Here is a 56651-nt window from a genome sequence, read left to right as displayed (position 1 = left end):
TCCGGTTCGACGGAGTCTGGAAGCGCTTCCACCGCGGTCCGGCGTACGACTCGCTCCGCGATCTCATTCCCGCGATTCTCGGCAAGCATGTCGATCCGACGGCGCCGCTCCGCGCCGACGATTTCTGGGCAATCCAGGACGTGTCGTTCGACGTCAAACCGGGACAGTCGCTGGGCATCATCGGCGGCAACGGCGCGGGCAAATCGACTGCGCTCAAGCTTCTCACCGGGATCCTCCAGCCAACCCGCGGGATCGCCGAGGTGCATGGACGGGTCGGCGCGCTGATCGAGGTCTCCGCCGGATTTCATCCCGACCTGACCGGCCGGGAGAATGTCTTCCTGCAGGGCGCGATCATGGGCATGCCGCAGGACCTGATTCGCCGCCGGTTCGACGAGATCGTCGATTTCTCTGGGGTGGCGCCGTTCATCGACACGCCGGTCAAGCGGTACTCCAGCGGGATGAACGCCCGGCTTGGCTTCTCGATCGCCGTGCACCTCGAGCCCGATGTGCTGATCGTCGACGAAGTGCTCTCCGTCGGCGATGCATCGTTCCAGCAGCAGGCGTTCGACCGGATTCGCCGCGTGGTGAAGAGCGACATCCCGGTCGTGATCGTGTCGCACCAGCTCGACCGGATTGTCGAGCTGTGCACCGAATGCATCCTGCTGTCGAAGGGGGGCGTGGCGGCGCGAGGACGCGCCAACGAGGTGGTGCAGCGCTACCTCCATGGTGGCGACCTCGAAGCAGTGCTGTCATCCCCCGCCGTCGCCGGCGTGCGCCTCACCGGTCTCGAACGGCCCAGCCGCGAGCTGGTGCCGTCGGGGAATCTCGTGCCGTTTGTCGTTCGCGGTGAATCGGAAGGGCCGATTCCCGAGTGGCTGAGCATCTTCATCGAAGTGACGGGAAGTGCTGCGAGCCAGCAGCTCTATTCCGCGGGCGTCCCGATTCCTCCCGAGGTTCGATCGGGGTCGGGACCATTTGTCGTGCCGCTCGAAATGCAGGCGAATCTTCCGGCGGGGCAGTACCGTTTCGGCGTCAACATCTGGAATGAACAGGCCGGTGTGACGACGCACGGGCCGGCGGCATTCTTCGAGGTGGTTGACGCCACGCCGTTCCGCGGCGCCGTACAGATGTCATTGCGACCATCCAGCAGTCTGGCCGAATCGGTGTGACCGCGTGACGGCGGGACCCGCGATCGGTTCCGATGTCAGAATCAGCGCAATCAGCGTGATCATCCCGGCGTACCGCCGCCCGGCGTATCTGCGAGCGGCGATCGAATCCGCAGCGAATCAATCACTGCCGCCGTTTGAAATCATCGTCATCGATGATGGCGCCACCCTCCCCGCCGATTTCTCCCCCCAATCGATTCCACCCGGGATCAACCTTCAGATCCATTCGATTCCGCACGCGGGTCAGGCCGGCGCACGCCAGGCCGGGTTCGAGCTGTCACGGGGCGAATTCGTCCTCTTCCTCGACGACGACGACACCCTTCATCCCGACGCCCTGGCGACGCTCCATGCGATGTACGACCGGGAGCCGGAGCTGATCGCCGCCGTTGGCGCAGCGGAAACTATCGGCGTCGATGGCGTGCCGTCGGGCCACGTGAACCGTCCGCCGGGAGAGATCGGCAGCGCGGATCTCTGGCGCGGCAACCAGATTGCCACCCCGGGATGCGTGCTGATCCGGCGGTGGGCAATTGCGGCAGCCGGGGGCTGGGACCTCGAGTCGCGCAACGCGACCGACTATCTGCTGTGGATGAAACTGGCGCGCGTGGGCCGCATTGCCGGAACCGAGCAGATCGTGCTGCGCTACCGCTGGCATCCGGACAATGAAACGGCGAGGGGCCACCAGTTCCTGCAGCTCCGCGCGTTCCGGAAGGTGTTCCGGAAGACCTTTCCGGAACTGGCCGCGAGCGACATCGAAGACAGCGTCGTCACGTCGCTGATCGAACCATATATCCATCCGGCGATCGAACACTGGCGCGCGCTCATCCGGGAACGCCGGTGGGGCGACGCCGCTGGGCACGGCGTGCGGATCATCGACGGAATGTCGGTCTCGGTGACCGGCAGGCAAGGCCGCCGTGCCGTGATCGATGCGCTGGCACTCTGGCGTCCGAAGTGGTTGCGCCGGTCGCTCAGCGAATCCTGACTACGCGCCGGCCTCTCGCGGCCGGTAGACCGCAACATTCTGCCAGTACCACCAGGTCGCGCCATCGGCACGCCACCACTCCGACAATTGTCGCGACGCCTCGGAATCGTACCGGAACCGGTGCTGCTGCATTCGTTCGATCCAGTATTCGCGCGGCTGCTCGTTTACGTGCCCGGTGCCACCCTGCCCCGGCACGGCGGCCGACATCACGACCGTCTTGCGTGCCGACGTCAGCGTCTCGACGAATCGATCGGCGAGGCGCGCTGGCAGATGCTCGGCGACCTCGAACGAGGTGACCAGATCGACCGACTCCGGCGGAATGGCGAGCGGTGCATCGGAAAGATCGAGGGGGAGGACCTCGAGAGCGCGCGAGCGACAGTACTGCCGCGCGACATCGCCGTATTCGAAACCGCGGACCTCGACCTGGTGACGGTCGCGAAGCGCGGCCAGGAAGGCCCCTGTACCGCACCCCACATCAACGCATCGTTGCGGCGAGCAGAGGCGGGCGATGCCATCGGCCATAGGACCGGCCGAGGTGACCGCGTCCGAGTCGACCGCCGCGAAGTAACTCGATCCATAGACCCAATTGTGCGGCAGCCAGCTTTCCAGCGCGAAGCGCCACTGCTCCGGCAGGCGTTCGGTCACTTCACGGGCGCGCCACGCGAGCGCCCGAGCGGTCCGTTCGCGCAACGACATCGACCCTCCATCAATCGCAGGTCCGGGATGCGGGGTCGCGGGCGGTGAATCCACGCGACATCTTCGACACGACGAATCATGAAGGACTTGCCGCACGCGCAAGCTAGCCCGAAATGCCAGCCGCGAATCTGTCCCGCATAGCCCCAACATACAGGAAAGCAGCAGTCTTGTTGAGAATCCGTTCGTCGGGCCATGCGCCAGAAAAGGGCTGCACCGGTGAAGATCTGCCTGATCACTCCCGAACTTCCACCGGGGGTCGACGCGATCAGCGCGATGGAGCGGGCATCCTGGCGCCGCGCATTGCTCATCACGTTCGCATCACCTTCGTCGGGGGAGACATTGATGCATTTGTGGATGACGACGACGCCTTGCGCGCCGCCCCGTCGTGATTCGCATTCACGCGGCGCCGTTCGTACCTTTCGGCATTCCCCGATCGATTCGATACGCATAGAGTGAGTTCGCAGCTACTCGATTCGCGGAGTCATTGCTGACATGGCAAGCATGCCGGGCTCGATCGCCGTCATCATCCCGACGTATGACCACGGCGCGCTGCTTCGCGAGGCGGTCGAGAGTGTGCTTGCGCAAACGCGGCCGGCGACCGAGATCATCGTGGTGAGTGACGGCGCGCCGATTGATCCGACACCGTTCGTGGCGGACCTGCCGCACCAGGGGCGACTTCGCATCCTCGTCAAGCCGAACGGCGGCGCCCCCGCGGCGCGCGACTTGGGCGCACGGCATGCGACGTCCGAGTATTTCCTGTTCTTCGACGACGACGACGTCCTCCTGCCCGACGCACTCGAACAACTGGGCGACCGTCTCGACGCGCGTCCCGACGTGGTCGCCGCGGCCGGCGCGACCCGGATGGTCTCGCGACCCGGCGAACCGGTCTGGTTTCCCAATCCCGCGCCGAACGATGATCACTTCGACCTGCTGCTCGACGGCTCGGAATACCAGGGCGGCGCGACGCTGATCCGCGCCACCACCTTCTGGAAGGCCGGCGGCTACGCCAGCAATCTCTTCGGCATCGATGACTGGTTCCTGAATCTCCGCCTGGCGCGGCACGGACCGTTCGCCGTCTACTTGGCGCCGGTCATCAACTATCGCGAACACGCGGGGAGCTTCAGCGCCAAGCTGAGGCAGCTCGAACTGGCGCCGAGTTTCGCTCGCCAGGTCAGTCAGCTGGTCGGGCGCGGCGGCCACGCGGCCGGGAATCGCCTTCGCATCGTGATGATCAAGCGATACCTGCCGAAGGTCCTCGACCGGCTCGCCGACGATCTCCGCGCACATCGCTGGGGCGCGGCCGCGCTGGCGGTCCGCAGCGCTCTCTGGCCGCTGCTCTTGCCCTGGCCGTCACGCTCCGTGCTCATGACCTGGATCGACATGTACTCGCGCCGCCGGCGGCGTCTCAAGCAGAGTGATTCGATCGCCACGCCGGAGGGGGCGTGACCACCGCGCCTGGCGCCCCTCGCACGCGACCACTCCTCTTCCTCGTGGTTGCGATGCTCCTGCTCGGTGCAGGATTCGCCGCGGGGATGCATCCGCCGCGGCGGGTCGCGCGGGTGATTGCCCGGGTGGAGAAGCACTTTCACCCGCTTCGTACGCCGGGGTGGACGGCGTTCGCATCGACCGATCTGCCACGTTACGAAGCGCTGCGGGTGATCACCGGCGATTCGATGATCCTGTTCAGCGGATTCCAGACCGAGCACGGTATCGCCGCGAGCCGCGTCGAGATTCTCGACCTCCACACCGGCCGGTGGACTCGCAAGCATGACATGCCCCAGGCCGTGACCCACACGGCGGCGGTGCTGCTGCGCGACACGGTCTGGATCGCCGGAGGTTTCGAAGGGGATCACCCCGGAACCGCCACGGAGCGCGTCTGGCGTTACGCGGTCGCCACCGACAGCTGGTCACCGGGACCACCGCTTCCAGCGGCACGCGGCGGGGGGAGCGTTGCACTGGCAGGAGATACCCTGCACTTCATCGGCGGCTGGCTTCCCGACCGCAACACCGATTCGCACGACCACTGGTGGCTCGCCCCCGGCGACTCCGCCTGGCATGGCGCAGCGCCGCTCGCGCTGGGGCGTGGCCACCTCACCGCGGCGGTGGTCGACGGTGCGATCTACGTGATCGGCGGCGCCGTCGGTCACGATCCGGTTCCGGTCGACGTCTCGGCAGTGACGCGATACGACCTGCGCACCGGCGTGTGGGATTCGGTTGCGTCGCTGCCGTTCCCGGTGTCGCATGTCGAGCCGTCCACCAATGTCGTCGGCGGCCGGATCGTGCTGATGGGCGGGCGGTCGCTCGGGTCGGCACGCTACAACATCGACGACATCATCGCGTACGATCCGGTCGCCAATCAGTGGGCCAATCTCGGACGAATCCCGCTGGCGATGCTCGCGCCGGTCGCGGCGGTCGTTGGCGATACCGCGTATCTGGGCCTCGGCGCCGACCACGGCGACGTCCCGGAAAATCGGACGTTCTGGAAAACCACGCTGCGCAACGAGTGGCACCAGGATGACAGCATGCCGATCCCGCTCGGCGAAGTCGCCGCGGGTGTGATCGACAACAAGCTGTACCTGCTCGGAAGCGAAGACGGCCATACGCTCATCTATGATCTCGCGACCGGCCGCTGGGATGAAAATCATGCCGCGGGCCGACCGCTTCAAGGCGACCATCATGCCGCCGAGGTGCTCGACGGCAAGCTCTGGCTGCTTGGCGACCTCGGCGCCACGCCGAGTGGCATTGTCCAGATCTTCGACCCGGTGGCCAACCGCTGGACACTCGGTCCGCCGCTGCCGTTTGCGGCCGGCTCGTGCGCATCGGCGGTGATCGATGGCAGGATCTACGTCGCCGGTGGCGTGGTCGGGGACAGTACCACCGCGCAGGGAGCGGTGCTCGATCCGTCCACGATGCGTTGGACATCGATCGCGCCGATGCCGCGGCCCCGCAATCACGCCGCCTCCGCGACCGACGGGAAGCGGCTCTTCGTCTTCGGTGGCCGGAAGGGCGGGAATGTTCTCGCCGACGGATTCAACGACGTACAGATCTACGATCCGGCAACGAATCGCTGGACGGTGAGTGATGGATCGACAGGCGCACCGACCCCGTTGCCGCAGGCGCGTGGCGGGATGGGGAAAGCGGTGTGGGTCAACGGCGAATTCTGGGTGATCGGCGGAGAGACGGTGCATGGCGCCGGTGCGAACGCGATGGGGACGTATGCCCGCGTCGACATCTACGACCCCGTGCGCAACAGCTGGCGGCAGGGGACGCCGCTGCCGGCGGGGCGTCACGGGATCTTTCCGGTGACGTGGGACGGCCTGGTGATCGTGGCCGGCGGCGGTTCGCATTCGGGGGAGAGCAGCACCGCGACCGCCGAAACGATCTGGCCCACGGCGCCCTGAACACCGCTCTACCAATCGTTACTATAGCTCCATCGGCGGCAGGGCGTGCGCCGGAATCGCGGCGAGGAGCGGCGCGTCGAGGTCCTTCGCCGCGAGTCGCGGCGGTGCGTCGGTAGGCCACGCGATCCCCACGGCGGGGTCATCCCATCGGAAGGTGTGTTCGTGCTGCGGCGAGTAGTAACCGGTGCATTTGTAGTTGAACACCGCGCGCTCCGACACCACCAGATATCCATGCGCGCACCCGGGCGGCACGTAGAGCTGCACGCCATTCTCATCCGACAATTCCACGCCGATCCATCGGCCGAACGTCGGCGACGCATGGCGTACGTCGACCACCACGTCGAAGACGGCGCCATGCACCACCGAGACCAGCTTCCCCTGGCCGTCGGGGAACTGGTAGTGCATCCCGCGGAGTACACCGCGATCGGAGACCGAGATGTTGTCCTGGACGAACGGGCGCCCGATTCCCGCGCTGCGGTAGCGCTGGTCGTTCCAGAGTTCGACGAATCGCCCGCGCCAGTCCCGATGGAGCGCAAGCTCGATGCGAAGGACTCCGCTGATCTCGAGAGGCGTGACCTCCATCAGCTGCGGGCTTCCGTCGCCAGCTTGAGGAGATACTGGCCGTACGGATTCCTGGCCATCGGTGCGGCGAGCGCCTCGACATCGGCGGCGGTGATCCATCGGTTGCGCAGCGCGATCTCCTCGGGACACGCCACCTGCAATCCCTGGCGGCGCTGGAGTGTTGCGACAAAGGCACCGGCTTCGTGGAGCGAGTCGTAGGTGCCGGTGTCGAGCCACGCGAAGCCTCGGCCGAGCAGTTCCATCCGCAGCTGCCCACGCCGCATGTACTCCAGATTGACGTCGGTGATCTCGTATTCCCCGCGCGGGGAGGGAGTGAGCGCACCGGCGATCTCGGTGATCTGCGCGTCGTAGACGTACAGCCCCGTGACGGCGAAGTTCGATCCCGGCGCAACCGGTTTCTCCTCGATCGCGGTCACCATTCCGCTGGCGTCGATCCGCGCCACGCCGTAGCGCTCGGGGTCGCTCACCTGATAGCCGAAGACAGTCGCGCCATCAGTCCGGGCGATCGATCGCTGCAGCAAGTCGACGAGGCCGTGCCCGTAGAAAATGTTGTCGCCGAGAATGAGGGTGACTGATTGGCCGCCGACGAAATCGCGGCCGATGGTGAACGCCTGCGCAATGCCGTCGGGTTTCGGTTGCACCGCGTACGAGATGTCGAGGCCCCACTGCGCTCCGTCACGCAGCAACGCCTGGAATTGCGGCTGTTCGTGGGGCGTGGTGATGACCAGCAGGTCGCGGATCCCGGCCAGCATCAGCGTGGTGAGCGGGAAGTAGATCATCGGTTTGTCGAAGACCGGCAGGAGCTGCTTGCTCACGCCGCGCGTGATCGGCCAGAGTCTCGAGCCGGTACCGCCTGCCAGGATGATTCCCTTCATCGTGTTCCTCCGGTGCCGAGCCGCTCGCCGCGGTATGCGCCGCTCATCACCCGTTCGACCCACGAGCGGTGATCGAGATACCATTGCACCGTCTGCCGGAGGCCGCTATCGAAGGTTTCCTGCGGCTCCCACCCCAGCTCACGATTGGCTCGTGATGGATCGATGGCGTAGCGAAGATCATGCCCCGGCCGGTCGGCGACGAAGGTGATCAATCGGCGGCGCGAACCGGAAGGGTCAGGACGAAGTTCGTCGACGAGGTCACAGATCGCGTGCACCACTGCAAGGTTATTCCGCTCGCTTCGCCCGCCAAAGAGATACGTTCGGCCTGGCACGCCGCGTCGCACGGCGAGTCGGAGCGCTCGAACGTGGTCGTCGACGTGGAGCCAGTCCCGGACATTCTCGCCGCGACCGTATACCGGTACGGGTTCGCCGTGCACGGCCTTTTCGATGGCGAGTGGAATCAGCTTTTCCGGGAACTGATATGGCCCGTAGTTGTTCGAGCAATTCGTGACGACAACGGGAAGGCCGTAGGTCCGTTGCCACGCACGCGCCAGATGATCCGACCCGGCCTTGCTGGCGGAATAGGGCGAACTGGGATCGTACGGCGTCGATTCGCCGAACGCTCCATCGGAGCCGAGCGAACCGAACACTTCGTCGGTCGAGACATGCACCACGCGAAACCTCTCCCGCGCCGGCGCGTCGAGCGAGGTCCAGTATCCCAGCGCCGCCTCGAGCACCGTGGCGGTTCCGACGACGTTGGTCCGGATGAACGGCGCCGGACCGTCGATCGACCGGTCGACGTGCGATTCCGCGGCGAGGTGCAGGACGGCGTCGGGACGATGCTCCGCGAAGAGCACGCGAAGCGCATCCCCGTCACAGATATCGACCTGGGCGAAGTGATGTCGTGGATCGGCGCGGGCGGCGCCGAGAGAGTCGAGGTTGCCGGCGTAGGTGAGCGTGTCGACGTTGACCACCGCGTCACCGGCAGCGATCAACTGACGCACCAGCGCCGACCCGATGAAGCCTGCCCCTCCCGTGACGAGATAGGTTGCCATCGCCGGCCTGCCCTGGAATCGAGGTGGATCGCACGATCTGCGCGCCGGGCAAAAGATATATCGGCGCGGCACCAGCGGTTCTGCGGTGTTGCGCCGTCACTCCGCCGTGATCAACTTCCCCGCGTGACGGCACCGCTCGATCTCCCGTTGATGGAGGAAGCGGAAGGGTCCATCGTACTCTTCCGCCCCCAGGTGAGCGCCCGCGCCCGCGAGCGGGTCGCCGAGCAATTGACGACCCGCTGGATCGGCCAGGGGCCGGCGGTGGCGCAGTTCGAAGCGGAGTTTTCGGCGCGCTTCTGCAACCAGTTTCCCGCGGCGGCGGTGGGCTCCGGTACCGACGCGCTGCACCTCGCGTATCTGCTCGCGGGCGTCGGCCCCGGCGACGAAGTGATCACGCCGCTCTTCACCTGCACTGCAACGAACATCCCGCTGCTGTACCTCGGCGCGAAGCCGGTCTTTGCCGACGTCCAGCGGCATTCGCTCAACATCGACGTCGACCACGTGCGGCGGCTGGTGACGTCCCGCACGCGGGCGATCGTCTGCGTGCACTACGGCGGCCTGCCGTGCGATCTCGACGAACTGCATGCGATCGCCGCCGAGGCGGGGATCCCGGTGATCGAGGATGCGGCCCACGCCGTCGGCGCGACGTACCGCGGAGCGCCGATCGGCGGGATCTCGCCGTTCACCATCTTCTCGTTCCAGGCAATCAAGCACATCACCACCGGCGATGGCGGGATGCTGGTGATGCGGGATCCGGCGTTGCTCGCTGCCGCGCAGCGGCTCCGCTGGTTCGGGATCGACCGCGCCGGGAAGCAGCAGGGAATCTGGGACAACGACATCACCGAAATCGGCTACAAGTACCAGATGACCGACATCGCGGCGGCGATGGGACTGGCGGCGCTGGAGGAGTGGGACGAGACGTTCGCGCTGCGACGGAAGCTTTTCGACGTGTACGAATGCGGACTCACGGGAATTCCGGGATTGGAGTTCATCGGCGGCGGCCTCACCGACCGCCTGCACGCAGCGTGGCTCTGCACCGTCTTTGCCCGTGACCGGATCGGCCTGCAGCAGAAGTTGCGCGAACATCGGATCGAGTCGAACCAGGTCCACTATCGCAACGATCGATATAGCGTCTTCGGGGCCTCCCGCGGCCACTTTCCGCACATGGATGCCGTCGAGCACGACTATCTCGTCCTCCCGTTGCACACGCACATGACCGTGGCCGATGCCGAGCGGGTGGTGAGCGTGATCCGGTCGGGGTGGTGAGCGGCGTGGGGGAACGGTTCACCATCCGCCCGCTCATGGAAGCCGATCTTCCCTTTCTGCTCGAGATCCGCAACGAGTGCCGGCATTTCCTGCATGATGACCGGCCATTCACCCTCGACGAATGCCGCCACTGGTTCGCGACGCAGCATCCCGCGTTCTACATCATCGAGCACGAAGCGACGCCGATCGGCTATTTCCGGACGGGCGGCTTCGACCCGGCGGCGCGATCACTGGAGATCGGTGCCGATCTGCACCGGGCGTTCCGCGGCAGGGGATTGGCGAAGCCGGCCTACGCGCTATTCGTCGAGTGGCTGCGCACCACGCAGGATGTGGCCGAGCTCCGCCTCGAAGTGCTGAGCCACAATGCGGTGGCGCTTGGCCTCTATCGGTCACTCGGCTTCGAAGAGACCGGTCGCAGGGGGGCGGTCGCGGTCCGCGACGGCGGAACCGTGGACAGCATCCAGATGCGGCGCGCCCTGTGACCGCGCAGCAGACTCCGTCGCCGTCGACACCACCGCGTCCGCAGCCGCGACCGCTGCCACCACGCCTCTCGACGCGGGTCCGGACTGCAGTGCGACGGAAGGTCCTGAGCACGCTCGCTGCAACCAATCGCCTTGTGCGCGGGAGCCGGGCGCGCAAGGTCGTGATCTACTATGCGTGGCCTGATTTCGCTCGCAAGTCGGAGGCGATCGCCGACCTGCTTCGACAGCACGACATTCCGGTTGAAGTTCGCAGCGGTCTCTCGTTCGGCCGCAGGGTCAGCAACCGGGTGAGTACCGATCTCTGGATCGCCTTCTGGAATCAGTACTACATGGACTATCTCCCGCCGCGGTACATCTTCTTCAACGCCGAGCCGCTCGACGTGCGGGAATGGCGCGAAGACACCGAATGGTTCGACGCGATGCGTGGTGCGGTCGAGGTGTGGGGGTATTCTGCCGCGAACGCGCCGTGGGTCGAGTCGCTCGGCGTTCCGTTCCGCCATGTGCCGTTCGGCTATGCGCCGTACTACGAGGCGAGCTACCAGCGGCACACCGCGACGAAGGGACTGGTCGAGGACATCGATGTCCTCTTCGTGGGCCAGCTCTCGCCGCGGCGGCTGCGGCTGGTGCTGGCGATGGAAAAGGCCGGCATCGCCGTGCACACCGTGACACTCTTCAACCCGGCGTACGGTGAACAACTCGACGAGCTGCTGGCTCGCGCCAAGATCATCCTCGGCATGCATCAGCACGACGACGAGAAGGCCCATATCTTCGACTTCGCGCGCCTCGACCATCTCCTCTCGAATCGGCGCTTCGTGATCCACGAACGCGCCGCACCGCATGCCGCCGATCCGGCGTTCGAATCGCGTGCCGCAACGTGCGGATACGACGAGATCGCCGAACGCTGCCGCCACTACCTCGCGAGACCGGATGAACGGCGGCGCATCGCCGACGAGGCGCATGCATGGTTCAAGCGAGAGCGCCCGCTCGTCGACAATCTTCCGATCGCTGCCCTGCGCGAACATCTCGGCCGGCGCTGAGGCGGACGGCCGGTCGAACGACTTAGTGCGCGGGCACGCTCAACTGCGTCGCGACCGTTCGCATCTCGTCCATCGAATTGAACAGGTGCGGGCTCAGACGAATCGACCCTTCCCGCAACGAGCAGTGCACCCCGGCGCGCTGCAGCGCGGCAAACGCCGCGGACACGTTGCCGGCCGGCTGCACGCAGAGAATCGCCGAGCCGTGCTCTCCCGATGGCGACGTCACCCGCCCCCCGCAGGCGTGCATTGCGTCGATCACCGGCTGGTGGAGTGCGCGGGTGTGCCGCATGACAGTGTCGGTACCAGCGCCGAGGATGATGCCAAGTGACGCGTTCATCGCCGCAAAGTCCTGTACCGGGAAGGTGAGCAGCTCGAAGCGTCGCGCATCGGGCCACGGCCGCGGGTCGTAGCTGGTGAGCCGGGTGTAGTCGTTGCTCCCCATGTACGCCGCCCAGCCGGCGAAGGTCGGTTCGAACGCCGTGCAGAGCTCCTTCCTCACGTACAGAAATCCGGTCCCCCACGGCGAGAGCAGCCATTTCTGCGCGCCGCACGCGAGGAAGTCGACCGGTGTGGCCTCGACGTCGATCGGCATCTGGCCGACCGACTGGATGGCGTCGACAATCAGCCATTGCCCGTTCGAACGCGTGGCGCGCGAGAGCGCGGCGAGATCGACGGTGTAGCCGTTGCTGAACTGCGTCAGTGAGACCGTGACGGCGCGAACGCGCGGATCGCGGAGCCGCTCGTGCATCCTGGCCTCATCCGGCCATCCGTTTTCCGCGACCGGAATCCGCTCGAGTGCGATTCCCCGGCCGAGCGCTGCCCAGGGATAGATGTTGGCGGGGAACTCCCGGTCGAAGGTCAGCACGATTTCCCCGGCATCGAGCGGCAGCGCGCGGGCGGCGATGTTGAGGCCGGTGGTGGTGTTGGGCATCAACGCGATCGTCGATGAGTCTGCGTTGATCAACCGCCCGGCGAGCCACCGTGACTCGTCGAGAATGGTGTTGATCCGTTCGAGCGGCCAGATCCCCGGCCGGGCGCGATCGCGATTGCACGCTGCAAGGGCCGCCACCGACCGCGCGGGAAGGGGGCCGATGCTCGCGCTGTTGAGAAAGATCCCGCCATCATTGAGCGCCCCGAATTCATCGCGGCGCAGGTCATCGAAGGTCACGGTGCTTCCTGGTGTCCGGGTGCGAGTGAACTGCAGGAACGGATCAACACTGGCATATCACTTGCGGCGGATTTGCAGTCGTCTTTCTGCCACGAGTCGCCGATGCCAGTACCTCATCTCGACGGCGGGTCCGCAATCGCTTCGTTCTGGGCGTCGGTGCCGACCGGCGTCAAGGAATATTACTGGGCTGCGCGGACGCTTTATACCGAGTGGTGGCTCTGGGGCTCCGTCGTGTTCGTCCTGGTGCTCGAAGCGGTGATCCCTGCGGTGCGCCGGCAGAAGGTCTTTTCGAGGGCGCTTCTCGAGGATTTCGGCTGGCTCAATCTCCAGACGCTCTTCGCGGTCGCCGCACTTCCCGCGTACGTGGGGGTCCTGCAACAGGCCTATACCTGGGTGACCGGCGGCCATGGCGTGATCGCCGTGATGGCGGCGTGGCCCACCTGGATCAAGGTCGCCGTCTCGCTGCTGGCAGCCGACTTCCTGACCTACGTCCATCATCGGGTGCGGCACACCGGGATCTTCTGGCACTTCCACGCCATCCACCATTCGCAGCGGGAGCTCAATCAGTTTACCGATCTGCGACTGCATTTCGTCGACATCCTGGTGGCGTACACCGTGCTGACGATTCCGATGTTCGCGCTGCGGATCGCGCCGGCGGAGATTCTTGCGATCGGTTTCCTGATGGCGGCGTATTCGCGATTCGAGCATTCCAACGTGCGCGCCACGTTCGGGCCGCTGGGTTACGTCTTCGTGTCACCGCAGTTCCACCGGATTCACCACTCGATCGAACTGCGGCACCAGGATCGGAACTTCGGCAACATCTTCTCCATCTGGGATCGCCTCTTCGGCACGCTCTACGCCGCGACCGACGAATATCCGGAGACCGGCGTTGTCGGGATGGATTTCAGTACCACCGGCCCGGTCCGCGCCATCGCGCGACAGTTGGTCGATCCCTTCCGCAGGATCATGAGCGGCTCGAACGCGACAGCGGATCGAGCGCCTCGCGAAGACCGTCTCCCAGCAGATTGAAGCCGAGGACCGCGACGCCGATCGCGAGCCCCGGCGCCACCGAGACCCACGGTGCGACCCGGATCAGGTCTCGCCCCTCAGAAACCATTGCTCCCCAGCTCGGCGTTGGCGGTTGCGCGCCGAGGCCGACGAACGAGAGTGCGGCTTCAGCCATGATCGCGCCGGCAATGCCGAGGGTGGCGCTGACGATGACGACGGTGCGCACGTTGGGGACCAGGTGCCGAAGCATGATCCGCCTGTCGGGGGCCCCGAGCGCCCGAGCCGCGATCACGTACTCGCTCCTCGACAGGACCAGCGCCTGCGACCGGACCAGGCGCGCCATTCCGGCCCAGCCGACCGCGCCGATGATCACGAAGATGACCGGGAGCGACGGCCTGATGGCGGCCGCGACGGCGATCAGCAGGAGGAGACTCGGGAAGGCGAGGGTGATGTCGGCGAGCCGCATGATGACCAGGTCGGTGGCACCACGGTAATAACCGGACACGAGGCCGAGCATCAGCCCGAGCGACACGGCGACCAGCTGCGAGATGAGTCCGACGATGAGCGAGAGGCGAGCGCCGTACAGCACGCGGGAGAGGACATCTCTTCCCTGTGCGTCGGCACCGAAGAGGAAGCGGCCGCCCGGCGGCGCGAGATAGTCGCGGGCGAGATCGCCCTGCAACGGATCGTGGGGTGCGATCCACGGCGCCAGGATCGCGGCGACGACTACGAGTGCCACGAGGAGCGCGCCGAGCCGGAAGAAGGCGTCGGCACGCCAGCGGTCGGCGAGCGCCTCGATGAGTGGCGAGCGCGCGTGGTTCGCGGGGAGTGGTTCGGCGTGGGGCGCCGGGAACGCGGCCATGGCGGTAAACTACTGCGGTTGCGGGGTACGGCTCGTGGCAGCACGAGCCGATAGCATGGGGATCACTCATCTCAATCCGGAGGGGTCGATGGTTCGAGCATCCCGTTGGCTCGTGGTTCCAGTCGTCGCGACGCTTGCGGCAGCACCGTTGCAGCGCGCCGATGCGCAGTTGGTGTCGTTCGGGGTGATGGCCGGGGCGAACATGTCGACGCTGACTGGCGATTTCAGCACTGACCTGAAGAACAACACCGGCTTCATCGCGGGCGCATTCGTCCGGATCGGGGCACTCGGGTTCGCGGTGCAGCCCGGGGCGTACTACACGGTGAAGGGCGCCAAGAGCAGCGATTTCAGTGATGACGCAGGGTCGAAGACCAGCCTCGATTACCTCGAGGTTCCGCTGATCCTCCGGATCGGATTGCCGATGCATCTATACGTCGGCGCCGGACCAGCTGTCGGCATCAAGCTCGGCTGCAAGATTACCGAACAGGCGGTCGATGCCGGAGCCTCCCAGGACTGCAAGGACGCCGTCGACGGGCCCGACTTCAAGTCGACCGAGGTCAGCGGCATCGCCGAGGCCGGCATCGAGTTTCGGCACTGGTCACTTGGTGCGCGGGCAGACCTGGGGATCAGCAACGTGCAGGAAGCGGTCAACGGTGGCGGCGCAGGTGATCTCAATGTGAAAACCCGCACGCTGTCGGCGGTGTTGGCGATCCGGTTCTGAACATGTGCCCTGCTGAATTGAACACCGGTATCAAGGACCTCACCCTCATTTCAGGAGCTTTCATGCGGAAGTTTTTTCCCGTCCTGCTCGGCACCGTCGTCGTTGCAGCACCGATGCACGCGCAGGCGCGAATCGGCGTCCTCGGCGGCTTCGTCAGCTCGGGTGCGAGCATCAGCGACGGCGCAGTCAGCTTCAACCCTTCGTCACGCAGCGGGTTCGCCGCGGGAATCACGGTGACTGCCACGATTGCGCCGGATATCGCTGTTGGACCAGACCTGATGTACGTCCAAAAGGGGTACAAGGTCAACAGCAGCGGGAATACCTTCTCGGTAAAGGGCAGCTACATCGAAGTTCCAGTCCTGGTGCATGCGCTGTTTGGGACCGGGCCGGTGAGATTCGTCGTGCTTGGAGGGCCTGCCGTCGCATTCAAGACGTCGTGCACCGAGGAAGACTCGAAGCCCGGCGCAGGGACCTTGAGTCTGAGTTGTTCCGAGGCTGGCAACAATTACAAGAGCACTGATTTCTCCGTGATGTTCGGCGGCGGAGTCCGGTTCGGCCAGTTTGCCGTCACCGCGCGGTACGATCTCGGTCTCGTCAACGTCGACAGCGACGCCCCCGACGGCACCAGCGTGAAGAACCACGCACTCCTGATCCTGCTCGGATATCACTTCCGCAAGTAATCGTCGGTTGACGCCGTGCGGTACGCCATCGGGCGTGCCGCCCGGCGCCCGCACTCCTCCGCGATGCGCTGCATGTCGCCGACGACGCGATCCCAGTTGAGGTAGCGTTCGACGCGCGCGCGACCTGCCGCGCCGATCCGGCGCGCCTGCGACGGGTCGCGCAGCAGCTGGGTGAGGATCGCCGTCACCCCCGCGAGATCTGCGGGATCGAACAGCAGGCCGGTCTCGCCATCTCCCACCGCGTCACGGATGCCGCCGGTCCGCGTGGCGATCACCGCCAGCCCGCACGCCGCCGCCTCGACGAACGAGATCCCGAACCCCTCGACATCGGTCGGTGTCTCGCGCGTGAGCCCCACGTACACCGTGGCCATCGAATACGCTGCAGCGAGTTCGTCGTCGCCGACATCGGTGAGGAGATGCACGCGATCGGCGACGCCGAGCGTTGCGGCGAGTTCGCGCAGCGCCTCCTCGTGCCCGCCGCGGCCAACGACCGCATACTGCACGTCCGGAATCGTGGGGAGGAGTTCGGCGACGATCCTGATCGCCGTATCGATCCCCTTGTATTCCACCATCCGCGCCACGGTCACCAGCCAGCGACCACTCGGAAGATTGCGACGGTCGCGGAACGCGGCGGCGGCTTCGGCGTCGAATCGCCACTTCGACGGATCGGTGCCGAGGGGGACGACGCGGATCCGTGCCGCGGCGTGCGGCAGTCCCACGTCGTGGAGGAGGTCGCGGAGACGTTCGGCGGTCCAGCGCGAGTTGGCGACAGAGACGGTGGCGTGGTGGAGGATCGAGCGCATGACACCGTGCTTGAAGCGGGAGCGCTCCATCCTTTGGCGCAGCGTGAGGAGGTCGCCGCCGTGCACCACGATACCGTAGGGAAGGCCGGTCCGCCGGAACGCCCAGCGGGCCGGGTAGCCCGCGGGACGCACGCTGTCGCACCAGGCGAATCGCATTGCCGGGTCGCTGGAGAGTGACACCGCGCGTCGCGACCAGGCCAGGAGTCCCGCGACAGTGCGCAGCCGGTCGGAATGCACCGGAATCCGGTCGATCGTCTGGGGAAACTGCGGATCGGTCGCTTCGGCGCTTTCGAGCGTTCCGCTCGATACCGTGAGCTTTCCGGGCGGGTACCGTTCGGCCATGGCGGCCATCCAGCGCGCGATCCCACCGCCCATCGGCGGGAAGTCGTAGGCGAACAGGAGGTCGTGGTCGGGGGCCTCGCGCACGAGTGAAGTTATCAGGACCGGGGCGTCGGCGACTTGCCGCCGGCATCGGGAATCAGCTACTTCCCGTCCGTGATTCCCGCAGCGATCCCGGTCAAGCGACTCGCCATCCTGGGCGCGTGGGCACCTCACCGCGACGAGGATGCCTACGCCCGCGCGGCGCGACGCCTCGGCGCCGAGGCACGCGTCTTCGATGTGCTGGGGTGGCATCGCCGCCTTCGCGCCCTCGCTCCAGCGCTTCTGGAATACAGCATCGAGCGCTACGACCCGGATTTCATCCTCTGCACCCGCGAAGCGCAGCGGCTGGGTGCCGCCCGGCTCGACCGGCTTTTTCGCGGCCGATCGACGGCGATGTGGCACGTGGACCCACGGCCGCAGACCGGGGTGATCGACCTCGCGCGCCGCTGTGGTACGCTGTACCTCACCTATGCCGCACAGCTCGAGCAGTACCGCCGGGATGGCGTACCGGTCGTTCGCTTCCTGCCGCAGGCGATGGATCCCGATCGCGACGTGCCAGCAACATCCACGCGGCCGGAGTACCAGTGCGACGCGTCGTTCGTCGGATCGGGTCCATATCCGTATCGATGGCCGGTCCTCGAAGCGGTGGCGTCACAATTCACCCTCCAGGTGCGCGGGCCCGGATGGAAGGATGCGAAGACCTCATTCCCGATCGCCGGGAAATCGGTGCACGGCAGCGAGTTTGCCAAGGTCGTGCGGGGCGCCGCGGCGTCGCTGGGCGCGAATGCGATGCCGGAGCAGGAGGAGGACTACGCGTCTGCGTCGAACCGGATGTGGAAGATCTTCGGCTGCGGCGGCGCGTATGTGGGCCCGTACGTGCGCGGCATCGAGCAATTCGCCGAGGGTGAGACGCACTGCCTGTGGTATCGCTCGCCCGCCGAATGCGTCGAACAGGTGAGGCGACTCGTCGGTGATCCGGCATTCCGCTCGGCGATGTCCGCGCGCGCACACGCGCACGCGCTCGCCGCGCACACCTACGATCACCGGATGCAGATGCTGCTGACCGGCGCCGAGTATCCGCTCCAGCGCTGACGAACGCCGCGCCGGCGGTGGCCGCGCGCGCGCCGGCTCAGTCCGGTGTGATCAGGGTGTAGTTGCGATACTCGAACGGTCGCCAGCCGGTCAGGCGCTCGATCCACCCCGACGCCGCAAGTCGAAGATGATGCGGCTCAAGGCGCCTGGGCGCGATGGTGACACGCTGTTCCGTTCGAGACGCAATCCACGGGCGGATGATCGCGGGATGTTCGCCGGCGAACGGGCGTAACCCGGGAATCCAGGGAAGGAGCGGACGTTCGACGTCACGCCGCCGCGCGATCGGATCAATCGCAGTATCCTCCGCACGCTTGGCGGCGATCGCCTGAACGGGACGCGCCCAGCCGTAGTGGTGCATCACGGCGTCACTGGCAATGCAGCGCACCCGTCGTGACGCATCGCCGGCGCGAAAACCCTGCGCATCGCCGTAGGACCGGATGCCGTACTCGCGACCCGTCCGCACTGCGCGAATTTCGCGGCGGTACCATTTGCGATTTGCTGCGAGGGTGTCGAACCCACCATAGAAGTGCCGGTAGTCGACGGTGATCCCTTCGATGCGAGAATCGGGGTCGGCCCGTTCGATCGCGGCGCGCATCCGGTCGGCACCGCCGTCCGCGAATACCTCATCGGCCTGGATGTAGATCGCCCACGGCGCCCGGCACTCCTGGAGCGCGCGCGATGTTTCGTCGGCAAGGACGGCGATGCCGCGCGCGGCGTCCCAGGCGGTTTCGATGATGCGCACCTTCGGATCACCGATCGCGCGGGCGCGGGCGAGCGTATCATCGTCGGAACGGCCCACGGCGAGTATGAATTCGTCGACAACCGGGAGGACTGATCCGACGCTCGCTTCGAGTGGAAAATCGAGCAGCGTGGCATTGCGAACGATGCTGAAGCCCGCTACTGATACGGTGGCCATCGCGGAGCATAATACACAGACATGGTCATCGCCTGCCGATGAAAATCAAGGAATTCTTCTACCTGCTCGGGATGAAGCCGCGCGCCCGGACCTTCGGCTTCACGGTCGAGTCGCATCACCTGCAACGCGAGGGTCGGGTCGACGTCGCGCGATGGCTGCATCACCGCGCCTACACCGTCGCTCCATCGCAGGCGGCGGTCGATCAGCTCCGCCGCTTCCTGCGCCCCGGCGACGTGGCGCTCGATATCGGTGCGCATGTCGGCGACACCGCCATTCCGATCGCGCTGGCGGTCGGCCCTACGGGAACGGTTCTCGCATTCGAGCCCAATCCGAATGTGTTCGGCGTGCTCGAGAAGAATGCGTCGCTCAATGCCGGCAGGACGCACATCGTGCCGTATCCGTTCGCCGCGATGCGGCACGACGGACGGTTCGAATTCCAGTACGGTGAGCCGGGATACTGCAACGGCGGCTATCATGAAGGGCTCAGCCGGTGGCGGCACGCGAGCGCGTTCACCCTCGAAGTCGAGGGACGAAACCTGCAGGACTTTCTCGATCGCACGCACCCCGACCTGATTGAGCGCGTCCGGTTCATCAAGGTCGATACCGAGGGATTCGATCTCGCCGTCCTCGAAACACTCGAGGAGTTGCTGCAGCGACAGCGGCCAATCCTCCACGTCGAGATGTTCGATCTCAAGCATGAGCCGCCGGGATACCGGCAGCAGCTGTATCGCTATCTCGTCGACCATCGCTATGCGGTGTATCGCGTGGAAGGCGATGACAATTATTTCGGCGATCCGGTCACACCGGAGAACCTGACCCGCTGGCGCAGTTATGACGTGTGCTGCGTTCCCGACGAGGACCGCAGCAGCATCGCCGGCCTCTGATGACCGCACCACTCCACGTCGTTCTCTATCATCCGGCGCGCATGCCGATCACGCGGTACGGCGGGCTCGAGCGGGTCATCGTCTGGCTGGCGCGCGGGCTCGCGGCGCTGGGCCATCGGGTCACGCTGATCGCCGGGCCGCGCAGCGACGTTCCCGAAGCGACCGTGATCCCGATCGATCCGAAGATCGGGTTCCAGCGCGGCGGGCCCGACCTCACGCCGTATCTCCCGCCCGGCGTCGACATCGTCCACTCGCATGCGCCGCTCCGGCACATGCCGCGTAGCACCCCCTACGCCTGGACGCTGCACGGCAACGCCACTCCCGAACCGGAACTCCTCGACACCGCCATTGCCGTGTCGGCCGACCACGCGCGCCGCCACGGCATTGCGCGCTGGGTGCACAACGGGCTGGACCCCGCAGACTATCGCTTCTCGCCCACCAAGGGCGATTTCGATCTCTTCCTGGGCCGACTCCACTCGGTGAAGGGATGGCAGTGGGCGGTCAGCGGCGCGCGCGATGCGGGGCAGCGGCTGGTGGTCGCGGGAGGGTGGCGTCCATCGGTGCGTCGCGACATCCAGTTCATCGGCCAGGTCGGTGGCGAACGGAAGGTGTCGCTCCTCGCCGACGCCGCCTGCCTCTGGATGCCGGCGCAATGGGACGAACCGTTCGGACTCACCACCATCGAGGCGATGGTGAGCGGTACGCCGGTCCTCGGCACCCACCGCGGTGCGCTGCCGGAGATCGTGACGCCGGAATCAGGAGCGCTGGGTGACTCGGTTGACGAATTGGTGCGATTGCGTCCCGCGCTCGGCATGCTCGACCCCGAAGCGATCCGGAATCGCGTGCTGCAGCGCTTCACCCACCTGCTGATGGCGGAAGCCTATCTCGCACTCTATCGCGAGACGATCGCGACCTACCGCGGGCGCGGCTGATCGAGCAGCAGGTGGCGGAGGCGGTGCATGTAGGTGTGATCCTGCAGTAGTCGAGCACGGGCGGACTGACCGAGCCGCTCCGCTTCCGACGGCGTTTCGAGGAGCTGCCGCACGAGATTGCGCATCTGCTCGCCGTCGTGGAAGACCGCGACCTCCCGATCATCCTCGAAGTAGCGCGGCAGGTCGCCGCGATCGTCGACGACCTGGGCCGCCCCCATCGCCGCCAGTTCGAAGAGCCGCTGATTGCACGACGCTTCGCGGGGATCGTTCTCAACCAGCACGTGATGGATGTTGACCGCCACGGTGGCGCCGGCGTACGCCTTGAGGTACTCCTCGGTGGACGGCGCCTCGCCGCGGCAGTAGTCGCGCAGCGTCGTCTTCCGCCAGCCGGGTCCCCACACCGCCAGCCCGAATTCCACCAATCCCGAGAGGAGCCGCTCGCGGCGCGGTGTCGCGGTGCCGGCGAAGATCACGTTGGCGCGATACTGGTCGCGCGTGCGAATCGGCCGATAGATCGACGGATCGGCGGCGAAGGCGAGGACGTCGACGGTACGGCCGAGGCGGTCGGCGATCTCCGCGGCGACATCGGTCCCGATGGCGTAGATCTGGTCGAAGGGGCGGGCGAGCACGATCGCTTCGGAGATCTGGCGCATGTCGTGCGGCAGCCAGTTGATCCAGCGAGCACGGGCGCGCGGGCGGACGCGGTCGACCATCGCTTCGTCGATCAGCTCGCTGCCGTTGACGAGCACCAGGTCAGGCTGCACCTCGTCGAGCGACCGTTCGAGCCGCTTGGCGAGATCGCCATTCCGAAATCGCGCGAGCAGGCCCGACCGCGAGGCAAGGTCGAACACCGAAACCTTGGCGCCGAGACGTTCGAGCGCACGCCGCTGCTGGGAGGCGTGGGCGTTGTAGATGTCGTCGAATTCTGCGATGAAGAGCACCGAACGTTCGCCGCTCACGTGGTCACCTCGTCCACAGAAAACTGAAGGTCGTGCAGGCGACGATAGAGGCCGCCCAAGGCGTACAGCTGTGCGTGACTCCCCGCCTCGACGACCCGCCCGCCGTCGAGGACCACGATCCGGTCGGCCTCGCGCACCGTGGCCAGGCGGTGGGCGATCACCAGCACGGTCCGGTCGCGTACCAGGCGGTCGATCGCCTCCTGCACCAGCCGCTCCGATTCGGTGTCGAGGGCGCTGGTCGCCTCGTCGAGAATCAGGATCGGCGCGTCCCGCAACAGGGCCCGGGCAATGGCGATGCGCTGCCGCTGGCCGCCGGAGAGCCGCGTGCCGCGCTCGCCGAGGACCGTGCCGTACCGGTCGGGAAGCGCGGTGATGAACTCGTGCGCGTTGGCGGCCTGCGCCGCGGCGCGAACGGCGTCGTCCGTGACGGCACTGCATCCGTAGGCAATATTGGCGCGCACGGTGTCGTGCAGGATCACGGTGTCCTGGGAAACCACTGCAATCAATCCCCGAAGTGATGTCCGCGACAACTCGGTGATCGGTACGCCGTCGAGAAGGATGCGGCCGCGATCGGGATCGTGAAAGCGCGGCACCAGTTCGAGGAGGGTGGTCTTCCCCGCTCCGCTCGGTCCGACCAGCGCCACCATCTCTCCCTTCGACACTCGAAGGGAGACGTCGCGGAGCACCGCAACGCCGGGGTCGTAGCCGAAGGTCACGTCGTCGAAGGTGAGGTCGCGTTCGAACGTCGCGGTGCGCGCGCCGGGTGGATCGACGTCGGCCGGCGGGATGTCGAGCAGCGAGAAGATCCGGGCCGCACTTGCTTCGGCCTGTGCCAGCTGGGCCGGCGCCTGGGTGATCGCCTTGAGCGGCGACATCACCCGCAAGGCGAGAATCAGGAAGGAGATCGTCGGCGCCGTGTCGAGGACGACACCGGAGATCGACGGATTTGACGCGGCCCAGAGGATCAGCACCACGATGGCGCCGCCGAAGAGTTCGCTGAGCGGCGACGTGAGCAGCGCGAAACGCTGCGTGCGGACGATGCCCTTGCGATACCGCTCGGCCTGGGCCCGGAAGTGGAGGTCTTCACTCGATTCGGCCCCGGACGCCCGGATCAGCTTGACCGCGGCAAGTCGTTCGGTGACGATCGCCGTCAGTTCGCCGCGTTCGTGGGTGAAGGCGTGGGCGTGCCGCTTGAGCCGCGCCACCGCGGCCTGCACGCCGACGATCAGAATCGGGGCGAGTGCCAGGACCATGATGGTGAGGCGGACCGAAATCAGCAGCAGCGCGCCGATCGTCGCGAGCACCAGCACGATGTTCTGGAAGAGGGTGGCGAGCACCGCCGAGACAACAAGCTTGACCTGGTCGGCATCGCTCACCAACGCGGCCGCCAGCTGACCGCCGCGCGTGCGCTGCATCACGTTGAGATCGAGGCGGAGCAGATGGCGATAGAGCCGGACTCGCAGGTCCTTGACCATCCCTTCCTGCACCAGCACGGAGAAGTACGCCGAGAGGTACGTGGCGAGGTTCTTGACGAAGACGGCGGCGAGAAAGAGCAGGACGAGAACGATCGTCGCTCCTTCGCGGGTCCGGTTTGCCAGCAAGGGTGCCAGCGCGCTATCGAGCAACGTCTCGAGATGCGTTGAACCTCCGCTCAGCGCGCCTGCCGTGCCGAAGAGCTGCTTGAGCAGCGGCACCAGCAGGACGACCGTCACGGCGTCGAGGACCGCTGCGACCATTGCCAGCGCCATTCCGCCGCCGAACACGACGCGGTACGGGCGCATCAGCGCGAAGAGGCGCCGCCGCATGTCGCGATCGCTCAGCCGCGCCTCGGCGTCAGCAGCGCAATCGGCAGCACGACCTCTTCCGGCGCGACACCACCGTGCAGGAATGCGCCCCGGTAGCGCGCCTGGTACTCCCGCAGCTTGGTGGGATAGACAAAGAACCGGTCGTCCGTTGCAAGAAGGAGCCGCGTCGTCGGAGTTCGCGGCGCGAGCCCCCAGGCACGCAGGTCGTCGACGACGATTGCCGCTCCCGCTTCGTCGACCCGAAGATCTTCGCCGAACTTGAAGCGGAGATTGGCGGTGGCGTCACGCCGGGCGTAGATCGTCGCCGGCGTGTGGCAATGAATCGACCCGTGATCGGTGGTGAGGATCACCGGAACCTTCCGGCGCTCTGCTTCCTTGAGCGCATCGAGGAGTGCCGAGCGTTCGAACCAGGTCCGGGTGAGCGCCCGCAGCGCCGGCGTGTCGCGCGCGACTTCGAAGAGCGCGTCGTTTTCGGTGCGGCCGTGCGTCAGTTGATCGATGAAGTTGAAGACCAGCGCCGTCACCCCCGGATGCGAGAGATGCGCCGGGAGGCGGCGCAGCATCGCTTCGCCGTCGGCCGCCGAAAACATCTTCTCGTACCGCACCGTCACGTCGCGGCCGGTGAGTTCGCGCATCTGCTCGGTGAGCAGCGCCTGCTCGTGCGCGTTGAGCGACGATTCCTCGCTGTCATTCCACCAGTCCGGGTGGCGCGCCACCAGCTCCCGGGGGTAGAGCCCGGAGAAGATCGCGTTCCGGCTGTAGGGCGTCGCGGTCGGGAGAATCGAGAAGTAGTGGTCGACTTCGACGTCGAAGATCCGCTCGACGAGCGGGCGGATCACGGCCCATTGATCGAGCCGGAGGCAATCGACCACCACGAGCATCACCCGGCCGTGCGCCTCGAGCGTCGGGCGGAGGAACTCCGAGACGACATCGACCGACAGCGGCGGCCGGTCGGCGCCGCGCTCGGCGAGCCAGTGCGGGTACGACGCCGCGATGAAGGTGGCGAAGTCGAGCCGCATCGACGACTGCAGGGTGCGGAGCGCCTCCTGCAAACCCGGCTCGTCGGCCTGGCCAAGCTTCACTTCCCACTCCGCCAGTTCGGCGACCAGCTCGACCCATTCGCGCCAGGCGAGATGCTGCCCGCGGCGCCCTTCGAGTTCGCGGAAACGCCCGACAAAGTCCCGCGACAGCCGCTGCTGGCGGATGCGGTCGCCTTCGAGGAGCCGCGTGACGACCGAGAGGACCTGCCGCGGCGAGACCGGCTTGGTGAGATAGTCGGCGGTCTCGGCACCGATCGCGTCACGAAGGGTGTCCTGCCCTTCCGACTTGGTGATCATCACCACGGGCATCGATGCGTCGATTTCGCGGAGTTGCGGGACAAGTTCGAGGCCGCGGGTCCCCGGCATCTGTTCGTCGAGGAGGACGACTCCGTACGGCTGGCGTCGGAGCAGGGCGAGGGCGTCCTCGCCGTTCGCCGCCCGTTCCACCGAAAATCCCTGCTGCTGGAGGAAGAGCACCTGAGAGTCGAGGGTCTCGATCTCGTCGTCGACCCAGAGGATGCTGCGCGGGCGGGCCATCCCGAAAAGCTAAGTCACCGACGTACGTTTGGGCGATGCCGCCGCCGAACATCCTGATCGTCCGGTTCTCGTCGATCGGCGACCTGCTGCTGACCACGCCGCTGCTTCGCGCCATCCGCGCCCGTCACCCCGACGGACGGATCACCTTCGTGGTGCGCGAGGACATGGCCGACACGCTGCGCAACAACCCGCGGATCGACCGTTTGATCGCATGGAACCGCGAATCGTCGCTTCGTGCGCTGGCCGGTGAACTCGCCCGAGAGCCGTGGACCCACCGCCTCGACCTGCACGGGTCGCTGCGATCGCGGGCGCTCCGGCTGCTGGTGGGAGGACGCTGGAGCGGATATCCGAAGCATCGCCTGCGCCGATCGATGCTGGTCGCCACGCATCGCCGGCGCGGCGGAAACCTCGGCCCGGTCGCCGAACGGTACTTCGCCGCGGCAACCTCGCTCGAGGTGACTCCCGACGGCGGCCCCGCCGAGTTCTTTATCAGCGACGACGCGCGCGGCGCCGCAGACGCATTCCTCACCCGGCACCGGCTCGGCGTCGACCGCGACCTGATTGCGCTCGCGCCGGGTGCCGCACATTTCACCAAGCGATGGCCGGCTCGCCACTGGCTCTCCCTGGCGCACCGCATCGGAGCGCGGCGCGACATCGTCGTCCTCGGCGGCCCGCGCGATCGCGACATTGCCACGGCGATCGTCGCCGCGGCAAATGGCCGGGCGGCAAGCGCCGCGGGGGAATTCTCGCTCGACGGCAGCGCGGCATTGATCGCTCGCTCAGCCGAGCTGGTCGCCGGCGACACAGGGTTACTCCACCTCGCGACAGCGGTCGGCACGCCTGTCGTCGGACTGTACGGCCCCACCGTGGAGGAATTCGGTTTCTTTCCGTACCATGCGGCAGCGCGTGCTGTGCAGCTCGACCTCGCGTGCCGGCCGTGCTCCTCCCAAGGAGGAACGGTGTGCCCGCTCGGCCACCATCATTGCCTGCAGCAGCTCACCAGCGAGATGGTGGTCGAAGCCCTCGCGTTCGGTGGTAGTCGCGCCAGCGTCCCCCCGCGCGACCTGCCCGCCGCGGACGCGTGATGGATGACTGGTCGGCGCCGCTCCTCACGCTGGTCGCGCTGCAGCGGCAATTTGAACGGGGACCGCAACGCGAAGGCGCGCTGGCGCTCTGGCTGACCGTGCGGATCGCGCTCGATCTCGGCGTGAATGGGGAGAGCCCGGAGAAGAGCGATCGCCGGCGCGTCACGCTACTGGCGCAACGGATCGCGACGCTCGCGATCCCGCGTCCGCTCTCCCGCGGACTCACGACCGCGGTGAGCCACCTCGAGGAAGGGACCGCCGCGGGGGCGCGCATTGCGTTGGCACAGCTGGTGGCACCGGCACGCGATGCACTCGGACCGGACGCCGCCGAAGCGGTCGCCCTGGCGTCACGGCTGGTGCACGAACAGCGTCAGTGAGCGCGAACGCTGTCGGCGACCTTGGTGGTATCCTTTGCGCCGGCGATGGTGACCTGTGACCCATCGGTGCCGTTCGGCTGGACGGTGATCCAGATCGACGGCCCATTCTGCTCGGCGTAGAACACCGTGGTGTGCTGCACGGTACGTTCGTTGATGAGCCGGAACGGGTCTTTCGAGAGCACGTCGCGATAGTATGCCGCAACGGAGTCCGGACCGATCGGCGAGACGGCGACGATCTGGGTCGCATCGGCACCGCTCTGACTGGCAAGCGGCTGCGCTTGCGGCGGGAGCGGGACGTATGGGAGGACGCTCGAAAGCGGTGGGGCCTTGGGCGGTCCCTTGTGGCACGCTGCCACCACTCCGCCGGCGAGAAGAACGTACAGCACTGGTCTGATGCGCATCCACGAATCGTAGTCTGGGTGCGGGTCGGCGCCCAGAGGCGCCGCCGCGATCCTCTGGGCGGAGACGACCCGACTAACTACGATTCGTGGTCCCAAGGAGAGCTCTGTGGCTGGTCACAGCAAATGGAAGCAGATCAAGCGGAAAAAGGCGGTCACCGACTCCCGCCGGGCCTCGGCGTGGACCAAGCTGATCCGCGAAATCACCGTGGCTGCGAAGGCCGGCGGCGGCGACCCGAACGGCAACGCCCGGCTCCGCAAGGCGATCGATGATGCCAAGGCCGCCAACATGCCCAACGACAACATCGACCGGGCGATCAAGAAGGGGACCGGCGAGCTCGAGGGGGCATCGTATGAAGAAGTCACCTACGAGGGGTACGGCCCCGGGGGGACCGCGATACTGATCGAAGGATCGACGGACAATCCCAATCGGACGGTGGCGGAGATTCGCCATGCCTTTTCGCGGAACCATGGGAATCTCGGCGCCACCAATTCGGTGGCGTGGATGTTCGAACGGAAAGGGCAGATCGCCATCCCGACGGCCGGCGCGGCAGAGGAGAAGGCGATGGACGATGCTCTTGAATCAGGTGCGAGTGATTTCGCAGTCGACGGAGACGCGTACCTCGTGACCACGGAGCCGAACACCTTCCACGCCGTGATCGATGCCCTCAAGGCGCGCGGATACCGGCCGGAGTCATCCGACATCGTGATGGCGCCGAAGAACCTGATCAAGATTGCCTCGGCGGATGCCAACAACCTGCTGGAGCTGATCGAAGCGCTGGAAGATCTCGACGACGTGTCGAAGGTCTTCACCAACCTCGATGTCGACGCCGTCGAACTCGAAGAGGCCGGCACCTGACCTCGAATGGATCGCTGACCGTGCTCGGGATCGACCCTGGCACGGCGATCCTCGGATATGGCGTGGTGGCGGTTCGATCGAGCGTCGCGGCGGGCGGAGTCTCGCTGGTCGAGTGCGGCGTGGTCCGCACCCGCGCCCATGAACCGCTCCCGGCACGATTGGCGGTGATCTTTGACGGCGTCGCCGAGCTGGTCGAACGCCATCGCCCCGACGCGATCGCCGTCGAGGGCCTCTTCCATGGCCGCAATGCGCGCAGCGCGCTCGTCCTCGGGCACGCGCGAGGGGTGGTGCTCCTCGCCGCCGAGCGTGCGCACCTGCCGGTCGCCGAGATCTCGCCGGCGGAGGTCAAGCGCGCGGTCACGGGGACCGGTGCCGCCACCAAGCCGCAGGTGGGTGCGATGGTGATGCGGCTCCTCCGGCTCGCGGCGGCGCCGACACCTGCCGACGCCGCCGACGGTGTCGCCATCGCGCTCACCCATCTGTTGCGGCTGCAACCCAGGGCACGCCTGGCGGGGCCGGGAGTGCGGCGATGATTTCGTCGATTCGCGGCGTCCTGACCGTGCGCGATCCGTCGGGGGTGGTCATCGACACTGCCGCCGGCATCGGCTATCAGGTCGAAGTCCCGCTCGGCGTGTTCGAGCGGCTGCCGCCGGTCGGCAGCACGGTACAGCTGCACACCGAGCTGGTGGTGCGTGAGGACTCGTGGGCGCTGTACGGCTTCGACGCGCCGATGGAGCGCGCGGTCTTCGCTCGATTGATGGGGGCGTCGGGCGTGGGGCCGCGGCTCGCGCTGGCGATCCTGTCGGCGCTCGGACCCGATCGCACGGTGCGCGCGGTGCGTGACAAGGATCTCGCCGCCCTGTCGAGCGTCTCGGGGATCGGCCGGAAGAAGGCCGAGCGGATCACCCTCGAATTGGGCGACCGCCTTGACGATCTTCCAGTGAGCGCCGGGACACCGGCGACGCCGATGCCCTCTGCCGACGCAGTGCGCGCACTCGTGGCGCTGGGTTTTCCCGCCGCCGCGGCGGAGATCGCGATTCGCGGCATTCTCGATCGCGATGGACCGCAGGATACCGCAGCGCTGGTGCGCCGGGCACTTTCCGAACTCGCAAGGACCTGAACCGACATGCCGCATGTGACCGGACGCGCAGTGACCGCTGAATGGAATTGCACTCGCTGCAACGTCACCAATCGCAAGCTGGTGACCGAGCGCGATCGCAGCAGTACCGACACGTGCATGCATTGCGGTCTCAAGCACCGGGTCTTCAAGGATGAGCGGCCGGTGCGCTGGCGCGCCGAGGCGATGTGACCACTCGGAATGTGGAGATCACCACACCGGCAGCGCTTCCCGACGAGTCGAGCAGCGAAGCGGTGTTGCGTCCGTCGCGACTCGACGAGTTCATCGGGCAGGAGCAGGTCCGCACGTCGTTGCAGATCGCCATCGATGCGGCGCGGCATCGCGGCGAGGCGCTCGACCACGTGCTCTTCTTCGGCCCGCCGGGACTTGGCAAGACGACGCTCGCAATGCTGATGGCGCGCGAGATGGGCGTGCAGTGCCGCACCACGTCGGGACCTGTGCTCGAGCGACCCGGCGATCTCGTCGGCTTGCTCACCGCGCTCGGCCCCGGCGACATCCTCTTCATCGACGAGATCCATCGACTCCGCCCGCAGCTTGAGGAGTTTCTCTACCCCGCGATGGAGGATTTTCACGTCGACGTGCGTCTCAGCGATGGGCCGCACGGGCAGACACTGCCGATGAACATCGAGCGCTTCACCTTGATCGGTGCGACGACGCGATTCGGCCTCCTCACGCCGCCGATGCGCGCCCGGTTCGGCATGGTCGAGCGGCTGTCGTTCTATCCCCCGGAAGACCTGATGGCGATCGTGCAGCGGTCGGCCGGCGTGCTCAACGTGCCGATCGACCCGGCCGGTGCCGCGGCGATTGCCCAGCGGTCGCGCGGCACGCCACGCGTGGCGAACCGGCTGCTGCGTCGCGTGCGGGACTACGCCGAGGTTCGCGCCGATGGCAGGGTGTCGGGGGACGTGGCCACCGCGGCGCTGGCACGGCTCAACGTCGACGAGTTCGGTCTCGACGACATGGACACCAGGATCCTCGGGACGATCATCGAGAAGTTCGACGGCGGCCCGGTGGGATTGGGCACGATTGCCGCCTCGGTGGGCGAAGACGCCGCGACGCTCGAAGAGGTCTACGAGCCGTTCCTGATGCAGCAGGGCTTTCTCGAACGTACCGCCCGCGGTCGAGTCGCCACTCGTCACGCGTATCGCCGCCTCGGCCTCACGCCGTCTCCTCGCGCCGACAGCCAGCCATCGCTGCTCGATGAGTGAACGACGCTGGACGGCGGCAGACTTCGACTACCCGCTTCCCGAACAGCTGATCGCCCAGACTCCGCTCGCCGCTCGCGATCAATCGCGGCTGCTGGTGGTGTCGCCGGATGGCGCGCTGCGCGACGGGACCTTCACAGACCTGGCCACAATGATTCCGCCGGGCGACCTGGTGGTCGTCAATTCCACCCGGGTGCGGCACGCGCGGCTGCACGCGACCCGGAAGTCGGGGCAGCCCGCCGAAGTACTTCTCATCCATCCCGCGACCGATGATACCTGGATCGCAATGGGAAACCCCGGCCGCGCCATGCGTCCCGGCAAGCAGCTGGTGCTCGGCGGCGGAGTTGCCATCGAGACGATCGAAGTGCTCGACGACGGAACCCGCCGCGTGCGCTTTCTCGGTGCCACCGCGGAAGAGGCGATCGCACGGTTCGGCCGGATCCCGCTGCCGCCCTACATCTCGCGCGAACCGACCGGCGACGATCTCAATCGCTACCAGACCGTGTACGCCGAACGCGACGGCAGCGTGGCGGCACCGACAGCGGGATTGCATTTCACGCCGGCGCTGCTCGCGACACTGCGCGAGCGCGGCGTGAACGTCGTGGCTCTCGACCTCGAAGTCGGTCCCGGAACATTCCGTCCGATGGACGATGGCGACGTCGCCGAACACCCGATGCACGCGGAGCGATTCACCATTCCGCCGGCGACGGCGGAGGCAGTGGAATCGGCTCGAGCGCGGAAGGCGCGGGTATGGGCCGTCGGCACTACCGTCGTGCGAGCGCTCGAAAGCGCAGCCGATGACCACGGGACGGTGGCGCCGCTGAGCGGCGAGACCCGGCTGATGATCGCACCGGGTTACCGCTTTCGCGTCGTCGACGCGTTGATCACCAACTTTCACCTGCCGCGATCGACGCTGCTGATGCTGGTCGCGGCATTCGCGGGCCACGATCTGATCATGACCGCATACCGGCACGCCATTGATGCGGGTTATCGCTTCTACAGTTACGGCGACGCGATGTGCCTCACGCGGAGCGCCGCGTGAGCGAGACTCCAGCGCCGAGCGCCGCCGGTGCGAGTCGTCCGCCGTCGGTCACGGTGGCGGTGCCGACCCGCAATCGGGCCCGGGCGCTGGTCGTCTGTCTCAATGCGCTGAGTCAGCTCGACTATCCGGATTTCGAGATCCTCGTCGTTGACAACGGCAGCACCGACGACACGGCAGCGGTGGTGCAGGGCTGGGCGGCAACCGCCGCCGTTCCGGTCAGGTACGCATTCGAGCCGCAAACCGGCACCGCCAATGCGCGCAATCGGGCGCTGCGGATGTCGACCAGCGACCTCGTCGGGATCGTCGACGACGACTGCTATCCCGCACGCGACTGGTTGCAGCGTATCGCGGTGGAATTCGCGGATCCTCTGGTGGGATATGTGGGCGGGCGGTTGCTGCTTCACGATCCCACCGATGCGCGGTTCACCATCAACGACTCGACAGTCCGCGTTGTGTGCAGACCGGGTGTCTGGAATTCGGGTGACGACCTCCCCGGCACCGGCATGGCGCTGCGGCGCGCGGCGATGGTACAGATCGGCGGCTTCGATCCACTCCTGGGTCCCGGGTCGCCGCTCCGATCCGGCGAAGACATCGACGTGCACTGGCGCCTGTGGGCTGCGGGATGGATCGGGATCTTCACGCCAGACGCGGTGACGTACCACGCCCACGGTCGCAAGCCGGGATCACCTTCGCTCGACCGGATCAGGGACGACTACGCGATCGCGCGCGGCGGGTGGTACGCCAAGCGGATCACCTTCGGACCCCATCGCTTCCACACCTTCTACGCGTGGACGGTGTGGGAGCTGCGCCGCCAGTCGATGATCACGACGTGGAAGGAGCTGCGCGGCTTCTTCCGCTATCTCCGTCTGGCCGTACCGCGCCTCCTTCGCGGCGGCATGGCGATGCTGCAACCGCCGATCGACCCCATCTCCTCCCAGAGTGCTTCATGACCACACCGTCGACACCACCTCCCGCCACCGGATACGTCGGTGAAACACTCGCGCTGCTCGGCGACCGGGACCCCATCGCGATCATGGCGGAGACGCCGGCATGGGTCGCCGCGCGACTTGAGGGGCGCTCGCTCGCGCAGCTGCGGCAGCCGGAAGCGCCCGGGAAGTGGTCGCTGGTGCAGGTGGTGGCGCACCTCGCCGACACCGAGATCGCCTATGGCTGGCGGGCGAGAATGATCCTGACCGCCGAGCAGCCGCCAATCCACGGTTTTGATCAGGGCGCGTGGCTCGAGCGCTTCGACTACGCCTCGGACGATCCGTCGCAGGCGCTGCAGACGTTCACCGCGCTGCGGCAGTGGAACCTCCGAGTGTGGCGCCGCGGGTCGAATCCGGCCGACCTCACTCGTACAGGGATCCACAGCGAACGGGGACCGGAATCGCTCGACACGCTGCGGCGCCTCGCGGCGGGACATGATCTCCGGCACCGGCGACAGATCGAGCGGATCCTCCGCGTGCTCGGCTGAGTGTTCGAGTTCACGCTCGACGGCGTTGACGGGACCGCCCGCGCCGGCACGCTCACCCTTCCGCATGGTACGGTGCGCACCCCGTGCTTCATGCCGGTCGGGACGCGGGGCGCGGTTCGCGGGCTGCATCCCGAAGAAGTCGAGCGCGCCGGCGCGCAGATCCTCCTCGGCAACACCTACCATCTGCACCTGCGTCCGGGTGAGCACACGGTCGAGACCCTCGGCGGATTGCATCGCTTCACGTCGTGGACCCGGCCGATCCTGACCGATTCCGGCGGCTTCCAGGTCTTCTCGCTCACGGCACTGCGCAGACTCGACGAGGACGGTGTCGACTTCGTCTCGCATGTCGACGGATCGGTCCGCCGGCTCACGCCGGAGCGCGCGATGGAGATCCAGTGGGCGCTCGGCGCCGATGTTGCGATGGCGTTCGATCATCTGGCGCCCGGAGCGTCGACGATCGAGACCTCGCGCGACGCGATGGAGCGGACGTTGCGATGGCTGGGACGGTGTCGCGAGAAGCATGGTGAACTCGCCGCCGCGGCCAGCGATCGGCAGACGCTCTGGCCAATCGTGCAGGGCGGGACGCATGAATCCCTTCGCCGCGAATCGCTGGAGGGGATTCTCGCCCTGGGCGACTGGACCGGTGTGGCGATCGGCGGACTCTCGGTGGGCGAGCCCAAACCGGCGATGCACGCCGTGCTCGAGCGACTCGAACCGGGTCTGCCGCGCGACCGTCCGCGTTATCTTATGGGCGTCGGTTTTCCCGAGGATCTGCTCGACGGCATCGCGCGCGGCGTCGACCTGTTCGACTGCGTCGCGGCGACGCGCAACGGCCGCCACGGCAGCGCCTGGACCACCGACGGACGCGTCAATGTGCGGGGTGCCACCTACCGGCTCGACGAATCGCCGCTCGACCGCGAGTGCGATTGTGAATGCTGTGTCCGGTTCTCCCGCGCGTATCTCCGGCATCTCTTCATGGCCGAGGAACATCTCGGGCCGCGAATGGTGTCGATTCACAACATCCGGTTCCTGATCCGGCTCGCCGAACAGGCGCGCGACCGGATCGTCGACCGGACGTTCGATCGCTGGTCCGCCGCATGGCGCCAGCGCTACTTCGCGAAAGGCGCCCGCTGATGTCGCAGGGATTCACCGTGATGCTCGTGCAGATCGCCGCGATCATCGGCGTGATGTATTTCCTCTTCATCCGCCCGCAGGCAAAGGCGCGGAAACAGGCGGCCGCGATGCTCGCGGCGCTCAAGAAGGGCGACGAGATCATGACCGCCGGCGGGATCATCGGGAAGGTGCGCGACGTCAGGGAATCGCTGATCACTGTCGAGAGCGGCAGCGCGACGCTGGTCGTCGACCGGAACCGCATCGTGCGCGTCGGCGACCAGACGGCGAATACGGGGTCCGGCCTCTGATGGCGATTCGGGATATTCACATCCTCGGCTCGCCGGTGCTCCGCCATCGCGCCGAAGAGATCGCCGAGGTGGACGACGAGCTCCGCCAGCTCGTCGACGACATGTTCGACACGATGGCCGCGGCGAGCGGCGTCGGCCTCGCCGCAAATCAGATCGGCATCACGCGCCGGGTTGCCGTGATCAACGCCGACGGACAGACGTTCGCGATGATCAATCCGCGCATCGCCGAGGCGGAAGGACGCGAAAGCAAGGAGGAAGGGTGTCTGTCGATCCCGGACGCCTTTGCCGAGGTCACGCGTCCGGAGAAGATCGTCCTCGAAGCGCTCAACGAGTCGGGTGAACCGTTCCGGCTCGAAGCGTCGGGGCTCGTCGCCCGCGCGGTGCAGCACGAGCTCGACCATCTCGACGGAGTGCTCTTCATCGACCATCTCTCGCCACTCAAGCGACAGCTCCTCGTCTCGCGCTGGAAGAAGGAGCATCGCAACGATCCGCTCACTCGCACGCCTGTTCCCGAGGAGCCGAAAGAGGACGAGTGATGCGCGTGGTCTTCTTCGGCACGCCGCAATTCGCTGTCCCGTCACTCGCCGCTCTCCTTGATGCGGGGATTGAAGTCGCCGCCGTGGTGACGCAACCTGATCGCGCCAGCGGTCGCTCCCATTCCACGCTCACTCCGCCGCCGGTCAAGATCTTCGCCGAACGCGCCGGCCTTCCCGTCTGGCAACCGGAACGACCGCGCGGTGATCTCTTCCTGCAGCAATTCCGCTCGGCAGACGCCGAGCTCGGCGTTGTCGTCGCGTACGGTCATCTCCTTCCGCCCGAACTCCTCGCCGCCCCGCCGCTTGGCCTGGTGAACATCCACGCCTCGCTGCTGCCACGGTGGCGCGGCGCGGCGCCGATCCAGTGGGCGATGCTCACGGGCGATGCCGAAACCGGCGTCGGCGTGATGCGGATCGAGGCGGGACTCGATACCGGCGCCGTCTGGCTGCAGCGCGCCACGCCGATCGATGACAACGACACCGCCGCAACACTGACCGACCGACTCTCTTCGCTGGGCGCCGAGGCGCTCCTCGACGCGCTGCCCGACATCGCCGCCGGCGTGGCGCCGCGACCGCAGGACCCCGCCGGTGCCACGCATGCATCGAAGGTCGATCGTGCGCTGGCGCGCATCCGGTGGGATGAAACCGCGCGCCTGGTGTCGTGCCGCATCCGCGCGATGGATCCGCACCCCGGAGCGTGGGCGGTGCATCGCGGCGTCGACATCAAGCTCTTCGGACCGAAGATGGTGCCGAGCGGCAACACCTCGGTTGACGGACCCGGCATGATCGAATCGATCGACGGCAACCTCGTCGTACGGACCACTGCCGGTGCGCTGCAGATCGACCAGGTCCAGCCGGCAGGCCGCAAGCGGATGCCGGCACGCGAGTGGTTGCGCGGCATCGAGCTTCCGCCGTCGTCGCGATTCGAGTGAGACCGCTCCCTCATCTCCTCGCGCTGAGTGACGACCGGGTCGCGGCGCTCGATGATCTGGGGGTTCGAAGCGCCGCAATCGCAGCGGCAGGGCCCGCCGTCGGATTGGTGGCGCGCCGTCCCGCTGGTACCACCGATCAACTGGCGAGCCTTGCCGCGCGCTTCGTGGCCAATGCCGGGCCGCCGATGGCTGCGGTGCTCATCACCGGACGGATCGACGTCGCCCTCGCCACGGGAGCGCACGGTGTGATTCTGCGCGCCAACGACCTCGACGTCGCCACCGTCCGGGCAGTGTCGCGGGAGGCAGCAGGACGCCAGGGCCGCGCCGAGTCCCCGGATGCGATGCTGATCCTGCGATCGGTGCATTCCGAAGCGGAGGGAGCGCGCGCGATCGACGACGGCGCCGATGCACTGATCGCGGGACCGATCTGGGAGACGCCGACGCACCCCGGCCGCCCGGCGATGGGAACTCCTTTCCTCGACCGGATAGTTTCCCTTGGTGCACCAACGTTCGCCGTCGGCGGCGTGACGCCGGAACGAGCGAAGCTGGTGCAGGCCGCGGGAGGATGGGGCCTCGCTGCCATCAGTGCCATCTGGGACGCCGACAAACCGTACCAGGTCGCCATCGGATTGTTGCAACCATGGATCGGATCATGACGCTGGCATTGACCATCAACGGTGAAGCGCGAACTGTCACCCATTCGGCGACGGTAGAGGAATTGCTCGCCGAACTCCAACTCGACCCCCGGGCAGTCGTGGTCGAGCTGAATCGCAAGATCATCCGCCGCACCGCGATCGCGTCGTCACCCGTGGCCGACGGCGACGTGGTCGAGATCGTTCATTTTGTCGGGGGCGGCTGAGATGCTCGAGATTGCGGGACAGCGGTTCGAGTCGCGGTTGCTGGTCGGGACCGGGAAGTATCGCGGCAACGACGAGATGGTCCGCGCGATTGCGGCGTCCGGCGCCAGCGTGGTGACCGTCGCGGTACGGCGCGTCAATCTCGACCGCGCCGACGAAGGCGGCATCCTCCATCACCTCGGCGAGCACCATTTCCTGCTGGCGAACACCGCCGGCTGCTACTCCGCCGACGAGGCGATCCGCTACGCTCGTCTTGCGCGCGAGGCGGGATTCAACGACTTCGTGAAACTCGAGGTCATCGGCGACAAGGAAACGCTCCTCCCGGATGTGAGCGGGCTCCTCGAAGCGACCAGCGTCCTCGCCGCCGAAGGGTTCAAGGTGATGGCATACACCAACGACGACCTCGTGACCGCGCTGCGGCTCGAAGCGGCGGGAGCGGTCGCCGTCATGCCGCTGGCGTCGCCGATCGGCTCCGGACTCGGGCTCCTCAATCCGTATTTCATCCGGACGATCAAGTCGCGGCTCCGCGTTCCGGTGATCGTCGACGCCGGCGTCGGCACCGCGTCCGATGCCTGCCTGGTGATGGAGCAAGGCGTCGACGGCATCCTGATGAACACTGCGATCGCCGAGGCGCAGGATCCCGTCGGGATGGCAAAGGCGATGCGCCTCGCCGTCGAAGCGGGGCGCGCCGCATACCTCGCGGGCCGGATGCCCCGGCGCGAGGTCGCCGTGCCGTCGAGCCCCGAACGCGGGATGCTCGACTGAACGACACCGGGCTCGCGCCGCGACGTGCGGCGCTGGGGGTCCTTTCAGCGGTGCGCCGGGGCGTCCCCCTCGATGTCGCCCTCGACCGCGCGCTCCTCCCGCTCCCCGATGCCGACCGCCGGCTGACGCACGAACTCGCCGCGGGTGTGCTGCGGCACGCGCAGGCGCTCGACGGCGTGCTGGCGCACTTCGTCCCTCGCGGGCTCGGATCGCTCAGCGCGGCACTCCTCGATGTGCTCCGGCTCGGAGCGTACCAGCTGCGCATTCTCGATCGCGTCCCTGCGCACGCCGCTGTCGCGACCAGCGTGGCATTGGCCCGCGAGCGCGTCGGTGAACGAGTCAGCGGATTCACCAACGCTGTCCTCCGCCGCGTTGCCGAGCTTCCAGCCGGTGCCGCGACGCACGATGCATTGAGCGAAGTGGAGCATCTGGCGCGGACCTGGTCGCATCCCGCATGGCTGGTCCAGCGCTGGCTCGGCCGCTTCGGCAGCGCCGGCACGGCGGCACTTCTCGCCTGGAACAATGCGCGGCCATCACTGGTGCTCCAGCCAACGCGCGGCGACGTGCTCGATCTCGAAGGACTGCTCGACGAACACGATATCGCCAACACGCCGGCACCATACGGTGCGGGCGTGGTCGTCAAGGCGAGCCATCCCGAGCGGCTTCCCGGCTACACTACCGGCGAGTTCTACGTCCAGGATCCGGCCCAAGCCCTGGTGGTCCGGTTCGCGTCATTTCCGTCGACTGCCACGATCTACGACGCATGCGCTGCACCCGGCGGAAAGGCGGTGGGGATGACGGGGCGATCGACCACGGTGATTGCTGCCGACCTGTCGCGCCGCCGGATCGACCGCCTGCGGGAGAATCTCACCCGCGCCGGGCAAGGCGCGAGCTCGATCGTCGTAGCCGACGCGGCACGGCCGCCGATCCGCCCGGTCCGCGCCTACCTCCTCGACGCACCGTGTCTCGGCACCGGGACGTTCGCCCGACACCCCGACGCCCGAGGCCGCGTCACCGAAACGGCGCTCCAGTCGCTGGTCCTCGCGCAGGCCGCGTTGCTCGACGCCGCCGCCGAGCGGATCGCCCCAGGCGGCGTGCTATGTTACGCGACATGTTCGCTCGAGCCGGAAGAAAATGAGATGCAGATCTCGGCATTCCTGGCTCGACGGCGCGATTTCGAGCGGCAACCTCCAGCGGTCTTTCCGCGCGACGTGGTGACACCCGCAGGTGACCTGCAGACGTTGCCGCAACGCGATGAGATCGACGGTGCCTACGCCGCCCGCCTGGTTCGCGTCGCGTGACAGCGGCGGGCCGACGCCGCTCGGCACCGCGGCGCAGCACCTGGCTGCGATGGATCGGCGCCATCATCGCGGCAGCCGCCGCCGGCTATCTCGTCACGTGTGCGGTCTTCCCTGCACCGATCCTTCCCAAAGCGGTGGTCGTCCCCTCGCTGCGCGGCGTCCCCACCGATTCGAGCCTGGCGCGACTGGCACGGCTCGGTCTGCGCGGCCGCCTCAGTGATACGGCGCCCGACGGATTCCTTCGCGCTGGACTGGTTGCCTGGCAGTCGCCGGCGGCAGAGACGAAGTTGCCGATCGGCGCGGTCGTGAAGCTCGGCGTGAGCAGCGGGCCGCCCGCAGTCTCGGTGCCCGATGTCACCGATCTCGACTTCGGATTGGCGCGCGATGTCCTCGTCGCATCCGGGCTCCGGATCGGGACCGTCGACACGGTCCAGCTCGACGCCGCAGCGGGGACTGTCGTCAATACGGTACCGACTGCTGGTGCGAATGCGAGGAGCGGCGACTCGGTGCAAGTCCACATCAGCAGCGGCCCGCCGTCAGTCCTCGTCCCGGATGTCGTGGGGCTGACGGTGGTCGAGGCGCGCGATCGGATCCTCGCCGCGGGGTTGCGCGTCGGCGTCCTGTCGCAACAATTCGAGGGGAAGGCGGGGACGATTCTCGCCCAGCGTCCCGCCCCGGGCGACCTGGTCACCAGGGCAAGTGGCGTCGATCTCACCATCAGCGGAACGATCCCATGACCGTACGCATTGCGCCGAGTCTCCTGAACGCCGATCTGGGCCGCCTCCGTGAACAGGTTGCAGAGGCCGAAGCGGGCGGCGCCGAGTGGATTCATATCGATGTGATGGACGGACACTTCGTGCCCAATCTCTCATTCGGCGGACCGATCATTCGCGCCGTCCGGCAGGCGACCGACCTGCCGATCGACGTGCACCTGATGGTGGAGCGGCCGGAGCAGTACATCGCCGAGTACGCCGACTCCGGTGCGTCCGGGTTCACCTTCCATCCCGAAGCGACGGTTCACGTGCAGCGACACCTCGCCGCCGTGCGGGAGCGCGGGATGCGCGCCGGCCTGGCGCTCAATCCGGGGACGCCAGGCGGCGTCCTGCTCGAAGTGGCTCGCGACCTCGATCTCGTCCTCGTCATGACCGTCAACCCCGGGTTCGGCGGGCAATCGTACCTGCCGTCGGCGACGGCGAAGATCGCCCGGGTGCGCATGTTGATGAACGAATGGGAGATCAACGGATCGCTGGAAGTTGACGGGGGGATTACCGTCCATACCATCGCCGAGGCGCACGCGGCGGGGGCGGATACCTTTGTGGTGGGAACGGCGGTGTTCGGGCAACCTGATCCTTCAGAGGCGATTCGCGCGCTCAAACGCGCCTGCCTCACCAAGGTGTGACGATGCAGCGGCAGTGGGTCGTGGTTCTGGGCGCGGTGGCACTCCTCGGTGCAGGAGCGCTCTACCTCATCGAGCAGGCGCCGCCGCGGATCGGTGTCGGGGCGAAGGCACCTGATTTCAATGCGGTCGACCTGGCGACCAACCAGAAGGTCTCGCTGCGCGACGTGTATCAGGGTCATGTGACGCTGGTGAACATCTGGCGCACCGACTGCGTGCCGTGCAAGCAGGAAATTCCGGCGATGGATTCGCTGTATCGTGACCTGCACGATCGCGGCTTCCGAATCGCCGCGGTGAGCGTCGACCCGGGCCCTGATCAGGGCGTCCGCGATTTCGCCGGCGAGTTCCACATCTCGTTCGATGTGCTGCATGACCGCGAGAATCGTGTCGGAGAGCTCTATCAGACCACCGGCGTGCCGGAGAGTTTCCTGGTGGACAAGACCGGCCATATCGTCCGGATCGCGCAGCAGGCGGCGCCGTGGAATTCGCCGGAGAACCACCGGATCGTCGAGGAATTGCTGAACGCTCCGGCGAGCTGAGATGACGCGCGCCCCCGATCGCTTCCGTGCCTGGCTCGGCGTTGCCGCCATCTCGGCCGCGCTCGGTATCGGCGCGTGGGCGCTGGTGCGATATCTCCCGCCGACCGAAGGGAGCGCCCTTGGCGACCGCGCCCCCAACTACCGCGTCCTGGACCTGACCCACGACGACAGCGTCGGCATCCGTTCCGCTTACGCCGGGCACGTGACGCTGGTGAATATCTGGGCGACCTGGTGCGTGCCGTGCCAGCGCGAGATGCCGTCGCTCGAGCGCCTCTACCAACTCTACCGCGACCGCGGATTGAAGATCGCAGCGGTGAGCATCGACCGCGCCGACAGCGGTACCGTCCTCCACTACACCCGCGCCTTGGGACTGACGTTCGACATCCTCCACGATCGATCCGACGGGATCGAGGAAGCGTACCAGACGATCGGAACCCCTGAGACGTTTGTCCTCGATCGCAGCGGGCGGATTCGCGACTTCTCCCTCGGCGACGAGACGTGGGATTCACCCGCGAATCGGGCCCGGATCGAACGCGTCCTCGGTCGAGCCGATTGATGCTCGTCCTCGGCATCGAAACTTCGTGCGATGAGACGTCGGCCGCGGTGGTTTCGCGCGACGGGGATCACGTGGTGCTTCGCGGCTTGAGTGTACTGTCGCAGGACGTTCATCGGATCTTCGGCGGCGTCGTCCCCGAACTGGCGTCCCGCGCCCACCTCACCGTCATCGATGCGGTGGTCGATGACGCGCTCGGCCAGGCGGGAATCGGTCTCGGCGACATCCAGGGGATTGCGGTGACCCGCGGGCCCGGTCTCCTCGGCGCATTGCTGGTGGGTGTCACCTGGGCGCGTACGCTTGCGTGGCGCGAGACGCTGCCGATCATCGGCGTGCACCACCTCGAAGGGCATCTCTTTGCGCCAACGCTCGAGCGGGATGATGTTCGCCCGCCGTTCACCGCACTCCTCGTAAGCGGCGGCCATACCCTGCTCCTCGACGTGCCGGCGTGGGGAGAGTATCACCTGCTCGGCGAAACCCGTGATGACGCGGCGGGCGAGGCGTTCGACAAGGTCGGATCGCTCCTCGGCCTCGATTATCCGGCCGGGGCGGCGATCGAACGTCTTGCCGCGACCGGTGATCGCGCCAGGTTCTCCTTTCCGAGGCCGCTCCTCGGTGGACGCCACGACGCGTCGTCGTACGAGTTTTCGTTCAGCGGCCTCAAGACGGCGGTCCTGCGCGCGGTGCAGCAGTCGGATGACATTGGACGCGACCGGGCCGATATTGCTCGCGGATTCCAGGATGCAGCGATCGACGTGCTGGTGGCCAAGACCGTGACGGCGCGAGACGCCTTCGATCGGCGGATGATCGTGCTCGGCGGCGGGGTGGCGTGCAACCGGACGCTCGCAACCGCGATGCGCACCGCGGCCGATGGCCGGGCAACGGTCGCCGTGGCGTCGCCGCGGCTCAACACCGACAACGCGGCGATGATCGCTGCAGCAGGAAGCTGGCGATTGGCCCGCGGCGAAACCAGCGGGCTCGACCTCGACGCTCGCGACGCGTTGCCGTTGCCGGGCCTCATTTCCATCAGTGGAGTCGGCGCGTGATCATTGCGTATCCGCTTGTCATTCACCTGGGCCCGCTGACGATCACCGGCTTCGGGATCATGATGGCGCTCGCCTTTGCCGTGGGCGGGTGGGTTATCGATCACGAAACACGTCGCAACGGTTTTGCGCCCGACTATGTCGGCGACATCATCGTCGGCGCGGTGGTCGGCGGTATCGTCGGCGCGAAGTTGTGGTTCGTCGCACTCCCCGGACACGGCGTGCAGGACCTCTTCGAACGGAGCGGACTCGTCTGGTATGGCGGGTTCATCGGCGGCGCCCTGGGCGTGGTGCTCAATGGATGGCGGCGGCGCGTGCCGATGCGGTGGACGGCGCAGCTGGTTGCGCCGGCGCTGGCCGCGGCGTACGCGATCGGCCGTATCGGATGCTTCGTCGTCGGAGACGACTACGGCATTCCGTCGACCCTCCCGTGGGCGGTGGCATTCCCCGAGGGAGCGCCGCCCACGACCGCGGAAAATCTCCGCGCATTCCACGTCGCGATTCCGGCGAGCATTGCGCCGAACACCATACTCGCCGTGCATCCGACGCAGCTGTACGAGGTCTTTCTGATGACGATCGTGTTCGCCATCCTCTGGCGCTGGCGCACGGAATCACGCGGCACCGGATGGCTGTTCGGTGCCTATCTGGTACTCGCGGGGATCGAACGATTCGCCATCGAATTTCTCCGCGCCAAGGACGACCGCCAGCCCAACGGATTCTCCCTGGCGCAGTACGCCTCGGTCGCGGTGGTGATCGTCGGAATCGTGGTAGCAACGCAGCTTTCGAAGCGGCCCCGGACTGCTCCGGGAGAATGGCTGCTTCACGGCGCGCCGGAGCCAGCGGCGCGTGCGCCAAAACCCACTTGACAGCTTTTGACTCAACTCGTACCATTGACGGGTCGGCGCGCACAACGGCGCCAGCAGAGAAAGTCCCAGGACGAAGAAGGGTGGAGCGAACACATCCGTTCGACTCCGTATACTCAGGGGGCGTCCTGGGACCCCTAACGAAACGGCCCGCCAGTCGGCGGGCCGTTTCATTTCTGTCGCCCTCGACAGCCGATCGGCTTCACGTCACCCCTCGGCCGCCGCCGGCGATCTCCGCCCCCATCGCGCGCTGGAATTCCTGGCGAAGTAGTACGATCCGAGGACCAGGATGGCGGCAATTCCCTGCGCAGCAAGGCTTTGGATCGTCGGATAGATGGCAAACCAGGTGTTGAGCCATGCCGGCATCGCGCCGGGCCAGGTCGTCGAAGAGATCCACCCCGCCTGCTGCATCTCCTGAACGCTTTCGCCCACCATGACGATGAGGACGGCACCAAGCATCGTGCCGGTGAGGATCAGCATCCGCTTGTACGGCAGGCGATAGTGCATCACGAATACGATGAGGGCGACGAGTGCCGTCAGCCCCACGCCGATCGCCGCCCCTTCGAGCACCACCGTCGATCCGGCGCGAAGGCGGAGGTTCTGCAGGAAGAGCACCACCTCGAAACCCTCACGGTACACCGACGTGAAGCCCACCAGCAGTAGTCCGCGGAAGACCGCGTCGCGGGCCTTGCCGGGCGCCTCGGTGAGGGCGCGCTTGCGCCGGTTGTGCATCGCGATCCAGCCGGTCCAGTACAGCTTGTGGAAGAACCAGTTCATGATCACGAGGAGGACAACGACGGCGAGGAGACCGGTGGCGGCCTGGATGTCGAGTGCCGGGGCGCTGATCCCCGAAAGAATCGCGACGACGATGAACCAGGTCACGATTGTCGCCATCAGTGACAGCGCCGATCCGATGGCGATCGGTCGCCAGTACCCTTCTTCGGTGCGGACCAGGCTCGCGGTCAGCGCTGCGAGGACGAGAATCGCCTCGAGCCCTTCGCGGAACACGAGGATGCCGGTGTCGAGAAGCACCGCGCCATGAGAGAGATGGACCTCGCTCGGATCGGGCGCACCGTGCGAGGTGATCCCCTGCCAGATCAGGAGCGCCAGGATCAGGAATGCACCGACGATCGCGATCGCCGGAAGCGATGACCGGCGCACCGCAGTCGGAGGGACTCGCGGAGCCCGGACGCCGCTGCGGACTCGCCCCTCGCGGCGCTTCGGCTCGGAGACAGTCATCCCCGGTTTGTCCGGGACGGGAAACGGGAGGTGAACCGGATCAGGCGTCGGCTCGGTCACGGCCGCTCGCCGGATAGATGAGAACGATTCTCAAATGATTTTCCGATTCATGGAAGAAACTAGGCCCGCACCGGATGATTTACCAGTCGAACTCGTGATGCAGGGGATGGGCCGCGGAGCAGAGTCGAACCCCTCGATCGGCGCGGCCAGTCACCCTTCGAGAATGGCGACCGCCGCCGCAACATCGCGGCTGTGGGTGAGGGAGAGATGGATCGTGACGCGGTGCGGCGCCAGGAGCTCGGCGGCGCGGCCGTAGAGCACCGCTTCTGGCCGGCCATCAGGAAGCCGGCGCACGCCGATCTCGCGCCAGCCGACCGCGCGCGCGCCGGGTAACGACTGCAGCGCCTTGTACACCGCTTCCTTGGCGGCGAGGCGCGCGGCAAACGCCGGCACCGGGTCGCCGAGTGATCGGATGTATTCCAGTTCCTCCCCGGTGAGCGTGCGATGGAGGATCCTGTCGCGATGACGTTGATAGAGTTCGCGCGCACGCGGCATCTCCACCACATCGAGCCCGATCGCGATTACGGCCACAGATTCCACCACAAAGCGTTGATGGGATGAAACCAGCTGGGCGATGCGAGTTCGCCGCCGAGCCATCCGGAGACGACAAACGCCGCCGCGATGACGATCGCGGCCACCGTCCACGCCGGCACGATCGGGCGCTTCCACGCCGCGACCTGCGCCGCCACGACTCGCCACCGCGCTGCTTCCCGCACGGCCAGCGTCACCGCGCCTTCCCACGCCACTTCAAGCGCCGCAGCGCGTGCGCGCCGCATCGCGGGGTCGCCGCTCGCCGACTCGAGATGCTCGAGTTCGATCCCCTGCGCGACCAGGCGATTGAGCAGCGTGTCGGCAGCTTCCTGGTCGGGCAGGAGCCCCCTGAGCCGGCGCGATGGATAGTGTGAATGTCGGGCCGCCGCGCGCAGCGCCGCATCGGCGTCGGCGACCACCCGCAGCCGGAGTGACCGTGCGGCAGCGGCGAAGGCCTCGAGCCAGACGCCGGCGCCGCCGTTTGCCTCGTCCTTCGCCGCAACGATCGTGTCGAGCAGTGCGAGCCGGACATCATCGAACGGCGTTCGTTGCGCGGGCAGCGCGACGCGACCAAGTTCGGCGGCAATCGGAGTGGTCATGCGATGATCGAGGCGACGACGGCTGCGGTGTCGGCCAGTGTCGCGAACGCCGCGGTCGCGCCGGCGGTGCGGAGCTCCTCGACCGAGTACGAACCGGTGGCCACCGCCACCGATCGGGCCCCGATTCCGAGTCCGCAGGTAACATCGGCCGGGGTGTCGCCGACGATGACGACTTCCTCGCCATTCGGAATGTGGCCGAACTGACTGCGCGCCCGCTCAGCGGCGATCGCCGGAAGATCGGGCCGGTGCGCGCTGTCCGACCCGAACGCGCCGACGACAAACCGGTCGAAATCGATGCCGGCGGCGCCGAGCTTGAGCTTGGCTCCGGGAACGATATTCCCCGTGAGAAGTCCGATCATCACGTCGTCGCGCGCCTCCAGGGCATCGAGCAGTTCGGGAATTCCGGGGCACGGTTGAACCAGGTTGGCGCGCTCGGCCACTTCCCGCTCGAGATGGATGACATATCGGTCGAGCGTCGCCGTGATCGCCGTGTGTGTGGCACGATCGGGGGCGCCGGCGGCGTGATGGAGCTCGACCAGGATTTGCGGATCGGTCTTCCCGTCGAACCGCACAGCGTCAAAGAACGCCAGGTCCTGGTATTCGGCCGCGAACGCGGACCGGAGCGCGCGGCGGCCGGCATGCGCGCTGGTGAGCAGCGTGCCGTCAATATCGAAGAGGACGAGGCGGCGAATCACGCGATGCGGCGGACCGCAACCAGCCGCGGCATGAGCGCGTGCGCGCGCGACCCCGCGGCCAGCGACTCGCGCACCACGCCGCCCGTGTCGACGGTACTGTGCACCATGTCGCCGTCGTCGCCGATGATGCCGACGTGACTCACCCGTTCGCTGTCCCGGCCGCGGAAGAAGAGAAGATCGCCCGGAGCGGACGCCGCGAGATCGAGGACTTCACCATGGGCCGCCTGCTGGTGGGCATCGCGCGGCAGCGTGACCCCGCGCGCGAGGAAGGCGTTCTGGACCAGGCCGGAGCAGTCGATTCCCGCCCCGGTGATGCCGCCCCAGAGGTATGGCGTCCCGGCAAACTCGCGCCACGCCCACGCCGCCGGCGACTCGGTGCGCGCATCGCGAACCAGCGCATCGTACGGCAGCACGTTCCCGGTCAGGACGGCGGCGACGTCGCCGGTGGGGAGACGGACGGCCACCCCGTCGCCAAGTTCGAGACGCGCGCGGTGCGGCGCGCGGACAGCCTGCCCGCTCGTCGTTCCGAGCAACGCGCCAGCCGACCACCCCGCACTGGCGAGCCACGTTTCGACCTCGCCCAGCGGGAGGAGCGCGACGTAGCCGGTGGCGATCCACCCTTCATATCGGTCAAGCAACGTGCGGACGCGCAGCATGTCGCCGCGCGTTTCGAGGATCTCGGCCCCTTCGCCCAGCACGAGCTGCGAGGCCTGTTCACTGCGAAGCGACGGGGTCGCGAGCAGCGGCGCCACCGACGCCGTCACGAGAAGACCGCTCACGGCGTCGTCTCGCCCGCGCGGCACTCTCGGCATCGCGTGACACCACGAATGGTGCAGACGAGGCAGATGAAGGTGCCGCACGATTCGCACGGATACCCTTCGGACGCTCGCTCCTGCCGCCCGCAGGCGCGACAGAGCATCGCGTCGTGCTCGGTGGGATGCGGCGGCTTGTGGGTGGTGGGCATCAGCCGGGGATGGCGTAGCGCTTGATCTTGGCGATCAGCGTCGCGCGCGAAATGCCGAGTTCCTGCGCCGTCCGGGTGCGGTTGCCGCTGTGGTGCTTGAGCGTGCGATCAATGTGCATCCGCTCCAGCTCCTCGAGAGTCAGCGGCGTGTGGCGGCGGTCGAGTGGCGAAAACCGCGCCCGGAATTCCGGCGGCAGATGTTCCGCGCCGACCAGCTGGCTGCCACGCGCCAGCAGGAGCGCCCGTTCGAGTACGTTGTGCAGCTCGCGCACGTTCCCCGGCCACGCATGCTTGAGGAGCCGATCGAGCGCGTCCTCCGACAGCCGCGTCGGCGATCCCGGCGTGGCGGGAGAGAGCTCCTTCAGGAACCGCCGGATCAATGCGAGGAAATCGTCGCGGCTTCGTTCGCGAAGCGGCGGCACGGTGATCGGCATCACGTTGAGCCTGGCGTACAGGTCCTCGCGGAATCGTCCCGCCTCGATCGCCGCCGGCACCGAACGCGCCGCCGCCGCGACGATCCGCACGTCGACCGGGATCTCGCGCACGCCGCCGGCCCGGCGCACCGAACGCGTCTCGAGCACGGCGAGAAGCTTGGCTTGCAGTTCGAGCGGGAGATCGGCGACTTCGTCAAGGAAAAGCGTCCCGCCGTCGGCGACTTCAAGCAGCCCCTGACGCCGCTCCGCCATCCCTTCGCCGGCCACGCCGCCGTCTCGGCCAAAGAGTTCCGCTTCGAGCCAGCCGGCGTCACCGGTGCCGCACGCGACCTCGATGAACGGCGCGGAGGACCGCGGCGACGTGTCGTGGAGCAGGCGCGCCAGCCACCGCTTTCCCGTCCCCCCTTCGCCGATCAACAGGACGGAGTTCCGGTCGCCGTGCGCGAGCAGCGTGACCTGGCGCGCCACCTCGCGCATCAGCGCCGACGTCCCGAGTGCGTCAAGACCGTCGGCTGTGGCACTCTGACCGATCAGCGTCCGGTTGACGCGACGAAGCCGGACCTTCTCGATGGCACGGTCCGCCGCCGCCTGCAGATGGGACAGATTCACCGGCTTGGTGAGGAAATATTCCGCACCCGACTGCATGGCGTGCACCGCGGTCGGAATGTCGCCGTCGCCGGTGAGCACGATGACCGCGGTCTCACGGCCGCGGAGGTGGTCGAGGACGTCGAGGCCGTTCATCCCGGGGAGATTCAGGTCGACGAGCACGACGTCGGTGAGCGCCCGTTCGTATGTCGCCACGCCTGCCTCGCCACTCAACTCACGGAAGACGTCCCAGCCGCGTTGCTCGAAGAAGGTGCCGAGCACGCGGAGGACGGAGACGTCGTCGTCGATGAGGAGGATCGAATCGGTCATGGAGGTCCGGGCCGCCTGCCTTTAGAGGTATCGGGTGATCCGGTGGTATCAGCCAGTATGCCTCGGTCCGCCCGGGGCCGCTACCCCCGGGGATGAATCAGCTGGATCGCGCCGGGCATGGCGGTCACCGTGAGCGGGGTATCCCCCACCGACTCACCGTCCACCTGCGCCGGCTGCGGCCCGTCCGGCGTCCGGATGGTGATCTGGCTGCCGCGAACCCGGGCGGCAAAAACGTCCTCTCCGTACGTCCCCTGTGCCTCGCGCACCACATCCCAGACCGCACGGATCCCGGTCCCGAGCGATCTCGCCTTGAGCGCAATCACATCGAGCATTCCGTCGTACGGCGTCACGTCCTGGCCGAGCTTGATCAGCGGCGGGATGATCTCGCCACAGTTGGCGATCAGCACCATCGCCGCCTCGAATTCCTGCACCACGCCGTCGGCGTCGACGACGAACGGCACGCAGGCGACCTCGGGGAGGAGCCGCAGGGTCGTGGCGACGTATGCCATCGTCCCCCACTTCCGCTTGTGGCGCGGCGCGGTGTCGGCCATCACTCGCGCGTCGAGGCCGGCGCCCCCAGCCACCGCAAAGTAGAGTGACTCACCGGACCGTTCGAGCCGCCCGAGATCGAATCCGCGCGCTTCGCCGTCGATCAGCGCAGCTGCAGCGCGAATCGGGTTGAACGAGAGGCGCAGATTCCCCGCGAGCTGGTTCCCCGTGCCGCCGGGGAGGATGCCCAGCGGAATCTCCTTCCCGACCAGTGCGGAGGCGGCCTGCATCACGGTGCCGTCGCCACCGAGCGTCACCACGACATCGACCCCCTGCTCGACGCCGTACGCCGCCAGCGCTCGTGCATCGCCGTGCCCCGACGTCGCCACCGATTCCGCCTTCCACCCCCGGCCGGTGAAGACCCGTTCGATATCGCGCACCATGCCGTCGTGCGTCCGGGATGCTGCTGGATTGAAGATCAGGAGAACACGGGCCACTCAGTAGTCCCGCTGCCAGAGAAAATCACCGCCAAGCTGGTAGCGGTCGAGCCGGGTGAATACGTCGACTGCACGGTTGCCGTTACAGGTCTGGACCGGCTCCGCCGCCGCCTGGAACCGGACCTGTCGCGTGATCCGATAGTCGATCGATGCCCCGAAGTTGCGCTGCTGCAGCGAGGCGGACGATCCGAAGCAGACGCCGGCGTCGAAGGTCACGAACCACCGCGGACCGAACTGCCACCCCGCCGCAAGCTGCGTCACTGACGACCCCGAGGCGACCGCTCCCGGCGTGATCCCCGGCCGGAAGGTGAAGGTGCTCACCGGGAGGCCGCTACTGATCAGCGTCTGCTGGAATTGATTCGCGAGCGCGCCGAGCGCGAGGGAGATCGACGTATTGAGCGAGCCGAGCTGGTTCCCTTGCTGGGCACCGGTCAACTGGAATTCCGATCGGCCGAACAGCACGTACGACACGAGATCGCGATCGGTGAGGTTTCGCCCTGGCGCGTCGAGCGTCACCTTCGGCTCCTTGATCGTCCCGGTGATCGTCGCGACCACGTTGAAGTCGTCGCCGTCGATGGTGCGAACCTGATGGTGCGCCTTGATGTTGATGTCGGGATTGAGGTCCGGCGTGCCGTAGTACTGGATCGTCCCCTGGTCGACCGAGAAATCCTTGAAGATCGGTCCCACCTGGAGCGTATAGGTGCCGCGCGGCGCGTTCACGAGGCCGGTGAGACCGTACACCTTGCGGTCCTTGTCGACGGTCAGATTCCCTTCCAGCTGGATGTTCGCCTCATTGGAGCGGAGCCAGACATCGCTGCCGATCCGCAGCGGCAGCGCATTGATATTGAGCGAATCGAGGAATCGGATCGAAAACTGATTCCCGAGGCCCTGGCGCCGGATCGCCGCGGTATCGACCAGCGCCGCGTTTTCCGGGTCCTCGAGATCGACGATGGTCTTGGTGAGGATGTCGGTAAAGTAAACGACGCTGCGCGTCAGGATGACCTGGCTGCCGGTCAATGTCGGCTGGAGCATCGGCCCGCTCAAGCGCATGTTGCCGGTGCCGCGGAGCGTCATGTCGCCCGGGACGTCGATCGCGAGAAAGCTCCGGGCGCGAATGTTCAGGTCGAGCGTCGGCTTGGTGAGGTGTTCCAGCCGGACGCCGCCGTTGACGTCGAGCTCCCCGTCGCCGTTCTGCACCTGCAGCGTGTCGATCACCAGCGAGTCCGCGACGAAGCGTGCCCGCCCGTTGATCGGGCCGTACCGCACCCGCAGCGACGGGACGCCGAGTGCGCCGTCATGAATCGCGAAGGTGCCGGCGAGTTTCGGCGCATCCCACGTGCCGCTGCCGGTGAGATGGAACGACAGCTGACCGGTCGGGTCGCGAATCGTCGGGATCAACGCGGCCAGCACGACCAGGTCGACCGAGTCGGCGGTCCCGCGAATGTCGAGCGTTCCCGGGACGCGCCGAGTGGTCCGGCTCGCCAGCGCCAGGTCGAGCGGCAGCGTCACGGTGCCGTCGAGCACTTTCTGTCCGGCGCGCCAGAGCGAAAGATCCGAATGCAGCCGTTCGCCGCCGTATGTGAAGGTCGCCTGCGCCGCCGGGAACTGCGCGTCGCCGAGCACCGCGCCGACAACCGACGCATTGCCGTTGAACGTCGGCGCGTCACGCGTCCCGGCGAGGTGGAAATCAAACGAAGCGATCCCGTCGAACGCGGTCGTGTCGCGATCGAGCACGCCAAAGACATCGAGCAGCGAGAACCCGGTCGCGCTGGCATCGAGCTTCCCCGGAGCATCTCCCGGGACGACGCCACTCACCCGAATCTCCCCGCTGCCGTCAGCGCTCTTGAGTCGGACCGTGTCGCGCAATGTGACCTGGCCCTGCGCCATCGTGATCTCGGTCGGGCGAGCGAGCTGCCATTGCTGGTGCGGGAATCCCAGCGACAGCGAGTCGAGATGGATCCGGGTTCGCTCCGGACTGCGCTGCCAGAGGCCGCCGCCGCCGACCGTCATCGCCATCATGTTGATCCCGCCGGCGATCCGGAGCGAATCGGATCGCCCGGCGATCGTCGCATGCATCTGATCCGCGACGTGTGCGCCGTTGCCGACGGTGTCGGCGGTGGCGGCGATCTCGATCCCGCGCGCCCCCATCGAATCGGCGCGCAGCGTTGCGTTCACCTGCGCGGCGTGCCACGCATCCAGGATCACGTTGCTGGCGTTCACGGTGCCGGTGATCAGTGCGTCATTCAGCGCACCGGAGACCTGCAGCGATGCCGTCGCCTGACCGTCGAAAACGTGCGGATGAATCGAGTCGCCGGCCACGCCGGTCGCGGCACGGACCAGGGAATCGAACGGCTGCAGTGAGGTCGCGGCGGCCGCCACGATCAACGTCCCCGAATCGGGCGCCGCCCACCCCAGCGTGCCGCGCGCGTCGACCCGCCCCGCGCTCCAGATCACCGTCCCGGTATCGACGGTGAGCAATCCATGGTCGGCGTGCACCACACCGGTGACCGCATCAACGGTGGCGCCCCCGATTCGCGATCGGTCAAACGCCAGGTCGAGCGTTCCTTGCGGTGCTGCACCGGTATCGATGTTCCCCTGCACCGTCACGCGCCCGCTGAGCGCGGTCGAGAGATCGGTGCCGAGGAGCGCGCCGACGTCGAGCCGGTCCATGTCGACCACCAGCGACTCGGCGCCGAATCGCGGCGCATCGACCGTGATCCGCCCCGTCGCGTGAAAGCTTCCCACTTCACCGCGCAGGTTGGCATCGATGTTGAGCTCGTCGAGGTTGCCATCGGCGGTCACGTGGCCGGTCAACGTGCCGCGGCTGCTGAGGTTCGGATACCCGCTGCGCAACGCGTCGAACGACAGTGGATCGAAGTCGGCATCGAGGACGAGGCCGAGCACCGCGGCCCGGGTGTCGAGCCGCACCTTGCCGGTCATCCGGGAGAGCGCCCCATCGGGCGCGGTGTGCTCCACTGTCCCGACGAACTCGGCGTTCTGCCACGGTCCGTTGAGCGTGCCGTTCAACCCCAATGTGCCGGTCACCAGCAGCGACGGAACGAGTCGGTGTACCGTGCCCAGGGCGAGGGTCGAGCGCTGCAGCTGGAAACGGTCGAACACCGCTCCCGGCGTGCCCCCAAAGTGAATCACGCCGTCGATGTCGAGATTCGACGTGGGCGCTCCCGGTACCATCCGGTCGGCAAAGACGACGTTGCCGGCAAGTTGCAGCCCGTCGAGGAATCCTTCGCCGGTGAGATGTCCGGTGAGCCCGCCCGACACCGGAAGGGTGTCGAGATACGGCCGCAGCAGGTCGATCGGCGTGTGCACCAGCTGAAGATCGAGACCGTGCACTCCGAGCCCGCGATTGTTGTCGGTGATCACCGTCACCTTGCCTGCGATGCTCGCCGTGCCGTCGCCGAGCGCGAGATGCTCGAGGATGAAGTCGTTGCGCGATCCGCTGACCGAACGCGCCACGACGTGCCCGCGTCCCTCCCAATCAGGGAAATCGGGCTGGATCCATCGCAGGTCGCGCAGCGCGACGTGCGGGGCGTCCAGCGCGAAATCGTAGAGGATCGTATCGTGCGGCCAGCGTACCGCGCCGCCGCCGCTCAATCGCGACGACGGCATCGCGGCGCTGTCGATGGTGAAATGCAGGGTGTCGTGGGCAGTGACGATCTGCCCCGCGAACTGCGAAATCGTGATCCGGGGATCGTTGAGATGGGTCTGCAATGCGTCAATCGATACGAGGAGCGGATCGTGGCTCGGCGTCGAGATGCGCAGCAGGCGGATGTCGGTGCTGAGTTCGGTGGCCGCATACACGCGCACCGGTCCATCGGCGGTCGTGTCGATCCTCGGCTGATCCGGAAGCCGCGCATTGCGTGACGCAGGCTGGCGCGGCCGCCCCGGAGTCGTCGGGACGTCCACCTGCAGCGCACTGTGCGTCACATGCAGCCCCACGATCGACACCAGCGGCGGCGGTCCGCCGTTCGCCGTTCCCTCGCCGAGGTGGAAGACCTCTTCGTAATTCCATCGCCCGGCGCGAAGTCGGACCAGATGCAGCACCAGCGAGTCGCTGCGCACATCGCGAAAGACCAGACGATTCGCGAGCAGCTCCGGCAGGATGTAGCTCACATCGAGCCGCGGCGTGCTCAGCACCACGCCACCCTGTTTGTCGCGCACCACCAGCTGGTCGAGTTCGACATGATTCCAGAGGTTGCCGCGCAATCCACCGATCGCCACGCTTCCCGCCACCGCGCCCGTGATGCGATCAGAAGCGATCCGCGCCAGCAGCGCATGTCCCGGTACGGTGAGCACCAGCGAGGCGAAGGTGCCGAGCGCGGCCGGAATCAACAGGAGGATCAGCCCGATGATCGTCAGCACGACGCGCCGGACCGCGCGCGGCAGGACGCCGGTCCAGTCCAGCGCGATGAGGGCCGCGAGCACCAGGGCGATCCACAGGACGGTCTGCATCAGAACGCCTGCCCGATCGACACGTGCAGCGTCCACTTGCTGGTACTCGCCTTGACGAACCCGTCGCGCAGCAGCGTCAGCGACCCGTCGGTGCTGATCGAATAGATCGGCCCGGCTTCGAGCGGGTATTTGTTGTAGCCGAGATCGAGACGGATCGGGCCGAGCGGCGACGTGTACCGCAGCCCCGCGCCCGGGGTAACCCTGATCGGCGCCGGCCCGGCATCATTCCAGAGCGCGCCGGCATCGACGAACAGCGCGAAGCGCAGCCGCCCGGCAAAGAACGGCGTCGGAAGGCGCAATTCGAGGTTGCCGATCCCCACCCGTGTTCCGCCGGTGGGAGCGACCCGCACCGCCGTCTGCGAAAAGGTGCCGTTCGAGGCGACCGAATCCGAGGGCACCACGTAGACCAATGGGCCGAGTTCATTCTGGTCGTAACCGCGGACATCGTACGCACCGCCGGCGTAGAACCGCTGGTCGGGCGGGACGAAGTTCCCCGCCGAACTGTCGATGCTCACTCGCGGGGAGACGATGATCCCGCCGCGGAGATGTCCCGCGAGCACGATGTTGCGCGTGAGCGGAAGGAACCCCGATGCGTCGCCGACCAGCCGGGTGAATTGCTGGGTCGCCGACGACCCGAGCCACCGCGCCGATGTGGTGATCGATGCCGACAGGACCGAGCCCCGGAGCGGATCGATGGGATTGTTGAGCCGTTGCCGCGTGGCACTCAACGACAGCGTCCCCTGCACCTGGCGCTGCTGCAGTTGTGCGATGTCGCGTGCGTCACAGGTATTGAAGAAGGCGCAGAACGACGCCGGATCGGCCGTGGTGGTGCCGTCGGCAATGCGATAGGTCACCGTGATCGGGACGTCGATCGCGGTCACCCGCGTCAGCGACACCGAGGTGCCGACTTCCTGGCGGCGATAGACCTCGAACTCGCTGTGCCGTGTGGCGAAGACCGAAAAGGTGAGCGCGTTGGCCGCTGAGAGGAACGCGTTCCGCCGGAGCGACGCGTTGAGTCCGTAGTTGGCGACGCGTGAGCCGATCGAATCGTTGGCCAGCGAGCGGCAGAGACTGCGATCCAGGCCGAAGCCGAGCGGCGAGCCGACGCCGATCTTGGAGAGCTGTCCCGTCACGTCGAAGACCAGCCCGGTCCCGGGAAAGTTCCGCGCCGTCCATCCGGTGCCGACGCGAATGCAGTCATCTGTGCCGTATCCCGCAGATGCCTTCACCCGATGACCGAAGTTCGGCTGCACCGCCACAGCAAGCGGGACGATCGTGTCCTGCAGGTTGTAGTGGGCGGTGTCGATCCCCACCGCCGCGGCGCGGAAGAGGTCGGAGACGTAGAGTGCCCGTTGCGATTGGAGCAGGTCGCTCCAGCGATACTCGTTGCCGGGCCGCGCGGTGACCAGCGACGCGACGAATGCCGTATCCATCGGCGGCGGCGCGGTGACGTGAATCGGACCGAACCGCGCGAACGGGCCGGTCTGCACCCGCAGGATCGCGTTGGTCTTGTCGGCGCCTCCCGACTCGTCGACGGCGACGATCGCCGCCGGATAACCGTGATTGCGCAACCGCATCGTCAGCGTGTCGGCGGTCTCGTGCAGCTTGAGATCGCTCGCCACATCGCCGGTAATGATCGGAAGGTCCTGTCGGTACCGCCAGGCGTTGTCGACCGAATCGAGGCCGGTGATCTCCAGCGTCGCGAGGCGGTTCGGCGTCCCCTCGGTGATCTTGAAGGTGACATCGACCGCCCCCGGTGAGCGCTTCACCACCGTGTCGACCTTCACATCGGGATAGCCGCTGCGCACCATTACGATGCGGACCCGCTGCAGGTCGGTGGCGAATTCCACCGGGTTGAAGGTCCGCTTCTGGCCAAGGCCGATCCACCGAAGCCACCAGACACGGGCAAAGAAGGTCGACTCCGTCGTCGCGATCGACGCCGCGAGCAAGTCGGGGTCGACATCGTGATTGCCAGTGAAGCGCACCGACCGGACCACCGGTTCGACCAGCTGCGCCGACGCCGGCTTCGCGACTGCCGCGGCCAGAACGACAGCCGCCAGCGCCATGAGTCGGCGCTCACGTACCGGATTCGATCGACGGAAAAAGGTCGCGATTGACCGCATCCTCTAAATCTGGTTTCTTGAAGGGGTTACGCCAACCTGCCGCCCCGCCGGAGCTCGATGCGCTGCCCCGTTCTAGTGCTGGCTTGCCTCGCCCTCGGCTGCAGCAGCGGGATTCCGCCGGGACTCAAGTACTACTGGAACAGCGACCCGCGGTCGCTCGACCCGGCATTGTCCACAGACGTTCCGACCGGCGAAGCCGTCACACTTCTCTTCGACAACCTCACCGAGTTCGACCCCGACGGACACCTGGTGCCCGGCCTCGCCACTGCCTGGTCGCCGTCTGCCGACGGCCGGACCTGGACATTTCATCTCCGCCCCGGGGTCACCTTCGCCAATGGCCGTGCCCTCGATCCGGCCGCGATCGATGCCTCGATGGTTCGGGCGCTTCAGATGGCGAATCACGGCGGGCGCGTCTGGCCGTTGCTGCCGATCGACGGCGCGGAGGCAGTGGTCGATTCCGGCACGACGGCGTTGCGCGGCCTCACGATCGTCGATGACACCACCATCGCGTTCACGCTCATCGA

The 56651-nt window shown here is 67.1% G+C and carries 60 protein-coding genes (2 of these 60 cut by a window edge); 38 read left to right on the top strand and 22 right to left on the bottom strand.

The genetic code is table 11. The features are described from left to right. Positions 1 to 1169, top strand: partial view of an ABC transporter ATP-binding protein gene (locus VGM20_01025; protein ID HEY4099439.1) — the 3' portion only. The gene continues 16 nt to the left of window position 1, outside the view; only the last 1169 of its 1185 coding nucleotides appear in the window; its start codon lies beyond the left edge, outside the window; its stop codon occupies positions 1167 to 1169. Positions 1170 to 1173: 4 nt separating this feature from the next. Further along, complete coding sequence (locus VGM20_01020; protein HEY4099438.1) at positions 1174 to 2145, top strand: glycosyltransferase family A protein; 972 nt, start codon at positions 1174 to 1176, stop codon at positions 2143 to 2145. Here VGM20_01020 and VGM20_01015 read toward each other — a convergent pair whose 3' ends face one another. After that, positions 2146 to 2841: a methyltransferase domain-containing protein gene (locus VGM20_01015; protein HEY4099437.1), complete on the bottom strand. Its 696-nt coding sequence runs from the start codon at positions 2839 to 2841 to the stop codon at positions 2146 to 2148. A 501-nt stretch (positions 2842 to 3342) separates the two neighbouring features. Here VGM20_01015 and VGM20_01010 point away from each other — a divergent pair. Both VGM20_01010 and VGM20_01005 read left to right on the top strand, forming a co-directional pair. Then, a complete protein-coding gene (locus VGM20_01010; protein HEY4099436.1) occupies positions 3343 to 4287 on the top strand; it encodes a glycosyltransferase family 2 protein in 945 nt (314 codons plus the stop codon). Continuing rightward, positions 4284 to 6242: a kelch repeat-containing protein gene (locus tag VGM20_01005; GenBank protein ID HEY4099435.1), complete on the top strand. Its 1959-nt coding sequence runs from the start codon at positions 4284 to 4286 to the stop codon at positions 6240 to 6242. Before VGM20_01010 ends, VGM20_01005 begins: the two co-directional genes overlap by 4 nt. A 21-nt stretch (positions 6243 to 6263) precedes the next feature. Here the strand turns inward: VGM20_01005 and rfbC are convergent, their stop codons facing one another. Genes rfbC through rfbB form a run of 3 tightly spaced genes read right to left on the bottom strand, consistent with a single transcriptional unit; the run spans position 6264 to position 8754 of the window. Next, the gene (gene rfbC, locus VGM20_01000; GenBank protein HEY4099434.1) at positions 6264 to 6824 is read right to left on the bottom strand and encodes a dTDP-4-dehydrorhamnose 3,5-epimerase; all 561 of its coding nucleotides are present in this window, start codon (positions 6822 to 6824) and stop codon (positions 6264 to 6266) included. Continuing rightward, positions 6824 to 7699, bottom strand: coding sequence for a glucose-1-phosphate thymidylyltransferase RfbA (rfbA, locus tag VGM20_00995; protein ID HEY4099433.1), 876 nt, complete (start codon positions 7697 to 7699; stop codon positions 6824 to 6826). The genes rfbC and rfbA overlap by 1 nt, the downstream gene beginning before the upstream one ends. Then, the gene (rfbB, locus tag VGM20_00990; protein HEY4099432.1) at positions 7696 to 8754 is read right to left on the bottom strand and encodes a dTDP-glucose 4,6-dehydratase; all 1059 of its coding nucleotides are present in this window, start codon (positions 8752 to 8754) and stop codon (positions 7696 to 7698) included. Before rfbB ends, rfbA begins: the two co-directional genes overlap by 4 nt. Before the next feature lie 123 nt (positions 8755 to 8877). Between rfbB and VGM20_00985 the strand changes: the two genes are divergently transcribed. From VGM20_00985 to VGM20_00975, 3 genes are read left to right on the top strand one after another with little or no spacing between them, the layout of a single operon-like run. After that, entirely contained in the window at positions 8878 to 10020 is a 1143-nt protein-coding gene (locus VGM20_00985) for a DegT/DnrJ/EryC1/StrS family aminotransferase (protein ID HEY4099431.1), read from the top strand. Then, positions 10017 to 10502 carry a GNAT family N-acetyltransferase gene (locus tag VGM20_00980; GenBank protein HEY4099430.1) on the top strand — a complete coding sequence of 162 codons (486 nt, stop codon included), beginning with the start codon at positions 10017 to 10019 and terminating at the stop codon, positions 10500 to 10502. The genes VGM20_00985 and VGM20_00980 overlap by 4 nt, the downstream gene beginning before the upstream one ends. Further along, positions 10499 to 11539 (top strand): hypothetical protein, encoded by a 1041-nt coding sequence (locus VGM20_00975; GenBank protein ID HEY4099429.1) that lies wholly within the window; start codon positions 10499 to 10501, stop codon positions 11537 to 11539. Before VGM20_00980 ends, VGM20_00975 begins: the two co-directional genes overlap by 4 nt. A 22-nt stretch (positions 11540 to 11561) precedes the next feature. On the opposite strand, the gene VGM20_00970 is transcribed toward VGM20_00975, so the two are convergent. Further along, positions 11562 to 12707 carry an aminotransferase class V-fold PLP-dependent enzyme gene (locus VGM20_00970; protein ID HEY4099428.1) on the bottom strand — a complete coding sequence of 382 codons (1146 nt, stop codon included), beginning with the start codon at positions 12705 to 12707 and terminating at the stop codon, positions 11562 to 11564. 102 nt (positions 12708 to 12809) lie between these two features. Between VGM20_00970 and VGM20_00965 the strand changes: the two genes are divergently transcribed. Next, complete coding sequence (locus VGM20_00965) at positions 12810 to 13736, top strand: sterol desaturase family protein (protein HEY4099427.1); 927 nt, start codon at positions 12810 to 12812, stop codon at positions 13734 to 13736. On the opposite strand, the gene VGM20_00960 is transcribed toward VGM20_00965, so the two are convergent. Then, positions 13672 to 14577 carry an ABC transporter permease gene (locus VGM20_00960; protein HEY4099426.1) on the bottom strand — a complete coding sequence of 302 codons (906 nt, stop codon included), beginning with the start codon at positions 14575 to 14577 and terminating at the stop codon, positions 13672 to 13674. The two genes, VGM20_00965 and VGM20_00960, sit on opposite strands and share 65 nt — an antisense overlap. Before the next feature lie 88 nt (positions 14578 to 14665). Here VGM20_00960 and VGM20_00955 point away from each other — a divergent pair, with 88 nt between their 5' ends. Further along, a complete protein-coding gene (locus tag VGM20_00955) occupies positions 14666 to 15298 on the top strand; it encodes a porin family protein (protein ID HEY4099425.1) in 633 nt (210 codons plus the stop codon). 62 nt (positions 15299 to 15360) lie between these two features. Further along, the gene (locus tag VGM20_00950; GenBank protein ID HEY4099424.1) at positions 15361 to 15978 is read left to right on the top strand and encodes a porin family protein; all 618 of its coding nucleotides are present in this window, start codon (positions 15361 to 15363) and stop codon (positions 15976 to 15978) included. On the opposite strand, the gene VGM20_00945 is transcribed toward VGM20_00950, so the two are convergent. Next, the gene (locus VGM20_00945) at positions 15963 to 17207 is read right to left on the bottom strand and encodes a glycosyltransferase family 4 protein (protein ID HEY4099423.1); all 1245 of its coding nucleotides are present in this window, start codon (positions 17205 to 17207) and stop codon (positions 15963 to 15965) included. The two genes, VGM20_00950 and VGM20_00945, sit on opposite strands and share 16 nt — an antisense overlap. A gap of 69 nt (positions 17208 to 17276) precedes the next feature. On the opposite strand from VGM20_00945, the gene VGM20_00940 reads away from it, so the two are divergent. Then, a complete protein-coding gene (locus VGM20_00940; GenBank protein ID HEY4099422.1) occupies positions 17277 to 18254 on the top strand; it encodes a glycosyltransferase in 978 nt (325 codons plus the stop codon). Between the two features lie 37 nt (positions 18255 to 18291). Here VGM20_00940 and VGM20_00935 read toward each other — a convergent pair whose 3' ends face one another. Then, on the bottom strand, positions 18292 to 19170 hold the full coding sequence (locus VGM20_00935) for a hypothetical protein (protein HEY4099421.1): 879 nt from the start codon (positions 19168 to 19170) through the stop codon (positions 18292 to 18294). A 38-nt stretch (positions 19171 to 19208) separates the two neighbouring features. Here VGM20_00935 and VGM20_00930 point away from each other — a divergent pair, with 38 nt between their 5' ends. Both VGM20_00930 and VGM20_00925 read left to right on the top strand, forming a co-directional pair. After that, the gene (locus VGM20_00930; protein HEY4099420.1) at positions 19209 to 20054 is read left to right on the top strand and encodes an FkbM family methyltransferase; all 846 of its coding nucleotides are present in this window, start codon (positions 19209 to 19211) and stop codon (positions 20052 to 20054) included. Further along, complete coding sequence (locus VGM20_00925; protein HEY4099419.1) at positions 20054 to 20986, top strand: glycosyltransferase; 933 nt, start codon at positions 20054 to 20056, stop codon at positions 20984 to 20986. The genes VGM20_00930 and VGM20_00925 overlap by 1 nt, the downstream gene beginning before the upstream one ends. Here the strand turns inward: VGM20_00925 and VGM20_00920 are convergent. From VGM20_00920 to VGM20_00910, 3 genes are read right to left on the bottom strand one after another with little or no spacing between them, the layout of a single operon-like run. Then, positions 20968 to 21945 (bottom strand): glycosyltransferase, encoded by a 978-nt coding sequence (locus VGM20_00920; protein ID HEY4099418.1) that lies wholly within the window; start codon positions 21943 to 21945, stop codon positions 20968 to 20970. The two genes, VGM20_00925 and VGM20_00920, sit on opposite strands and share 19 nt — an antisense overlap. After that, positions 21942 to 23750: an ABC transporter ATP-binding protein gene (locus VGM20_00915; protein ID HEY4099417.1), complete on the bottom strand. Its 1809-nt coding sequence runs from the start codon at positions 23748 to 23750 to the stop codon at positions 21942 to 21944. Before VGM20_00915 ends, VGM20_00920 begins: the two co-directional genes overlap by 4 nt. An 11-nt stretch (positions 23751 to 23761) precedes the next feature. Beyond that, positions 23762 to 25327 carry a response regulator gene (locus VGM20_00910; GenBank protein ID HEY4099416.1) on the bottom strand — a complete coding sequence of 522 codons (1566 nt, stop codon included), beginning with the start codon at positions 25325 to 25327 and terminating at the stop codon, positions 23762 to 23764. 35 nt (positions 25328 to 25362) lie between these two features. Between VGM20_00910 and VGM20_00905 the strand changes: the two genes are divergently transcribed. Both VGM20_00905 and VGM20_00900 read left to right on the top strand, forming a co-directional pair. Continuing rightward, positions 25363 to 26412, top strand: coding sequence for a glycosyltransferase family 9 protein (locus VGM20_00905; protein HEY4099415.1), 1050 nt, complete (start codon positions 25363 to 25365; stop codon positions 26410 to 26412). After that, positions 26412 to 26789, top strand: a complete 378-nt coding sequence (locus VGM20_00900) for a hypothetical protein (protein HEY4099414.1) — start codon at positions 26412 to 26414, stop codon at positions 26787 to 26789. The genes VGM20_00905 and VGM20_00900 overlap by 1 nt, the downstream gene beginning before the upstream one ends. Here the strand turns inward: VGM20_00900 and VGM20_00895 are convergent. Further along, a complete protein-coding gene (locus tag VGM20_00895) occupies positions 26783 to 27190 on the bottom strand; it encodes a hypothetical protein (GenBank protein ID HEY4099413.1) in 408 nt (135 codons plus the stop codon). The genes VGM20_00900 and VGM20_00895 overlap by 7 nt on opposite strands. A 106-nt stretch (positions 27191 to 27296) precedes the next feature. On the opposite strand from VGM20_00895, the gene VGM20_00890 reads away from it, so the two are divergent. The 22 genes from VGM20_00890 to VGM20_00785 are packed head-to-tail and all read left to right on the top strand — an operon-like array spanning position 27297 to position 43114. After that, positions 27297 to 28046, top strand: coding sequence for a YebC/PmpR family DNA-binding transcriptional regulator (locus VGM20_00890; GenBank protein HEY4099412.1), 750 nt, complete (start codon positions 27297 to 27299; stop codon positions 28044 to 28046). A gap of 20 nt (positions 28047 to 28066) precedes the next feature. Further along, positions 28067 to 28579 (top strand): crossover junction endodeoxyribonuclease RuvC, encoded by a 513-nt coding sequence (ruvC, locus tag VGM20_00885; protein ID HEY4099411.1) that lies wholly within the window; start codon positions 28067 to 28069, stop codon positions 28577 to 28579. Beyond that, a complete protein-coding gene (ruvA, locus tag VGM20_00880; GenBank protein ID HEY4099410.1) occupies positions 28576 to 29166 on the top strand; it encodes a Holliday junction branch migration protein RuvA in 591 nt (196 codons plus the stop codon). The genes ruvC and ruvA overlap by 4 nt, the downstream gene beginning before the upstream one ends. Before the next feature lie 15 nt (positions 29167 to 29181). After that, positions 29182 to 29355: a hypothetical protein gene (locus VGM20_00875; protein ID HEY4099409.1), complete on the top strand. Its 174-nt coding sequence runs from the start codon at positions 29182 to 29184 to the stop codon at positions 29353 to 29355. Then, positions 29352 to 30392: a Holliday junction branch migration DNA helicase RuvB gene (gene ruvB / locus VGM20_00870; protein ID HEY4099408.1), complete on the top strand. Its 1041-nt coding sequence runs from the start codon at positions 29352 to 29354 to the stop codon at positions 30390 to 30392. Before VGM20_00875 ends, ruvB begins: the two co-directional genes overlap by 4 nt. Then, positions 30385 to 31431 (top strand): tRNA preQ1(34) S-adenosylmethionine ribosyltransferase-isomerase QueA, encoded by a 1047-nt coding sequence (queA, locus tag VGM20_00865; protein HEY4099407.1) that lies wholly within the window; start codon positions 30385 to 30387, stop codon positions 31429 to 31431. Before ruvB ends, queA begins: the two co-directional genes overlap by 8 nt. After that, on the top strand, positions 31428 to 32381 hold the full coding sequence (locus VGM20_00860; protein ID HEY4099406.1) for a glycosyltransferase family A protein: 954 nt from the start codon (positions 31428 to 31430) through the stop codon (positions 32379 to 32381). The genes queA and VGM20_00860 overlap by 4 nt, the downstream gene beginning before the upstream one ends. Further along, positions 32378 to 32905, top strand: a complete 528-nt coding sequence (locus tag VGM20_00855) for a DinB family protein (protein HEY4099405.1) — start codon at positions 32378 to 32380, stop codon at positions 32903 to 32905. The genes VGM20_00860 and VGM20_00855 overlap by 4 nt, the downstream gene beginning before the upstream one ends. After that, positions 32906 to 34039 carry a tRNA guanosine(34) transglycosylase Tgt gene (gene tgt, locus VGM20_00850; protein ID HEY4099404.1) on the top strand — a complete coding sequence of 378 codons (1134 nt, stop codon included), beginning with the start codon at positions 32906 to 32908 and terminating at the stop codon, positions 34037 to 34039. After that, entirely contained in the window at positions 34039 to 34326 is a 288-nt protein-coding gene (gene yajC / locus VGM20_00845; GenBank protein HEY4099403.1) for a preprotein translocase subunit YajC, read from the top strand. Before tgt ends, yajC begins: the two co-directional genes overlap by 1 nt. Continuing rightward, positions 34326 to 34862, top strand: a complete 537-nt coding sequence (gene def, locus VGM20_00840; GenBank protein HEY4099402.1) for a peptide deformylase — start codon at positions 34326 to 34328, stop codon at positions 34860 to 34862. The genes yajC and def overlap by 1 nt, the downstream gene beginning before the upstream one ends. Further along, positions 34862 to 35794: a methionyl-tRNA formyltransferase gene (gene fmt / locus VGM20_00835; GenBank protein ID HEY4099401.1), complete on the top strand. Its 933-nt coding sequence runs from the start codon at positions 34862 to 34864 to the stop codon at positions 35792 to 35794. Before def ends, fmt begins: the two co-directional genes overlap by 1 nt. After that, positions 35791 to 36450, top strand: a complete 660-nt coding sequence (locus VGM20_00830) for a thiamine phosphate synthase (GenBank protein ID HEY4099400.1) — start codon at positions 35791 to 35793, stop codon at positions 36448 to 36450. The genes fmt and VGM20_00830 overlap by 4 nt, the downstream gene beginning before the upstream one ends. Further along, positions 36447 to 36653, top strand: coding sequence for a sulfur carrier protein ThiS (gene thiS, locus VGM20_00825; GenBank protein ID HEY4099399.1), 207 nt, complete (start codon positions 36447 to 36449; stop codon positions 36651 to 36653). The genes VGM20_00830 and thiS overlap by 4 nt, the downstream gene beginning before the upstream one ends. A 1-nt stretch (position 36654) precedes the next feature. Then, the gene (locus VGM20_00820) at positions 36655 to 37416 is read left to right on the top strand and encodes a thiazole synthase (protein ID HEY4099398.1); all 762 of its coding nucleotides are present in this window, start codon (positions 36655 to 36657) and stop codon (positions 37414 to 37416) included. Continuing rightward, positions 37344 to 38717: a transcription antitermination factor NusB gene (locus tag VGM20_00815; protein HEY4099397.1), complete on the top strand. Its 1374-nt coding sequence runs from the start codon at positions 37344 to 37346 to the stop codon at positions 38715 to 38717. Before VGM20_00820 ends, VGM20_00815 begins: the two co-directional genes overlap by 73 nt. Continuing rightward, positions 38714 to 39454, top strand: coding sequence for a PASTA domain-containing protein (locus tag VGM20_00810; GenBank protein ID HEY4099396.1), 741 nt, complete (start codon positions 38714 to 38716; stop codon positions 39452 to 39454). Before VGM20_00815 ends, VGM20_00810 begins: the two co-directional genes overlap by 4 nt. Further along, complete coding sequence (gene rpe / locus VGM20_00805) at positions 39451 to 40116, top strand: ribulose-phosphate 3-epimerase (protein HEY4099395.1); 666 nt, start codon at positions 39451 to 39453, stop codon at positions 40114 to 40116. The genes VGM20_00810 and rpe overlap by 4 nt, the downstream gene beginning before the upstream one ends. Positions 40117 to 40118: 2 nt before the next feature. Further along, on the top strand, positions 40119 to 40652 hold the full coding sequence (locus tag VGM20_00800; GenBank protein HEY4099394.1) for a TlpA disulfide reductase family protein: 534 nt from the start codon (positions 40119 to 40121) through the stop codon (positions 40650 to 40652). Between the two features lies 1 nt (position 40653). After that, positions 40654 to 41208 (top strand): TlpA disulfide reductase family protein, encoded by a 555-nt coding sequence (locus VGM20_00795; protein HEY4099393.1) that lies wholly within the window; start codon positions 40654 to 40656, stop codon positions 41206 to 41208. Beyond that, on the top strand, positions 41208 to 42251 hold the full coding sequence (gene tsaD, locus VGM20_00790; GenBank protein HEY4099392.1) for a tRNA (adenosine(37)-N6)-threonylcarbamoyltransferase complex transferase subunit TsaD: 1044 nt from the start codon (positions 41208 to 41210) through the stop codon (positions 42249 to 42251). The genes VGM20_00795 and tsaD overlap by 1 nt, the downstream gene beginning before the upstream one ends. Then, positions 42248 to 43114, top strand: a complete 867-nt coding sequence (locus VGM20_00785) for a prolipoprotein diacylglyceryl transferase family protein (GenBank protein ID HEY4099391.1) — start codon at positions 42248 to 42250, stop codon at positions 43112 to 43114. The genes tsaD and VGM20_00785 overlap by 4 nt, the downstream gene beginning before the upstream one ends. Before the next feature lie 204 nt (positions 43115 to 43318). On the opposite strand, the gene VGM20_00780 is transcribed toward VGM20_00785, so the two are convergent. From VGM20_00780 to VGM20_00735, 10 genes are all read right to left on the bottom strand, one after another. Beyond that, the gene (locus tag VGM20_00780; GenBank protein ID HEY4099390.1) at positions 43319 to 44410 is read right to left on the bottom strand and encodes an FTR1 family protein; all 1092 of its coding nucleotides are present in this window, start codon (positions 44408 to 44410) and stop codon (positions 43319 to 43321) included. 150 nt (positions 44411 to 44560) lie between these two features. Beyond that, positions 44561 to 44941 carry a holo-ACP synthase gene (gene acpS / locus VGM20_00775; GenBank protein ID HEY4099389.1) on the bottom strand — a complete coding sequence of 127 codons (381 nt, stop codon included), beginning with the start codon at positions 44939 to 44941 and terminating at the stop codon, positions 44561 to 44563. Continuing rightward, positions 44932 to 45540 carry a hypothetical protein gene (locus tag VGM20_00770; GenBank protein HEY4099388.1) on the bottom strand — a complete coding sequence of 203 codons (609 nt, stop codon included), beginning with the start codon at positions 45538 to 45540 and terminating at the stop codon, positions 44932 to 44934. The genes acpS and VGM20_00770 overlap by 10 nt, the downstream gene beginning before the upstream one ends. Continuing rightward, positions 45537 to 46235, bottom strand: coding sequence for an HAD family hydrolase (locus VGM20_00765; GenBank protein ID HEY4099387.1), 699 nt, complete (start codon positions 46233 to 46235; stop codon positions 45537 to 45539). The genes VGM20_00770 and VGM20_00765 overlap by 4 nt, the downstream gene beginning before the upstream one ends. After that, positions 46232 to 47014, bottom strand: coding sequence for a C40 family peptidase (locus VGM20_00760; protein ID HEY4099386.1), 783 nt, complete (start codon positions 47012 to 47014; stop codon positions 46232 to 46234). Before VGM20_00760 ends, VGM20_00765 begins: the two co-directional genes overlap by 4 nt. Further along, entirely contained in the window at positions 47011 to 47199 is a 189-nt protein-coding gene (locus VGM20_00755; GenBank protein ID HEY4099385.1) for a hypothetical protein, read from the bottom strand. The genes VGM20_00760 and VGM20_00755 overlap by 4 nt, the downstream gene beginning before the upstream one ends. Next, positions 47199 to 48548: a sigma-54 dependent transcriptional regulator gene (locus VGM20_00750; GenBank protein ID HEY4099384.1), complete on the bottom strand. Its 1350-nt coding sequence runs from the start codon at positions 48546 to 48548 to the stop codon at positions 47199 to 47201. Before VGM20_00750 ends, VGM20_00755 begins: the two co-directional genes overlap by 1 nt. A gap of 80 nt (positions 48549 to 48628) precedes the next feature. Further along, positions 48629 to 49534, bottom strand: coding sequence for a diacylglycerol kinase family protein (locus tag VGM20_00745; protein ID HEY4099383.1), 906 nt, complete (start codon positions 49532 to 49534; stop codon positions 48629 to 48631). Beyond that, on the bottom strand, positions 49535 to 54004 hold the full coding sequence (locus VGM20_00740; protein ID HEY4099382.1) for a translocation/assembly module TamB domain-containing protein: 4470 nt from the start codon (positions 54002 to 54004) through the stop codon (positions 49535 to 49537). It lies immediately after the preceding gene. Beyond that, positions 54004 to 56127, bottom strand: coding sequence for a BamA/TamA family outer membrane protein (locus tag VGM20_00735; GenBank protein ID HEY4099381.1), 2124 nt, complete (start codon positions 56125 to 56127; stop codon positions 54004 to 54006). The genes VGM20_00740 and VGM20_00735 overlap by 1 nt, the downstream gene beginning before the upstream one ends. 57 nt (positions 56128 to 56184) lie before the next feature. On the opposite strand from VGM20_00735, the gene VGM20_00730 reads away from it, so the two are divergent. Further along, positions 56185 to 56651, top strand: the 5' end (the start) of a protein-coding gene (locus VGM20_00730) for an ABC transporter substrate-binding protein (protein ID HEY4099380.1). It continues 1063 nt past the right edge of the window; only the first 467 of its 1530 coding nucleotides appear in the window; its start codon is at positions 56185 to 56187; its stop codon lies beyond the right edge, outside the window.

It is taken from the genome of Gemmatimonadales bacterium, assembly GCA_036500345.1.
Taxonomy (GTDB): Bacteria; Gemmatimonadota; Gemmatimonadetes; order Gemmatimonadales; family GWC2-71-9; genus Palsa-1233.
Note: the sequence above shows the minus strand (reverse complement) of the source record. Positions and strands in the feature narration are given on the sequence as shown.

Coding starts and splice junctions, on each gene's coding strand:
- VGM20_01015 (HEY4099437.1), bottom strand. CDS start 2,841: ATGTCGTTGCGCGAACGGACCGCTCGGGCGCTCGCGTGGCGCGCCCGT.
- VGM20_01010 (HEY4099436.1), top strand. CDS start 3,343: ATGCCGGGCTCGATCGCCGTCATCATCCCGACGTATGACCACGGCGCG.
- rfbC (HEY4099434.1), bottom strand. CDS start 6,824: ATGGAGGTCACGCCTCTCGAGATCAGCGGAGTCCTTCGCATCGAGCTT.
- rfbA (HEY4099433.1), bottom strand. CDS start 7,699: ATGAAGGGAATCATCCTGGCAGGCGGTACCGGCTCGAGACTCTGGCCG.
- rfbB (HEY4099432.1), bottom strand. CDS start 8,754: ATGGCAACCTATCTCGTCACGGGAGGGGCAGGCTTCATCGGGTCGGCG.
- VGM20_00965 (HEY4099427.1), top strand. CDS start 12,810: ATGCCAGTACCTCATCTCGACGGCGGGTCCGCAATCGCTTCGTTCTGG.
- VGM20_00960 (HEY4099426.1), bottom strand. CDS start 14,577: ATGGCCGCGTTCCCGGCGCCCCACGCCGAACCACTCCCCGCGAACCAC.
- VGM20_00955 (HEY4099425.1), top strand. CDS start 14,666: ATGGTTCGAGCATCCCGTTGGCTCGTGGTTCCAGTCGTCGCGACGCTT.
- VGM20_00950 (HEY4099424.1), top strand. CDS start 15,361: ATGCGGAAGTTTTTTCCCGTCCTGCTCGGCACCGTCGTCGTTGCAGCA.
- VGM20_00935 (HEY4099421.1), bottom strand. CDS start 19,170: ATGGCCACCGTATCAGTAGCGGGCTTCAGCATCGTTCGCAATGCCACG.
- VGM20_00930 (HEY4099420.1), top strand. CDS start 19,209: ATGAAAATCAAGGAATTCTTCTACCTGCTCGGGATGAAGCCGCGCGCC.
- VGM20_00925 (HEY4099419.1), top strand. CDS start 20,054: ATGACCGCACCACTCCACGTCGTTCTCTATCATCCGGCGCGCATGCCG.
- VGM20_00915 (HEY4099417.1), bottom strand. CDS start 23,750: ATGCGGCGGCGCCTCTTCGCGCTGATGCGCCCGTACCGCGTCGTGTTC.
- VGM20_00910 (HEY4099416.1), bottom strand. CDS start 25,327: ATGGCCCGCCCGCGCAGCATCCTCTGGGTCGACGACGAGATCGAGACC.
- VGM20_00905 (HEY4099415.1), top strand. CDS start 25,363: ATGCCGCCGCCGAACATCCTGATCGTCCGGTTCTCGTCGATCGGCGAC.
- VGM20_00900 (HEY4099414.1), top strand. CDS start 26,412: ATGGATGACTGGTCGGCGCCGCTCCTCACGCTGGTCGCGCTGCAGCGG.
- VGM20_00895 (HEY4099413.1), bottom strand. CDS start 27,190: ATGCGCATCAGACCAGTGCTGTACGTTCTTCTCGCCGGCGGAGTGGTG.
- ruvA (HEY4099410.1), top strand. CDS start 28,576: ATGATTTCGTCGATTCGCGGCGTCCTGACCGTGCGCGATCCGTCGGGG.
- queA (HEY4099407.1), top strand. CDS start 30,385: ATGAGTGAACGACGCTGGACGGCGGCAGACTTCGACTACCCGCTTCCC.
- VGM20_00855 (HEY4099405.1), top strand. CDS start 32,378: ATGACCACACCGTCGACACCACCTCCCGCCACCGGATACGTCGGTGAA.
- yajC (HEY4099403.1), top strand. CDS start 34,039: ATGTCGCAGGGATTCACCGTGATGCTCGTGCAGATCGCCGCGATCATC.
- def (HEY4099402.1), top strand. CDS start 34,326: ATGGCGATTCGGGATATTCACATCCTCGGCTCGCCGGTGCTCCGCCAT.
- fmt (HEY4099401.1), top strand. CDS start 34,862: ATGCGCGTGGTCTTCTTCGGCACGCCGCAATTCGCTGTCCCGTCACTC.
- thiS (HEY4099399.1), top strand. CDS start 36,447: ATGACGCTGGCATTGACCATCAACGGTGAAGCGCGAACTGTCACCCAT.
- VGM20_00820 (HEY4099398.1), top strand. CDS start 36,655: ATGCTCGAGATTGCGGGACAGCGGTTCGAGTCGCGGTTGCTGGTCGGG.
- rpe (HEY4099395.1), top strand. CDS start 39,451: ATGACCGTACGCATTGCGCCGAGTCTCCTGAACGCCGATCTGGGCCGC.
- VGM20_00800 (HEY4099394.1), top strand. CDS start 40,119: ATGCAGCGGCAGTGGGTCGTGGTTCTGGGCGCGGTGGCACTCCTCGGT.
- VGM20_00795 (HEY4099393.1), top strand. CDS start 40,654: ATGACGCGCGCCCCCGATCGCTTCCGTGCCTGGCTCGGCGTTGCCGCC.
- tsaD (HEY4099392.1), top strand. CDS start 41,208: ATGCTCGTCCTCGGCATCGAAACTTCGTGCGATGAGACGTCGGCCGCG.
- VGM20_00770 (HEY4099388.1), bottom strand. CDS start 45,540: ATGACCACTCCGATTGCCGCCGAACTTGGTCGCGTCGCGCTGCCCGCG.
- VGM20_00755 (HEY4099385.1), bottom strand. CDS start 47,199: ATGCCCACCACCCACAAGCCGCCGCATCCCACCGAGCACGACGCGATG.
- VGM20_00750 (HEY4099384.1), bottom strand. CDS start 48,548: ATGACCGATTCGATCCTCCTCATCGACGACGACGTCTCCGTCCTCCGC.
- VGM20_00740 (HEY4099382.1), bottom strand. CDS start 54,004: ATGCAGACCGTCCTGTGGATCGCCCTGGTGCTCGCGGCCCTCATCGCG.
- VGM20_00735 (HEY4099381.1), bottom strand. CDS start 56,127: ATGCGGTCAATCGCGACCTTTTTCCGTCGATCGAATCCGGTACGTGAG.